The 57,088-nt window shown below is 70.4% G+C and carries 56 protein-coding genes and 1 pseudogene (2 of these 57 only partly in view); 47 read left to right on the top strand and 10 right to left on the bottom strand.

The window, feature by feature from the left end; translation table 11 throughout:
- From Sdi02f_RS33775 to Sdi02f_RS37020, 7 genes are all read left to right on the top strand, one after another.
- Positions 1–76, top strand: partial view of a hypothetical protein gene (locus Sdi02f_RS33775; protein ID WP_108934682.1) — the final stretch only. The gene continues 326 nt to the left of window position 1, outside the view; only the last 76 of its 402 coding nucleotides appear in the window; its start codon lies beyond the left edge, outside the window; its stop codon occupies positions 74–76.
- Between the two features lie 364 nt (positions 77–440).
- Positions 441–1,055 (top strand): hypothetical protein, encoded by a 615-nt coding sequence (locus Sdi02f_RS33770; protein ID WP_108934681.1) that lies wholly within the window; start codon positions 441–443, stop codon positions 1,053–1,055.
- 357 nt (positions 1,056–1,412) lie between these two features.
- Positions 1,413–2,087, top strand: a complete 675-nt coding sequence (locus tag Sdi02f_RS33765) for a hypothetical protein (protein WP_108934680.1) — start codon at positions 1,413–1,415, stop codon at positions 2,085–2,087.
- A 295-nt stretch (positions 2,088–2,382) separates the two neighbouring features.
- On the top strand, positions 2,383–4,179 hold the full coding sequence (locus tag Sdi02f_RS33760) for a hypothetical protein (protein WP_108934679.1): 1,797 nt from the start codon (positions 2,383–2,385) through the stop codon (positions 4,177–4,179).
- 46 nt (positions 4,180–4,225) lie between these two features.
- Positions 4,226–5,239: a hypothetical protein gene (locus Sdi02f_RS33755; protein WP_108934678.1), complete on the top strand. Its 1,014-nt coding sequence runs from the start codon at positions 4,226–4,228 to the stop codon at positions 5,237–5,239.
- Between the two features lie 53 nt (positions 5,240–5,292).
- Complete coding sequence (locus Sdi02f_RS33750; protein WP_108934677.1) at positions 5,293–5,511, top strand: hypothetical protein; 219 nt, start codon at positions 5,293–5,295, stop codon at positions 5,509–5,511.
- Entirely contained in the window at positions 5,426–6,103 is a 678-nt protein-coding gene (locus Sdi02f_RS37020; protein ID WP_438363754.1) for a zinc finger domain-containing protein, read from the top strand. The genes Sdi02f_RS33750 and Sdi02f_RS37020 overlap by 86 nt, the downstream gene beginning before the upstream one ends.
- Positions 6,104–6,194: 91 nt before the next feature.
- On the opposite strand, the gene Sdi02f_RS33740 is transcribed toward Sdi02f_RS37020, so the two are convergent.
- On the bottom strand, positions 6,195–7,400 hold the full coding sequence (locus Sdi02f_RS33740; RefSeq protein WP_108934675.1) for a coiled-coil domain-containing protein: 1,206 nt from the start codon (positions 7,398–7,400) through the stop codon (positions 6,195–6,197).
- Positions 7,401–7,753: 353 nt separating this feature from the next.
- Here Sdi02f_RS33740 and Sdi02f_RS36000 point away from each other — a divergent pair, with 353 nt between their 5' ends.
- The 4 genes from Sdi02f_RS36000 to Sdi02f_RS33725 are packed head-to-tail and all read left to right on the top strand — an operon-like array spanning position 7,754 to position 9,376.
- Positions 7,754–8,338, top strand: coding sequence for a hypothetical protein (locus Sdi02f_RS36000; protein ID WP_167458293.1), 585 nt, complete (start codon positions 7,754–7,756; stop codon positions 8,336–8,338).
- The gene (locus Sdi02f_RS33735) at positions 8,338–8,544 is read left to right on the top strand and encodes a hypothetical protein (protein ID WP_087793334.1); all 207 of its coding nucleotides are present in this window, start codon (positions 8,338–8,340) and stop codon (positions 8,542–8,544) included. Before Sdi02f_RS36000 ends, Sdi02f_RS33735 begins: the two co-directional genes overlap by 1 nt.
- Positions 8,545–8,546: 2 nt before the next feature.
- Positions 8,547–8,852, top strand: a complete 306-nt coding sequence (locus Sdi02f_RS33730) for a hypothetical protein (RefSeq protein ID WP_108934674.1) — start codon at positions 8,547–8,549, stop codon at positions 8,850–8,852.
- Positions 8,849–9,376 carry a hypothetical protein gene (locus Sdi02f_RS33725; protein ID WP_108934673.1) on the top strand — a complete coding sequence of 176 codons (528 nt, stop codon included), beginning with the start codon at positions 8,849–8,851 and terminating at the stop codon, positions 9,374–9,376. Before Sdi02f_RS33730 ends, Sdi02f_RS33725 begins: the two co-directional genes overlap by 4 nt.
- Before the next feature lie 53 nt (positions 9,377–9,429).
- Here Sdi02f_RS33725 and Sdi02f_RS33720 read toward each other — a convergent pair whose 3' ends face one another.
- Genes Sdi02f_RS33720 through Sdi02f_RS33700 form a run of 5 tightly spaced genes read right to left on the bottom strand, consistent with a single transcriptional unit; the run spans position 9,430 to position 12,313 of the window.
- On the bottom strand, positions 9,430–10,608 hold the full coding sequence (locus tag Sdi02f_RS33720) for a site-specific integrase (RefSeq protein ID WP_108934672.1): 1,179 nt from the start codon (positions 10,606–10,608) through the stop codon (positions 9,430–9,432).
- Complete coding sequence (locus tag Sdi02f_RS33715; RefSeq protein WP_108934671.1) at positions 10,605–10,973, bottom strand: hypothetical protein; 369 nt, start codon at positions 10,971–10,973, stop codon at positions 10,605–10,607. The genes Sdi02f_RS33720 and Sdi02f_RS33715 overlap by 4 nt, the downstream gene beginning before the upstream one ends.
- Positions 10,973–11,599, bottom strand: coding sequence for a DUF6221 family protein (locus Sdi02f_RS33710; RefSeq protein ID WP_108934670.1), 627 nt, complete (start codon positions 11,597–11,599; stop codon positions 10,973–10,975). The genes Sdi02f_RS33715 and Sdi02f_RS33710 overlap by 1 nt, the downstream gene beginning before the upstream one ends.
- Positions 11,592–11,894 carry a hypothetical protein gene (locus Sdi02f_RS33705; RefSeq protein ID WP_108934669.1) on the bottom strand — a complete coding sequence of 101 codons (303 nt, stop codon included), beginning with the start codon at positions 11,892–11,894 and terminating at the stop codon, positions 11,592–11,594. The genes Sdi02f_RS33710 and Sdi02f_RS33705 overlap by 8 nt, the downstream gene beginning before the upstream one ends.
- Complete coding sequence (locus Sdi02f_RS33700) at positions 11,891–12,313, bottom strand: hypothetical protein (RefSeq protein ID WP_159107697.1); 423 nt, start codon at positions 12,311–12,313, stop codon at positions 11,891–11,893. The genes Sdi02f_RS33705 and Sdi02f_RS33700 overlap by 4 nt, the downstream gene beginning before the upstream one ends.
- A gap of 159 nt (positions 12,314–12,472) precedes the next feature.
- On the opposite strand from Sdi02f_RS33700, the gene Sdi02f_RS33695 reads away from it, so the two are divergent.
- The 11 genes from Sdi02f_RS33695 to Sdi02f_RS33645 all read left to right on the top strand — a co-directional run bounded on the left by Sdi02f_RS33695 (position 12,473) and on the right by Sdi02f_RS33645 (position 17,700).
- On the top strand, positions 12,473–12,757 hold the full coding sequence (locus Sdi02f_RS33695; RefSeq protein ID WP_108934667.1) for a hypothetical protein: 285 nt from the start codon (positions 12,473–12,475) through the stop codon (positions 12,755–12,757).
- Between the two features lie 170 nt (positions 12,758–12,927).
- Positions 12,928–13,302 carry a hypothetical protein gene (locus tag Sdi02f_RS33690; RefSeq protein WP_108934666.1) on the top strand — a complete coding sequence of 125 codons (375 nt, stop codon included), beginning with the start codon at positions 12,928–12,930 and terminating at the stop codon, positions 13,300–13,302.
- Between the two features lie 55 nt (positions 13,303–13,357).
- Positions 13,358–14,269: a hypothetical protein gene (locus Sdi02f_RS33685; protein WP_159107696.1), complete on the top strand. Its 912-nt coding sequence runs from the start codon at positions 13,358–13,360 to the stop codon at positions 14,267–14,269.
- A 13-nt stretch (positions 14,270–14,282) separates the two neighbouring features.
- On the top strand, positions 14,283–14,918 hold the full coding sequence (locus Sdi02f_RS33680; RefSeq protein ID WP_159107695.1) for a hypothetical protein: 636 nt from the start codon (positions 14,283–14,285) through the stop codon (positions 14,916–14,918).
- 40 nt (positions 14,919–14,958) lie between these two features.
- Complete coding sequence (locus Sdi02f_RS33675) at positions 14,959–15,600, top strand: hypothetical protein (RefSeq protein WP_108934663.1); 642 nt, start codon at positions 14,959–14,961, stop codon at positions 15,598–15,600.
- Complete coding sequence (locus tag Sdi02f_RS33670) at positions 15,597–15,839, top strand: zinc finger domain-containing protein (RefSeq protein WP_108934662.1); 243 nt, start codon at positions 15,597–15,599, stop codon at positions 15,837–15,839. Before Sdi02f_RS33675 ends, Sdi02f_RS33670 begins: the two co-directional genes overlap by 4 nt.
- Positions 15,836–16,099, top strand: coding sequence for a hypothetical protein (locus Sdi02f_RS33665; RefSeq protein ID WP_108934661.1), 264 nt, complete (start codon positions 15,836–15,838; stop codon positions 16,097–16,099). The genes Sdi02f_RS33670 and Sdi02f_RS33665 overlap by 4 nt, the downstream gene beginning before the upstream one ends.
- A complete protein-coding gene (locus Sdi02f_RS33660) occupies positions 16,096–16,761 on the top strand; it encodes a hypothetical protein (protein WP_108934660.1) in 666 nt (221 codons plus the stop codon). Before Sdi02f_RS33665 ends, Sdi02f_RS33660 begins: the two co-directional genes overlap by 4 nt.
- On the top strand, positions 16,758–17,021 hold the full coding sequence (locus tag Sdi02f_RS33655) for a hypothetical protein (protein WP_108934659.1): 264 nt from the start codon (positions 16,758–16,760) through the stop codon (positions 17,019–17,021). The genes Sdi02f_RS33660 and Sdi02f_RS33655 overlap by 4 nt, the downstream gene beginning before the upstream one ends.
- On the top strand, positions 17,018–17,476 hold the full coding sequence (locus Sdi02f_RS33650; protein ID WP_245962275.1) for a phosphatase domain-containing protein: 459 nt from the start codon (positions 17,018–17,020) through the stop codon (positions 17,474–17,476). The genes Sdi02f_RS33655 and Sdi02f_RS33650 overlap by 4 nt, the downstream gene beginning before the upstream one ends.
- A complete protein-coding gene (locus tag Sdi02f_RS33645; protein WP_108934658.1) occupies positions 17,473–17,700 on the top strand; it encodes a hypothetical protein in 228 nt (75 codons plus the stop codon). The genes Sdi02f_RS33650 and Sdi02f_RS33645 overlap by 4 nt, the downstream gene beginning before the upstream one ends.
- On the opposite strand, the gene Sdi02f_RS33640 is transcribed toward Sdi02f_RS33645, so the two are convergent.
- Positions 17,679–18,089: a hypothetical protein gene (locus Sdi02f_RS33640; protein ID WP_108934657.1), complete on the bottom strand. Its 411-nt coding sequence runs from the start codon at positions 18,087–18,089 to the stop codon at positions 17,679–17,681. The two genes, Sdi02f_RS33645 and Sdi02f_RS33640, sit on opposite strands and share 22 nt — an antisense overlap.
- Positions 18,090–18,298: 209 nt before the next feature.
- Here Sdi02f_RS33640 and Sdi02f_RS33635 point away from each other — a divergent pair, with 209 nt between their 5' ends.
- The 4 genes from Sdi02f_RS33635 to Sdi02f_RS33620 all read left to right on the top strand — a co-directional run bounded on the left by Sdi02f_RS33635 (position 18,299) and on the right by Sdi02f_RS33620 (position 21,592).
- Positions 18,299–18,556: a hypothetical protein gene (locus Sdi02f_RS33635; RefSeq protein ID WP_108934656.1), complete on the top strand. Its 258-nt coding sequence runs from the start codon at positions 18,299–18,301 to the stop codon at positions 18,554–18,556.
- 253 nt (positions 18,557–18,809) lie between these two features.
- Positions 18,810–20,705 carry an FtsK/SpoIIIE domain-containing protein gene (locus Sdi02f_RS33630; protein WP_108934655.1) on the top strand — a complete coding sequence of 632 codons (1,896 nt, stop codon included), beginning with the start codon at positions 18,810–18,812 and terminating at the stop codon, positions 20,703–20,705.
- A 26-nt stretch (positions 20,706–20,731) separates the two neighbouring features.
- The gene (locus Sdi02f_RS33625) at positions 20,732–21,019 is read left to right on the top strand and encodes a hypothetical protein (RefSeq protein ID WP_108934654.1); all 288 of its coding nucleotides are present in this window, start codon (positions 20,732–20,734) and stop codon (positions 21,017–21,019) included.
- Between the two features lie 87 nt (positions 21,020–21,106).
- Positions 21,107–21,592 (top strand): hypothetical protein, encoded by a 486-nt coding sequence (locus Sdi02f_RS33620; RefSeq protein ID WP_108934653.1) that lies wholly within the window; start codon positions 21,107–21,109, stop codon positions 21,590–21,592.
- A gap of 52 nt (positions 21,593–21,644) precedes the next feature.
- On the opposite strand, the gene Sdi02f_RS33615 is transcribed toward Sdi02f_RS33620, so the two are convergent.
- Both Sdi02f_RS33615 and Sdi02f_RS33610 read right to left on the bottom strand, forming a co-directional pair.
- Positions 21,645–22,193, bottom strand: coding sequence for a GNAT family N-acetyltransferase (locus Sdi02f_RS33615; protein WP_108934708.1), 549 nt, complete (start codon positions 22,191–22,193; stop codon positions 21,645–21,647).
- Between the two features lie 10 nt (positions 22,194–22,203).
- Positions 22,204–23,541 (bottom strand): hypothetical protein, encoded by a 1,338-nt coding sequence (locus Sdi02f_RS33610; protein WP_245962274.1) that lies wholly within the window; start codon positions 23,539–23,541, stop codon positions 22,204–22,206.
- Positions 23,542–23,879: 338 nt separating this feature from the next.
- Between Sdi02f_RS33610 and Sdi02f_RS33605 the strand changes: the two genes are divergently transcribed.
- The 14 genes and pseudogenes from Sdi02f_RS33605 (at position 23,880) to Sdi02f_RS33545 (ending at position 50,127) form a co-directional block, all read left to right on the top strand.
- Entirely contained in the window at positions 23,880–24,302 is a 423-nt protein-coding gene (locus Sdi02f_RS33605) for an ATP-binding protein (RefSeq protein ID WP_245962273.1), read from the top strand.
- Entirely contained in the window at positions 24,299–24,724 is a 426-nt protein-coding gene (locus Sdi02f_RS33600; RefSeq protein WP_245962272.1) for a DUF6415 family natural product biosynthesis protein, read from the top strand. The genes Sdi02f_RS33605 and Sdi02f_RS33600 overlap by 4 nt, the downstream gene beginning before the upstream one ends.
- 98 nt (positions 24,725–24,822) lie before the next feature.
- Positions 24,823–25,434: a hypothetical protein gene (locus tag Sdi02f_RS33595; protein WP_245962271.1), complete on the top strand. Its 612-nt coding sequence runs from the start codon at positions 24,823–24,825 to the stop codon at positions 25,432–25,434.
- Between the two features lie 143 nt (positions 25,435–25,577).
- Positions 25,578–25,790: pseudogene (locus Sdi02f_RS36625) on the top strand (helix-turn-helix domain-containing protein); the annotation flags it as partial.
- A 3-nt stretch (positions 25,791–25,793) separates the two neighbouring features.
- The gene (locus tag Sdi02f_RS37015) at positions 25,794–26,039 is read left to right on the top strand and encodes a helix-turn-helix domain-containing protein (protein ID WP_438363755.1); all 246 of its coding nucleotides are present in this window, start codon (positions 25,794–25,796) and stop codon (positions 26,037–26,039) included.
- Positions 26,040–26,106: 67 nt separating this feature from the next.
- On the top strand, positions 26,107–26,331 hold the full coding sequence (locus tag Sdi02f_RS33585; protein WP_108934651.1) for a hypothetical protein: 225 nt from the start codon (positions 26,107–26,109) through the stop codon (positions 26,329–26,331).
- Positions 26,328–27,308, top strand: coding sequence for an MvdC/MvdD family ATP grasp protein (locus tag Sdi02f_RS33580; protein ID WP_245962270.1), 981 nt, complete (start codon positions 26,328–26,330; stop codon positions 27,306–27,308). The genes Sdi02f_RS33585 and Sdi02f_RS33580 overlap by 4 nt, the downstream gene beginning before the upstream one ends.
- Positions 27,305–28,390, top strand: coding sequence for a methyltransferase domain-containing protein (locus Sdi02f_RS33575; RefSeq protein ID WP_108934649.1), 1,086 nt, complete (start codon positions 27,305–27,307; stop codon positions 28,388–28,390). The genes Sdi02f_RS33580 and Sdi02f_RS33575 overlap by 4 nt, the downstream gene beginning before the upstream one ends.
- Before the next feature lie 185 nt (positions 28,391–28,575).
- The gene (locus Sdi02f_RS36620) at positions 28,576–29,142 is read left to right on the top strand and encodes a hypothetical protein (protein ID WP_245962269.1); all 567 of its coding nucleotides are present in this window, start codon (positions 28,576–28,578) and stop codon (positions 29,140–29,142) included.
- A gap of 41 nt (positions 29,143–29,183) precedes the next feature.
- Positions 29,184–29,537: a hypothetical protein gene (locus Sdi02f_RS33565; protein ID WP_159107694.1), complete on the top strand. Its 354-nt coding sequence runs from the start codon at positions 29,184–29,186 to the stop codon at positions 29,535–29,537.
- A complete protein-coding gene (locus tag Sdi02f_RS33560) occupies positions 29,537–31,993 on the top strand; it encodes a phage portal protein (protein ID WP_108934647.1) in 2,457 nt (818 codons plus the stop codon). Before Sdi02f_RS33565 ends, Sdi02f_RS33560 begins: the two co-directional genes overlap by 1 nt.
- Positions 31,990–32,235, top strand: coding sequence for a hypothetical protein (locus Sdi02f_RS33555; protein ID WP_245962268.1), 246 nt, complete (start codon positions 31,990–31,992; stop codon positions 32,233–32,235). The genes Sdi02f_RS33560 and Sdi02f_RS33555 overlap by 4 nt, the downstream gene beginning before the upstream one ends.
- 494 nt (positions 32,236–32,729) lie before the next feature.
- Entirely contained in the window at positions 32,730–49,847 is a 17,118-nt protein-coding gene (locus Sdi02f_RS33550; RefSeq protein WP_159107693.1) for a helicase-like domain-containing protein, read from the top strand.
- A gap of 10 nt (positions 49,848–49,857) precedes the next feature.
- Positions 49,858–50,127, top strand: coding sequence for a hypothetical protein (locus Sdi02f_RS33545; protein ID WP_159107692.1), 270 nt, complete (start codon positions 49,858–49,860; stop codon positions 50,125–50,127).
- 29 nt (positions 50,128–50,156) lie between these two features.
- Here the strand turns inward: Sdi02f_RS33545 and Sdi02f_RS33540 are convergent, their stop codons facing one another.
- Positions 50,157–50,777, bottom strand: a complete 621-nt coding sequence (locus tag Sdi02f_RS33540) for a hypothetical protein (protein ID WP_159107691.1) — start codon at positions 50,775–50,777, stop codon at positions 50,157–50,159.
- Positions 50,778–50,965: 188 nt separating this feature from the next.
- On the opposite strand from Sdi02f_RS33540, the gene Sdi02f_RS33535 reads away from it, so the two are divergent.
- The 7 genes from Sdi02f_RS33535 to Sdi02f_RS33505 all read left to right on the top strand — a co-directional run.
- Positions 50,966–51,595, top strand: a complete 630-nt coding sequence (locus Sdi02f_RS33535; protein ID WP_108934643.1) for a hypothetical protein — start codon at positions 50,966–50,968, stop codon at positions 51,593–51,595.
- Positions 51,596–51,608: 13 nt separating this feature from the next.
- Entirely contained in the window at positions 51,609–51,809 is a 201-nt protein-coding gene (locus tag Sdi02f_RS33530) for a hypothetical protein (RefSeq protein WP_108934642.1), read from the top strand.
- A 140-nt stretch (positions 51,810–51,949) separates the two neighbouring features.
- Entirely contained in the window at positions 51,950–53,818 is a 1,869-nt protein-coding gene (locus tag Sdi02f_RS33525; protein ID WP_108934641.1) for an NUDIX domain-containing protein, read from the top strand.
- Positions 53,819–54,045: 227 nt separating this feature from the next.
- On the top strand, positions 54,046–55,338 hold the full coding sequence (locus Sdi02f_RS33520) for a phage major capsid protein (RefSeq protein ID WP_108934640.1): 1,293 nt from the start codon (positions 54,046–54,048) through the stop codon (positions 55,336–55,338).
- 80 nt (positions 55,339–55,418) lie between these two features.
- On the top strand, positions 55,419–55,694 hold the full coding sequence (locus Sdi02f_RS33515) for a hypothetical protein (protein ID WP_108934639.1): 276 nt from the start codon (positions 55,419–55,421) through the stop codon (positions 55,692–55,694).
- Complete coding sequence (locus Sdi02f_RS33510) at positions 55,691–56,938, top strand: metallophosphoesterase family protein (RefSeq protein ID WP_245962267.1); 1,248 nt, start codon at positions 55,691–55,693, stop codon at positions 56,936–56,938. The genes Sdi02f_RS33515 and Sdi02f_RS33510 overlap by 4 nt, the downstream gene beginning before the upstream one ends.
- 138 nt (positions 56,939–57,076) lie before the next feature.
- Positions 57,077–57,088 carry the 5' portion of an IPT/TIG domain-containing protein gene (locus Sdi02f_RS33505; protein WP_108934637.1) on the top strand. 453 nt of this gene lie beyond the right edge of the window, so 12 of the gene's 465 nt are visible here — the first part of the coding sequence; its start codon is at positions 57,077–57,079; its stop codon lies beyond the right edge, outside the window.

Below are 57,088 nucleotides of genomic sequence, written 5' to 3'. Positions count from 1 at the left end.
GCCCCGCTCGGAGTGGCCCGAGCACAAGCGGCTGCTGGACAGGTGCAAGGCCCTGCACAAGGGGCGGCGCTCATGAGCCCCCGCGTCACGGTGAAGACCCGCGTACGGCGGCCGCGCGGGCTGCGGCTGGGGCCGTGGCTGCTGTGGGCCGTCCGTCTCCCGCACGGTCCGGCCCTCGGCGTCGGACGGATCGCCGTGACGGACACTCCGCGCGACCCAGCCCCCGGGCAGACCCGGGCCCGGGACGGGCAGGGACGAGTCTTGATCGTGGGAGGCGTCGCGTTCGCGGTGCTCCGGTGCAGGTCAGTGCCGGTGCGCCACCGTCACACTGACACGGGACTCTCGTAGCTGTACTATTCTTCCGTTGTGCGCCGGCGTGGGGTTACCCCAGTCGGCGCCAGGCGCAGTAAGCGCCACAGCGTGAGATGGAGACCCGAGACATGCCCCGCAGCGCCAAGAAGCTGAGCCTGGACGTCCCGGACTACGAGAAGATCCGTGAGGCCGCCGAGACCGCGGTCCGCAACGAGCTGGGAGCCATCGCCCGCCCCGACGACCGAGTCGAGCGGGCCGCGGAGACCATCCGACAGGCCGACGCCGAGATTGCCCTGCACATCGAAGACCGGAACGCCGCCCTGGCCAGCCTGTACTTCCACGACCTCTACGAGGGCGCCCACCTCGGGCGGATGGCGGGCATCACCAAGAACGCCGTGCGCGAGATCCAGAGCCAGGCCGTCTACGGCGACCCGAAGAAGCGCCTCCCGGCCCGGATGAGCGACAAGGAGCTGCAGAAGATCGCCCGGAAGGCCAAGGTCCCGCACATCACCGACTCACCCGGGGAGACGCTGCGGGAGAACGGCAAGATCATCGAGGCGGCCAGGGCTCGCCGGGGCGTGGCCGTGGTCTTCATGCGGGATGCCGCACTGGCGCTCTCGGAGGAGCCGTACGGCTGGGACGGGCCGAAGATCGCCGAGCACGCCGGCGTCGGCAAGAAGCTCATCTGGCAGCAGCAGGCGGCCGCCCGCGCCGCCCGTGAACGCGCCCAAAAGCAGCGCTGACCGTCGCCACATCAGGACCGGCCCCGAACCCTTCGGAGGCCGGTCCTTCCCTTTGCCCGCAGGTCAGACCGGGGCCTGAATATCAGGCGCCGGTCACCGGGGCCTGAAAATCCGGCTTCCGGTGAAACGGCCGCCGGGGGCCCGGTCGCCGGTAGATCAGGCCCCTTTAGTAAGAAGATCAAGCATCACAATGAAGTAAGAGTTCCGATGCCTTCGCTTCGCTCAGGCATCGGCGCGCATCGCCTCCAGCGAGCCCCGATCCGGACTCCCAGCGCAGCGGCAGCGACAAGGCGGCGCAGGGGAGGGGTGTCACAAATTCCGGCCGTTGGCGTTCCCCCAGATATGACGATGCGATCCATGCCCATGCGCACGACCCTCCCGCGGAACCTGACGAGGCACTTCTACGAGACCCGCCGGGCGTTCCTCCAGAGCGCCGGCCAGGAGTCCACCCCGTGGTTCCAGCTCTCGCCGCTGGAGCGCAGCGTCGTCGAGTCGGAGATGGAGATCTTCCGGCAGGCGATACGGCGGGCCGAGGAGGAGCAGGACATGCTCGCCAGCCTCGACGCGACCACCGCGGCGGCCGCCGTCGACGAACCGGCCGCCGAGGCGCCCACGGACACCCCCGCGGCTGCCACTCAGGCCCTGGAGGAGTGCGACTGCCCCGGCTGCTCCGCGGTCGCCGCGCTCCTCAAGCTCATCGGCACGGTCGAACGTGTCGATCGCACCGTGGGGGTGGACTTCGGCGACACCGACGGCCAGGGCGTCACCCCGCTCACCTTCACCGCCGTCCCCCTCGACACCCGACGGTGGGGTGTGCCGCTGACCGAGGAGGAACTGACGCGCCTGCAGAACGCCATGCGGAACGGCGGGACGCCGCGCCTGGTGACCGCAGGCATCGACCTGGACATACTCGACGGAACGGCCCCGGGCAGTCCCCTCACCTTCGACAGCGCCCCGCTCAGCGTCGATGCCCTGTTCCGCAAGCCCTCCTCGTTCACGGACATCCGTCGGGACTACTGGCCGAAGGCGTAACAGAATCCGGCGCGCGACGTACTACAGAGTGCGGCTGGCCCTCTAACCCCGATCCCCCCCGGGCGAAGCACTCCGGCCGCACCCCCCCCCGCAGGGGGCGGCCCCGCTCCACCTCCCCGGAGCGGGGCCGCTGCCCGGCACAGACTTCCGGCACGGGTTCCTACCTGGTGAAAGGGCGGAGGTGAGAGCAGTTCGGTTCTGGTCCGTGCCGGACCACGCGGCTTGGCCGGCGGCCTGGGCATGGGCCCCGGCCAAGCCGCGACACTAGACCCCCGCGGGATGCACCTTCCCCGCCATGCCCCGCAAGCAGCTCTCGCCCCCCACACGCCCCCGCGTGGTCCCTCCGGCCCGGGAGCTGCGGAACGGGCGCCAGCCCGGCGTCATCTCCCGCGACGCCTCCAACGTCGCCGACCTCCTGCTCCGTGCCCCTGTCGCCGCCCGACGCCACGCCTTCAAGCACGACATCAGCACCCGCGAGCGGCCGCACGTCATGCGGGAGGTCGAGCGGGCCACCGGCTCCATGTACGGCCTGTGGCACGACACCCCGTCCGGCTTCATCGAGGACGTCCTCGGAGAATCGATCTGGAGCCGTCAGCGGGAGATCGTCGACGCCGTCCCCTTCAAGAAGCGCATCGCCGTCCCGGCCGGCTTCGGTGTGGGGAAGACCTGGATCGCGGGCAGGCTCGTCGCCTGGGCCGGAGCGGTCAACGCCCCCGGCACGATGGTCATCGTCACCACCGCGACCCGGTTCCGGCAGGTCCGGAACCAGCTCTGGCCGCACATCAGGAAGACCGTGGCGCGCGCGGGCCTGCCCGGCTACTGCGACACCACCCAGTGGAAAATCCCTGATCAGTGGGGCAACGACGTCATCGTGGCGTACGGCTTCACCGCGCCCGAAAATGACGAAGCGGCCATGCAGGGCATCCACGGAACGCCCAAGCTCCTCATCGTCGTCGACGAGGCCGGCGGTATCGCCCGCACGATCGGAAACGGGACAAATAACCTCCTCACCGGCGATGCGCGGATGCTGGCCATCGGCAACCCGGCGATGGACGACCCGAGGAGCTGGTTCGAAACCCTGTGCGAGGAGGGCGAAGACCCCGAGGAACCCTCCACGGTCACCATCCCGATCGCGACTTTCGACTCCCCGGCGATCACCCGCGAACGCGTCCCGTACTGCAATGACTGCCCCTCCGGCGTCCCCGCGCACTCCCTCGCGATCCACCTTCCAGACCAGGACTGGGTGGACCGCACGCTCCGCGAGTACGGCGAAGACCACCCGTACGTCATCGCCAAGGTGCACGCCAAGTTCCCCAAGGGCGGCGGCGGCCTCGCGATACCCGTGACCTGGGTCGAAGACGCCCAGAACAGCGAAGACCCCACCGGGCCCGGCTGGCACCGCCTGTGCGACCTCGGCCTGGAAGGCGAGACCGCCACCCACACCGTGAAGGAAGGCGCCTGGATCAGGCTCGGCGTGGACGTCGCGGCCGACGGCGGCGACGAATTCACCATCTACCGCGCCGTCGGCGACGCGATCGAGATGCGCCACGCCAGCTCCGGCACCACCAACGACAACCAGGTGAAGGTCGCGGAGAAGATCCTCGAGGAGATCAAGGCCGCGCAGCGCCTCGCTGAGGCCCTCAACTCCCCGCATCCCGTCCGCGTGAAGATCGACAAGAACGGCATCGGCCACGGCGCCACCAGCATGCTGGAGATCTGGGCGGAGAACGGCACCCACCAGGCGCAGATCGTGGGCGTCATGGTCTCCGAGTCGCCCTCACAGGACGACCCGGGCGCGGTCATGCGCCCGTACCGCAAGCGTGACGAGATGTGGCTCGCCACCCGGGCGCTCCTCCAGCCGGACCCGTCGACCGGTACCGGCCGGCTCCGCCTCCGCGTCGACCGGCAGGCCGGTATCCAGCTCTCCACACCCAAGCTGGGCTCGAACACCGCCGGGTACAGCGTCGTCGAGTCGAAGAAGGCGATGAAGGCCCGCGGCATGAAGTCCCCGGACCGCGCCGACGCCGCCCTGCTCACCGTGTACGAACCGGAGCCGATCAACCCGCCGCGGCGCCGTGGCCTACTCAACTAGGCCAAGGTGCATCCGCTGTCACCGGCACAGGGCAATATCTAGTGCCATGAGTTCGACCGCCCGCCACCTCAGCGACAGCGGCGACCGCTCGACGCCGGCGGCCGCGCTCACCGTCGTGCCCTCGACCGCGGACGCGGTCCTCGAGCTGGAACGCGTCCTCGACGTGTTCCGCACGGTCAACCGCAAGGCCAAGGACGTCGTCTCCGACGCGCGCCTGCAGCAGCTCGAATGGGTCGCTGGGGAACTGGCCATTGCCCTGCCCCTGGGCCTGTCCGAGACGGCCGGCGACTCCCTCGAGGACCTCCTCGCCCCCGACGCCGTACACGCGTACCTGCTCCTGGGCCGCGGCGGGTTCCTGCGGTCCATGCCCACGGTGTCCACCGACCCCACCAGCGTGGACGCCTCCGAACGCATCCGGATCTACTGCCTGGAGGCGTTCGCCCGGCAGGCGCGGATTCCGTTCGAGGCCCCCGACATGCCGCCGATGACGCTGCGCCCCACGGTGTCCCCGCAGTTCGCTGACCTCATCACCACGCACCTGGAGGCCGAGGCCGACCAGTGGCCCGAGGTGAACCGGCCCGACGTCATCGTGCGCGGCCTGGCCATGTGGGGCGTCATGCGTGACGTCCTGCCGCGCCTCGGCGAGCTGGAGTCCATGCTCCTCGAGGACCTGACGCTCACCGCGTCGACAAGCACCCTGACCCTGATCCGCCAGCCGCAGGGAGGTCTGCGCGGGCGGATTCCCGAGCCCGAGACCGTCGCACTGAGCCCGGACACCGCGCGCCGCCTGGAGGACTGGCTGCGGCGCCGCACCGAGCTGATCACCCGCCTGCAAGGCGGCGTTCCCCGGCACCTGTGGCTGTCGACCCCGCCCAACCCCGACGCCGGCGTACCGATCCACCGCCGCGGCATCAGCAAGTGGTACAAGAAGGTCGCCGACGCCGTGCAGAAGAGGCAGGACGCCGCCAACGTGCCGGAGCAGGACCTGGTGCCGACCAGGTGGGAGACGATGCGCCGCACCCTCCTCGCGCAGCGACAGGCCACCGAGGGCACGACCTAGATCACCCCCAGGAAGGCGCCTGAACGGCCCCAGGGCGCTGGTACGGTCCCCGCATGCACTTCGCTCGCGTCTCGGCCCTCGCCGTGCCCCTGTCGGCCGCCGAGCAGAATCAGGTCTACCGTGCTGCGGAAGTCGCCGGGAAGGACGTCGACGACTTCATGCGCGACGCGATCCTCGCCGCGGCCAATGACCCATTCCTCGCCGCCCTCGAACAGGCCGCCGAGACGATCGCCGCCCAGAACGCTCCGGTCCGACACGACTACGCCGACTGAGTCCCCGCTGCTTCTACACTCTCGCCGCATGAAGCACCGAAAGGCCGGCGGCGCCAAAGGCCAGACGTACAAAGCCGCGCCCCGCCTCAGCTCCTACACCACTCCTCCCGCCTCCGAGGTCACTGTCACCAGGCCCGACGGGACCACGGAGACCGTGCCGGCACAGAAGCCAAAGAAGGCCAGCAGCAGAGCGCCGCGGCGATCGAGTAAGCGCCGCGGCCCCCTCGTCTGCGCGTTCTGCGGATACGCCATCACGGGAGACGCGGACACCAGCAAAGAACGCCGGACCAGCGGGAAGCCGATCCATTCGGCGGGGACGTGCCCACAGCAGGCGCCCCCGAAGCAGCCCACGAAGCCCACGCCCGCCTCAACTCTGCCCCGTAGCCGCGGCGGCAGCGGCAACCCGTACAAGAACCTGAACACGCGCGCTGTGGGTGAGGACCAGTGGTCGCGAGTGACCTGTCCACGCTGCAGGGCGACGCCGGGTGCTCTGTGCACCGTGCGGGGCGAGTTGTCGAAGCTGCCGCACCAGGAACGCATCCAGGTCGTGCGCCGGGCCCTTGCAGCCCAGCAGCGGCAGGAGAAGAACTAGCAGGGGCCCGGTACCGACGGGGGATGCGGTACCGGGCCCCTCTGGACCACCGTAGCGGCGCCGCGGCCAGGGAGGGCGTTGTTCCAGCGGACTACTCCGCGCGGTCCTGCTCCTCCCGGGCGCGCAGCGCGTTCGCGGCCGTACGCGCTCGCTCCTCGGCGTCGCGTAGCTTCTCCTTCAGCTCGTCCAGCTCGTTGCGCAGCTCGTCGACCCGGTTCTCCCGGGTCTCCAGCCGGGCGCTCGTGCGGTCGAGTTCGCCCTGCAGGCCGGAGCGGACGACCTCGGCCGCCTCCTTGGCCGCCTCCACCCTGGCGTCGGCGTCGCTCCGGGCTTGCCGCGCGTTCTCCTGCGCCTCGCGGGCCCGTTCCTCCGCGGCCGCGGCCTTCGCGTTGGCCTCCTCGATCTGGCGCGCCGCCTCGGCGCGGGCCTCCTCCACGGACGCCGCCGCGGCGGCCTGCGCCTCCTCCAGCGTCCGGGTCATCTCCGCGACCTGGCGCTCGGCCTCGACCCGCGCCTCCCCGGCCGCGTCCTCCGCAGCCCGTACGTCCGCGGCCGTACGCCGACGGATCTCGGCGATCTCGTCGGCCGCGCCCTGGCGAGCGGCGTTGACGTGGGTTTCGGCGGTCCGCCGGGCCTCGTCGATCTGGCGCTCGGCTTCCTGCCGCTGCTGCTCCTGGAGGTCGCGCGCCTCCTGGACGTCGGCCTGGGCCTCGGCCTTGATCCGCTCGACGTCGGCGGCGAACTGGGTACGGGCGGCCTCCAGCTCCTCCTCCATCTGCTCCGCGGCCTGGTTGGCGGCCGCCTTCTCCTCCTCGGCCGCCTCCTTCGCCTTCACCGCGGCGATCCTCGTGTTGCGCTCGGCGTCCGCGCGGGCCTCTGCCGCCGCGACCCGGGTGTTGGCCTCGCTTTCCACGGCCATGACCTGAGCCTCTGCGGCCTCTGGGTCGGTGACCGTCTGCAGGAGACCGACGTACCGCTCAAGGGATTCGGGGAGCTGCTTGAGCAGGCGGACGATGTCCTCGCGGACGTTCACCGCGTCGGCCGCGGAGTCCGTGACGGGCTTGTCGGTCTCGGGCTCCTCCTCGGCGCCCGCCCTGCCTGCGGCGGTTCGCGCCGCCTTTCGCCTCGCCCTCCAGGCCGCACCGGCGTTGTGGTCCGGACGGACGCAGTACTCCGGCGCCGGGCCGGGCGCGGATGGGTCCTTCTTCGGCTCCCGCGGATCACCGCACCCGGGGAACTTGCAGGGTTCTTGCTCTGCGCTCTCCCCGGCCGGGGCATCGGCGGTGGGCTCGCTCATGGACTTCGCTCCTGGTCCGCTGCGGACGTACGAGGGCCCGTTCTACCACGCTTCTGGACCCTCAGGAATCGATCGCATCACATCCCATCTCATCTCCTTACAGTGATGAGATGGGATGTGATGCGATGAGATGGGATGCGGAGAGGGGGCGGGGCCGCTACGCTGAGTCCCGCTCGAAGTGTGGTCACGCCGCACAGACCGCCGATCCGCTACCCACGCAGCGACGGCACCACGGTCGAAGGCTCGCCGGACACGGCTACCGGCACCCCGGGGAAACCTGGGCGAGGGCCCGTGACGGATCGCCTTGCCCTGACACCTGCGGCGGGCGGCGTGGGGCCTGCCTCGGAGACGACATGTCACGGCACGTCAGCAACGACCTCAAGCGCCGCGCCCGGGAACTGGCCTCCCGCGAGGGCATCCCGTACAGCGCTGCCCTCGCCCGGCTCCGCTCGACCCGCACCGCGCCCGACGGGCCGACGGACACCCCCGCGGACAAGCCCTCCCGGTTCCTGCTCCCCGAGTACCTGTACGTCGACTTCCCGCCGATCGACCTGGGCAGCGCCCGCCCCTGCGACGAGTGTGGCGGCTCCGGCCTGGACGCTGAGGGCCGCACCTTTGCCCAGCCGTCCGACGGCGGCCGGCCCCCGCTCCTGGTCGAAGTCGTGTGCTCCAAGTGCGAGGGCTGCGGCCGCGCCGAGCACCTGGACGACGGCTGCGGGCACCCGCACACCGACCCCGACATGGATGACGGCCTGTACGACGAGGACGAGGAAGCGCCCTGCTACTCGTGCGCCGGACGGGAGTTCAACTACCTGCAGGCCGTGGTCTCCGACGAGGAGGGCGAGCCCGTAGAGGCCATCTACCTGCGGGTCCCGTGCGGCTGCACCGCTGACCGGATGCGCGTCGTCCTCGGCGACCTGATCGAGGTGGCCGGCTGATGCCCCGCCGCGAGCGCCGCCCCCGCCAGCACCTGCCCGGCATCGCCGATATCCGCATCGCGGCCGACGACGCCACCGTCGCCCTGGTCGTCGAAGCCCTCCGCCGGGAGTTCAACGTCACCGACCCGGAGCCGTACGACAGCGGATACACGTACCTCCGGCTCGACGCCGGCAACACCGCCCCCGACCCGGACGGAGACGAGTGACCATGACACGCCTGGTGTACGGCCCGCACTGCCCGCACGACGAATGCGGCTGGCTCGGCTGCGACCACGAAGAGGGGCGCGGCAACGGCATCGTGCACCCCTGCCGGTACGAGCACGAGGGCTGCCCGTACTGCGGCCCCGCCGAGAACGCGAATCCCATCGAGCCCGGCCCCGACCGGCACACCTGGAAGTGCCCCCAGTGCAGCGGTCTCACGCTGACCGCGGGCACCCCGGACGCGCTCGAGCAGCTCGTCGGCCGGTACGGCGTCCCCCACCTCAACCACGACCACGAGAGCGGCGCAGCATGACCACCAACCCGTACTGGAGCATCGTCACCCGCCGGTCGGCCGACTACACGGCCGCGCTCCTCTCGCCGGGCGCGCCCCCCACGGCCGGCCTGTCCGTGCTCCTGGCCCACGCCGAGGAGTTCGGCCTCGCCCGCACCGTGCACGTCGCCCAGATGTGCCTGCTCGTCATCGTCGACCCCGACGCCCGGCCGCACACCCGCACCGCGACGGGCACCGTCGACCTCGACAAGCTCGTCCCCCCGACCGCGGACGCGCTCACCGTCCTCGACAACGCGGCCGTCCTCTCCCGGGCCTTCCACCTCTCCCCCGCCGAGGCGATGGCCGACGTCGAGCAGCAGATCGCCGCCACCGGCCGGGCCCGCGCCGCCGTCCAGGCCGTCCTCGATGCCGCCCCGAACGGCCTCCCCGGACGGCAGCGCGCCCTTGACGCCCTGTGGGAGCTGCACGACGACCCGCGTGCGGTGTGCTCCGTCCTCGCCCTCACCGCGGCCGCCATGCGCGCCGTGCTCCCCGTTCCCGCCTGAGCACGCCAGAGGGGGCCCGTACGCACGCCGTACGGGCCCTTTCGGCTACCTGGTCACTCTGCGACCGCGGCCGCGGGATTGTGCACGGGCACCCGCTTGAAGACGTCGCGGCCGGCGTCCCGCGTCGGGCGCACGTACCGCTCGCGCGGCATGCGTGAGCCCTTCTTCCAGCGGCCCGCCTCTTCCAGCTCCTCGTCCGTTGCTCCGGCCATGCCCAGGTCGGTGGCGCCGCCGGCACGAAGGCCGTGCGAGGAGACGGGACGCCCGTCGCTCTTGAGCCCGGCCGCGGCGAACCAGTACTTCACCCGGTCGTTCACGGTCTGCGGGCGCAGGTAGAGGCCACGCTTGGTCGCCCCGCCCCCCTTCGTGGCCCGGGTCTCCGGCGTCGCGACCTTCCCGCTTCGCAGGATCTCGCGCCACACCGGACCGGTGGTGATGCCCTGCTCCGCCAGCCAGTCGACGTAGCGGCGCAGTCGGAAGACGAGGCGCAGGTCTTCCCGGTCGTGCAGGGTGATCGTCTGTTCCTCGCCCTTGTGGGTCTTGTCCTCGGCGAGCCAGACGAACACGCGGTCGTCGATGATCGTCAGGTCCTCGAGGTCCAGGTCGACGTCCTCGATACTGCGCCCGAGGAACCGGTACCCGAAGGCGAACATCGCCGAGTCGCGCCAGCCGATCGGCCGGTCATCCGCCTCCGCCCTCTCCATCATCGGGACCAGGTACGGCAGCGTGATCGGGAACGCTTCCTTCCTGCGCAGCGCCCGCTTGTTCTTCTTCCGGTACTGCCCCAGAAGCAGCAGGAACAGGCTGTTGTCCGGCTTCTTCCCCGGCGGCATGGACGTCCGGATCAGGGACATGTAGTGCCGGATCGTCGTGACCTTGAGGCCCTTCGCCATCAGATGCCGGCCGTACTCCGTGTACGTCGCGGTCGTGCAGGGCTTCGCCACGCGCCCCTGCTCCGCACACCACGCCTCGAACAACCGCATCGCCGTCCGCCGCTGGGGCGATCCCTCCCGCTCCGCCTCCTTGAGGGCCTGGGCGGTCTCCTCGCTGACGTACAGGTCCCGTTCCGTGTACGTCGTGCGGGGATCGTCGCTGGTCGGGATCTCCTCGCCCGGCATGAGCACCGTGTGCGCGTCGACGAGCGGACGGGCAGCCGGCGCGGCGCGCACCAGCTCCCCGTCCTCGACGAGTTCGGCGTCGACGATCTCGTCGTCCTGGTCGTGCAGTGTCATGCCGGTGTGCTGTCGTTCTTCGGAAGCTGCCTAAAGGGCTGCAAGAGCATGTTCAACGTGATGACCTGCTGGTCTGTGGTCGCGCCAGTGGAAGACCGCTGCTCGACCATCTCCCGAATCAGGTGCATCACCACGGCGATGCCGGGCCCTTCCTGGTCGTAGACCAGAACACGGGCGTGCTTGTCGCGGGGGAGGCTGGTCGGTAGATGGCCGATCTTGTGAGCAGCCATCTCCTGTTCGATCGTCGCGACGATCTGAACGCCTGCCTTCTGCTTGCCCGCCACCATCAGCAGCTCTCCGACGGTTGTGTCGCGGTAGTAGCCGTCCTTCTCAAGCCACATCCGGTATCCGTCCCATACGGTCATCAGGAGGTGCCTTTCATAGGGGCGGGCAGGCGCCACGCCTCGGGGAAGTCGGACCGGGTGGCGTAGCGCTGCAGGAGGATGCGCACCGCGTGGGCGTACAGCTCTGTGGGGCGCAGGAAGCCGAGCAGCTGCTCCTTGGCGTCCAGGTCGGCGAGGACTTCCCGCGGCTCCTGGCGCTCGATGTGCTCCCCCACGAACCCGTCGCCGTCCTCGGGGAGTCGGGTGGGAAGGACAGCGATCTTGCGTTCCTGACTGTCCTCGACCCAGATGCGCCAGCCCGCCGTGCCCATCTTCCAGGCGCCGCCGTCGGAGGCGCCGATGGCAACACAGCGCTCCTCCGACCACATGTCGCGGAGGTACTGCACCATGGCGTCCAGCTCCTCCGCACCGGTCGGCGCGGGCCCCGGGTGCCTCCGGGCGGGTGAACTCGCGGCCGCCATGAACGAGGCGACCCACTCGTCCATGTCGTCCGGCATAGGGTGCGGATTGCGCTGCAGAGGCTTGATCATGCGCAGCCACGTCCACTGCACGCCCGTGCCGACCGGGAAACGGGCGTTCCGCTGCTCCGCTGGTACGCGCCCCGCCGCCCGGGGCACGAGTCCGCCGTCGGCGTAGTCCTCAGCCACGTACCTCACCGCCCTCGGCGGGGATCGGGTCGACGTGGTCGAGCACGATGCCGCCCGTCTCGCCCTCAACCAGGACGACCGGCGCGCCGTGGCCGAGCGTCCAGGCGACGGAGCGCGTGACCGTGTCCAGCCTCCGGCACGGGTCGCTCCCCCAGGACGCCGGTAGCGAGCCAGCGGCGGCGCGCTCCTGGTACGCGACCGCCAGCGGGTCCTCCGGCCGAACGCTGGGGTAGGCCATCACACGCGTGCCGATCGGGTAACGGGCGTTCCACTCCGCCGCGTTCTGGCTGCTCATCGGCCCTCCACCGCGCGCAGAGACCGCAGAAGCGCCGTGTGACTCTTCAGCAGGGAGTTGAGCTGATGGACCGACGGGCTCGTGTTGTCGGACACGTCCTCCTGCGTCGCCAACTGGTGGACCAGGCTGATGAGATAGCCGATGTCGGGGTTCGTCTTGCTGTAGAGGAGCACCGGACAGTTGCCGTCCGTCGGGAGCCGGCCGGGAAGGTGACCGATCTGGTGCTCGGCCAGCTTCTCCGTGATGCGCTCGATGATGCGGGCCCCCGCCCGCTCCGATCCGTCGAAGCGGACCAGCGTCTCGACGTGCCACAGGTCGTAGCCGCCGATTACGTCGAGGTAGCCAGGCAGCTTGGCCCACGCTTCCTCCACGGTGGATGCCCCCGGCATGGTCGGTACCGGCATGGTTGCGTCCGTCACGAGTCCGCCCCCTTCTCGTTGGTCCGGCAGAACCGGATCTGATGTCCGGCAACTTTACCGACAACAATCGGTTTTGTTGTCGGTTACTCACCGGTAACGGCGTAGTGTCCTCTTCGAGGGCGGAGAGCACCGCCCGAGTCCCTGAAGAAGGAGCCTCCCGTGCGGAAGCTGATCGGTGCGTTGAAGGCCGTCGCATACGCCGTCGCCCTCCTGGCGCTCGCGCACCCCGACCTCGTCCCGCCCGCCCTCGGCACCCTCGGCCTCATCGCCGCCGCGGTGGTCGCCGTCACCGGATGGGTCCTGGCGAACCTCTCGCTCACCCTCACGATCGGCGCCGGCGTTCTCCTGGCGCGCGCCTTCCCCAACACGGCTCGTAACGCGACGCGTTGGCTGTTCCGCGCCCTGGTCGCTTCGGTCGCTGTGGTCTTCCCACGTACCGCCTGACCTGCGCTGTCACCGTCCTCGCGCAACTCCCGTGCCACACCGAGGAGATAGGCGGCGTCCTCACGCTCCCCGGCACGGGCGAGCCGTCCCCCAACTGTCCCGCCCCGAACTGTTCGATTCTTCGCTGAGAGCCGTTTTGCGCTCCGCCCCTCTTGGAGGCCGTACACCCGATGACCGAGAAAACAGCCCTCGAAGAACTGCGTCAGCTCCTCGCCGAGCACCCTGACCCGCTGTCGCACATGGGCGGCATCGTCAGTCTGCCGCTGCTGCGCCGTGTCCTCGCCGAAGCCGACGCCGAGGACCCGCCGGCCGAGCCCGCTCCGGCCCCGGCCGAGTGGCGGACCCCCGAGAGTGTCATCTCGGGATTGTTCGAGGAGACCGGCATGCGCGACTCCCTGGTCCCCGTCTACACCACGGCGGTGCTCGCCCTGTGCGACCGCGCGGCCGCCGCGAGGCTCCGCCAGGCCGGACACCACGGCGCCGCTGCCCTCCTGGAGCCCGACCCCGCCGTCATCGACGAGGCGTTCGGCCCCGAAGACCAGTAGCCGACACCATCACCGCCCACGGAGAGCACCGTGGGCAGTCCCGAAGGAAGGCCCCATGGCACGTCGCCAGATGATCACCGTCGTACTGCCCCCGGACGAGCCGGAGCCGGAGTACGAGCTGTACCAGGAACTCCGGCGCGACGCCGAGAACCGCGCCCGCGGATTTCTCGGCCCCGACGACCTCGCCCGCATGACGGAAGTAGCGGCCCGCCGCGGCGGCGACTGGTGCACGGCCGTCCTCGGCCGCGGCTTCCCCGGCGTCCAGCGGATCAACAGCATCGACGGATGGACGCTGGTCGCCGCCGACGAGCTGAACCTCGACCCGCCCCTACCCCGCCGGATCGTCGAGGAGCGGGAAGCCGACGAGCAGCGCCGCAAGGCCCGCGAGACGTTGGCCGCGATGAAGCTGGAGACGGCCAAGCGCCAATGGAACCTCCTGGTCGGCGCCGCGCCCGTCACCCTCACCGTCCACGAGAACACCCGCCACACCGGGCCGAACGGCCCCACCCTGCACGCCGTGCCCGCGGTCGACGTGGTGTCCGGCAAGACCCGACGGCACAAGGCCGGCGCGGGCCTGTGCGAGACCGTCGGCCGGGCCAACCCACTCCACCTGGGCGACGCGGTCGACCGCCCGGCCACCTGCGTCCGCTGCCTCGAATACGCGGCCAAGATCCGGAAGGTGGACGCCCCGGCACCGCCCACGGACGCCGAGGCGGCCCTGCTGCGGCTCATCGCCTCCGGCGTCGTCTTCACCTTCCACGTCCGCCGAGCCGTCACCATCCGGGACACCAGCCAGCGCAGCCGCGCGGCCTGGGGGCACCTCGGCCGCAAGGTCGACGTCCGGGTCAAGGCCCTGGCGAAGAAGGGCTGGGTGCACGAGGACCAGGAGCGCAGCGCGACACAACGGGCGGGCTCCGGCCACCGTTGGCGGCTCACCGAAGCCGGCACCGCCGCACTGGAGGGCTGACGCAGTGGTCCGCATGACCGCCAAGCAGTACCAGGAGATCCTGGCGCGCCGCCGCGGGGCCCAACAGCCCGCGGCGGCCGCGGCCATGAAGATGCCCGCCCGGAAGAAGCCGGCCACGCACCCGGGCCCACCGGCCGTCCCGCAGCCGTACGACGTCGAGCCGCTCCTCGCCGGGCTCCCCAACCCGGGGCGCCACTGGACCCTGCTCATGCCGTACGCCGAAGAGATGCTGACGAGCAACAAGCGGTACTCGCACTGGAGCAAGGAGCACCGCATCCGCAAGAAGCTCCGCGCGGACGCCACCAGCCTCATCAAGCCCATGGACGTTCCCCGTCTCCAGTACGCGGCGATCTACTTCGTGCTGCACCCGCGGAAGGTCAGCCGCTCCCGGGACCCCCTGAACTGGGCCCCCACCGTGAAGGCGTACGTCGACGGCTTGGTGACCCCCAGCCCGGATCTGCCCCGCCTGCGGCACCTGCTCCCGGACGACGACTCCGAGCACCTGCTCGGCCCGTTCCCCCTCATGGGCGCGCCGGTGGAGACCGGATTCGCCCGTATGTCCCTCATCATCGTCGAACTTCACGGCCCGTTGACCAGCGCAAACGGCGAAACCGTAACGGGAACCGGCGTTTCGACGTACAGGAACTGAGGGCTGGCCCGCCCTCGCCACCACAAGGAGATGCCCCTCCATGAGCACCAGACACCCCGTGTCCCTCCAGACCTACGACCGCAACGGCGTGCCCGAGCACACGCCCGTCTGGGACCGGGCCCGCTCCCTCGATACGGTCATTGCCGCGTTCGCGCGGGGCGGCACTCTGCTCGACCGCGACAGCGTCGACCTCCACCTCTCCGAGATCGCCGACAAGGCCGCCTGCTCCCTGCTCCGCGACCGGTGGAAGGACGACTTCCCCGTCGCCGCGTACGGCGAACTGCTCTGCACCGTCGCCGCCCTGCGCAGCCTCCTTGACTACTCCCCCACGCCCACGGCCGTTGAGGTCTTCGACTGGGCCCGTGAGCAGAAGCGGAAGACCGCCGCGGCGCTCGACGGGCCCGTGGAGGACTTCGTCGTCCAGTTCATCAACGGCCCGTACCGCGGCGTCATCCTGACGTTCCCCGGCGCGGTCGCGGGGCTGGGCAACGGTCCCGCCAGCCTCATCACCATGCCGATCGAGTGGGGCGACGACAAGGAGCACGGCCGCGGGGAAGCCCGCTACGGGCGTCGGGCCGAGCCCACGAGCGAGGGCCTGTGGCTGTACCGGCTCGCCGAGGACGTCCCCGAAGGTGCCCGACCCCACATCACCGTCCCGGACCAGAAGGGCGGCCGCGCGTGATACCCCTCCTTACCGCCGTCATCCCCTCCCCGGCCGCCGACGCCGCGCACGATGCCGCGCATGCGACCGCGGCCCGCTTCCGGCAGGGCGCCTACTCCGTGCCGTGCCCCGAGTGCCACGTCCCGGCCGGCGTGCTCTGCCTCGCCCGGCGCAACGTGCACGCCGCCCGTCGGAACGCGTACCGGAAGAACCCCCAGACCGCCGGCCTCGTGCCCCTCCTCGTGGCGCGTGCCCGATGAGCGACACCACCGCGGCCGAAGCCGCTCGGAAGGCCGCTGAGTGGGCACACCGCGCGGAGATGGCCTACGACACCGCCGAGCAGTTCCACGGCGAGAGCAAGGAAGCCGGTGCCCACCGCGGCCAACAGAGCACCGCCGCGGTACTCGCCGAAGCCTCGCAAGACTGGGAAGGCGCCCGGAAGAAGGCAGCCGAGATGGCGAACATGTGGGCCAACGTCGCCGGTGCCCTCCAGCTCGCCGAGCTGGGTGAGCACTCGTGACCGCCCTTGCCGTCGAGGCCCCGGCCGCCCCGCCCGAGTGGGACGGCCGCCTGGTCGTGCGCGCCGCAGGCCGGCCTGTCCTGCACATCGGCGCCGAGGGCATCACGGCCCCGGCCGGGCCGATGTTCACCGTGGCGCTGGAGTGCGCACCGGACCCCGAACACGCCCCCGGCGTACGGCCGTGGGACGGCCCGGTCACCGCGTCGAGCATCTGCCCGGCCTGCCTGCGCTCCCTCCGCGGAGAGCCGGAGCCCGAGGCACCGCGCCTCGTCCCCGCCGGCATCACCGAGGCCCTGCCCGAGCCCGCACCGGCCCCGGACGACCGCGGCCGCCACCTGCGGGCCGTCCCGGACCCGGTGACGTACGCCGAGGCCCCCCTGCCCGCCGAGCACGGCGGCCGCCCGATCACCTGGTCCCGCTGGACCACCGCCCCCGTCATCACTCACCACGACCCGTCATGCGAGTGGTGCGGAGACCGAGGGCCCGGCGAGATGGCCGGCGGCCGCCAGGGCAACTCCATGTCCCGGACCGACCCGCTGCGCCGCTACATCGCCTACCGCTGCACCGCGTGCCAGGAAATGACCGCGTACGAGCAGGTCGGCAGCGACCTCAAGACCATCGCCCACCACAAGTCGCGTGCCCCGAAGGACTGCAACCGATGAGCCCCACCCTCGCCCCCGTCGGCGACACCACCGACCTCGAGCAGCGCCTCGCCCTGATCGCGTGTGGCCAACGCCCCGGAAAGACCCGGGCGTGCGACAACCACCGAGGGAAGGGCAAGGCGTTCCTCGCCATCGCCGCCACGGGCACCGTCGACGGCCTCGCCGCCGTGATCTGCGGGACCGGCCGAGGCCCCGCCTGCCACGACTGCAAGGCCAAGGCCGCGGAGATCATCCGCACCTTCAACGAGGAGGCGTGGTGACCACGGCCGTAGACCTGCGGGACGCCGAGATCTTCGACGTCGACGGGACGCTCGTCGACGTCTCCGGCGTCCGGCACCTGATCAAGGGCCCCGGCGGGTTCACCGCGTTCCACCGGGCCAGTGCCTCGTGCCCGCCGCACCAGCACGTCGTCGACGCCGCCCGCGCCGCCCACGCCAGGGGCCGGGCCGTGCTCATCATGACCGGCCGCGACCGGCGTTGGGAGCGGCTGACGTCCATGTGGCTCGCCGTGCACGACGTGCCGTCCGACGGACTCTGGATGCGCGGCCGCGGCGACTACCGGCCGGACTACGTCATCAAGCGGGAACTGCTGCGCTCCGTGCGCCGGCAGTACAACGTCCGGCGCGCGTGGGACGACAACCCGAACGTCATCCGCCTGTGGCACGAAGAGGGCATCCCTGTCGAAGTCGTTCCCGGATGGGTCGACGAGCAGTGAACCAGCCCGGGAACCGCGAGATCACCACCCGTGAACTGCCCAACCTGACGAGGGCGGAGCTGCCCAACACGCTCTCCCTCGACGGGTGGACCACGGTCACGCTGCACTGCCAAGTCGACGCGATCGGCCCGTCCGATCGACACCCCGACCTGGTGAAGCTGGAGCTGTCGTTCCCCCCGGAGAACGGCGGTGAACCAACTGGCTATTTCGCGGTGAAGGAGTAGGTGCCCGTGCCCTTGAGGTACTTGCCATCGTCAAGCTTGCCAAGCTCGAACTCGTAGGTCCCTGCGGGGTTGCTGCCCACGTCGAAGACGGCCCGCTGCCCCGCCCGGCACTTGATCGTGCTGCTGCCGATGTCGTAGTTGAAGCCATCGGTGCGTCGCAGCAGCACTGTCATGCTCTGGCTAGTCCGGTTGCAGGTCTTGACGGTGAAGTGGATGGGTCCGCCGCCGGTCTTGAACTCAGGAGTGAGCCACAGGTGCTGGTAGTTGAAGCTGACTGTGCGGCTGGCCGCATGGGCTTGGGCGGCTTGGGTGACGGCAAGGGCGGCAGCGCAGCCTGTGGCGATGGCGATGCGCTTTACGCGCTGCGCCGTAGCGCGAGAACTGGTCATTTACACCTCTTTCGGAGTAGTGCACTTCATCTCATCCTTTCCGGGGATCTTCAGCAGCGGTATCGCGCGGGCAGGTGACGGAACTTCCGCTGCGTTGACAGGCAGGAACCGGGAGCGCTCTCACCGACACTGGCTAATCTCGGCGAGAACTTTCAATCTCCGCGAAAGGTCGGCACAATGAGGGCTGCTGATCTCTATGAGGGGGACCTATGCCGAGTGACAACGACGCACCGCGCGTCCTGAGACTGACCTTCGAGTTCCACGTACCGCGCGGATTGGGCGTCAACATCCGCAACCAGCGCCGCTTCAGCGCCGTCGAGGCCCTGGTCGCCGCGGTGCAGAGCGTCGCTGGCCAGGTCTTCCCCTGGGCGAACAAGATGACCGTCCGGCACGAGTGGTCATACGCCTGGTGGGACAAGACCGAGGAACGAGAGCTGCTGGCCACCGACCTGAACACTCCGAAGTAGCCGCAGCCGCACCCCGCACTAACTGAACACCCTGGCCCAACGGCCAGACCCTCGGCGGAGAGCACCGCCGAAGTCCCGAACGAAGGAACACGCGATGCCCTCGCGCCTGCAAGCCCACAGCCGTCTGCCCGTCCTCACCTGGTCGAGGTGAGGTGACGTGTTTCGCCCCACGGAGCCCGATCACCTCACCTCACCCGCCGAGAACGGTCCCGCCGAAAATCGTGCTCGGCAGGCTCTCGGCACCGTGTGCCGCTTGTGCGGCCGCCTCCGGTACGAGCTGATCCCCGCCGCGGCCTCCGCCGGCATGACGTGCCTGGGATGGCTGCACCACGCCTTCGGTGTCGGCGTGGAGGGCTGGGCCGGGTACGGTCTCGGCCTGGCGGCCACGGGCGCGCTGACCTATGGGGGGCTCAAGTTCAAAAACGCCCCCGCCGCCTCCCTCGGCGTCGCCTCGACCGGCGCCCTGGTGAACACCGCGGTCGGCGCGATGACCGGCCCGTCCGTCCCGTCCCTCATCGCGGGCGGCGTCGTCACGATCGCCTCGTACGGCGTCTACGTCCCGTGGCTCATCAAGACCCGGCACGAGCGGATCACCCTGCAGATCAAGGCCGCCAAGAACGGGGCCCTGCCCGACGGGATGGGCGTCAACATCTCCCAGCCCGGCGTGACCGGCGACAGCGCCGAGGAGACCGCCCTGCGGCGCGCCCTCGTCGCCCTCGGCGTCCCCGCTCAGGACGTCTCCCGCATCGTGTTCACCGACACCGGATGGCACGCCGCGGTGACGCTCCCGCCCGGCAAGAACACCTCCGCCGCCGCCGTCATCACCAAGCAGACTCAGCTCGAGGCGAACCTCGACCTCCCCGGCAAGCTGCGCCTGGCCGTCGGCGCACAGGCCAACCAGCTCATCGTCCGCATGCAGACGCACGACCCCCTCGCCGAGACGATCGCCTGGCCGGGGCCGGCCATCACCTCCGTGGAACAGGCGCTGCCCATCGGCGTCTACCCCGACGACACGGAGGTCTTCATCGACCTCGTGGCCGGGCACGTCCTGATCGCGGGCGGCACGGACATGGGCAAGTCCGGCGTCATCAACTGCGTGATCGGCAACCTCGTCGCCTGTGATGACGCCGAGATCCTGGGCATCGACATGAAGCCCGGCGCGCTCGAGCTGGGCCCGTGGCGCCGCAACATGCTCGCCCTGGCCGACGACGCCGACGGCGCCCGCCAGGTCCTCACCATGGTGAAGGCGGAGATGATCCGCCGCGGCAAGTACCTCTCCGGCCTCCGCGGCCCGAACGGTGAGCCGGTCCGGAAGTGGACGAGCGAGCACGGCCCGTACTGGATTCTCGTCGTCGACGAGCTTGCCGAACTCCTGCGCCAGGCCCCGGACGTCGCCTCCGAGCTGGTCACCATCAACCAGGTGGCCCGCGCCATGGGTATCCGCGTGATCGCGGCAACGCAGTCACCCAGCGAGCAGGCCTTCGGCGGGAAGGGCACCGACGCCCGGCAGCAGTACAGCACCCGCATCGGCCTGCCCGTGTTCGAGACCGAGCCCATCAACATGATCTTCGGGCGGGGCGCGTACGGCCGCGGCTGGCGCCTCGACTGGCTCGACCTGCCCGGCAAGGTCATGGTCTCGTCCCGCCGCTACGAGAAGCCCCGCGAGGGCCGCGGCTACTACGTGACGGACGGGGACATCGTCGTCGTCTCCGAGGACCACGCCCGCTACGAGGACGAGGTGCCCGCCGAGCCCGCACGGCCGCACCCCGAGCCGGACCCCGACCCGGAGCCTCCCACCCCGCCGCCTGGCGGTGGCGGTGGCCCGCGCGGCGGCCGGCCGCACCTCCGGCCCGTGCCGACGTTCCCGGACGGTTCCCGCGTCCCCGACAACCGGTTGCCGCTGTGGCAGGCCCTGGAGAAGGCCGGGCCCGAGGGCCTGACGAAGCCCGAGGCGGTCAAGCGCGGCATCTGCAACCACCACACGAGCATCGGGCCGTGGCTGGCCCAGTGGGTTGCCGCGGGGTGGGTCGAGGAGGACGGCAAGCGCGACCGGGCCGTCGTCTACGTCCTCACCGCCGCCCAGCACACTCCCACCCCCGAAGCACCCGCCACCACCGAGGAGAACCCCGCATGTCCCGCAAGCCTGTAATACCGACGAACGTCTACCCGGGCACCATGGCGCCCCACATGCCCGCCGAGCTGTACCAGGCGCAGCACGGCTGCACCTGCGGCCACGCGCATGGCCACGGCCAGGCGCCCGTGCAGCAGATCGTCATCAAGCAGTCCGACCCATGGGTCCGGTACATGGCGATCGGCTTCGCCGGGGCCAGCATCGGCCTCCTGGTCCTCGCGAGCGTCGTCGCGACGCTCATCGCCGCGGGCCTGTGCGCGCTGTGCGTCGCGGTCGCCACCTGGGGCCTGCGTGTCCTGGTCAGCGGCCGCAAGGAGGGCAAGAAGTCGTAGCGCGCGCCCGCTTCGGGGAGGGCCCTCTGGCCGCCGGCCGGGTCCCTTGGCGTGTCCGCGGCGGGCGCCGTGGGATGATCCTGCGTCATGGGGAGACACACCTGGGGGAAGACGGTCGGCGCGCTGGTCCTGGCCGTGACCGTGGCGGCCGCGAGCGGCTGCAGCGGCTCGGACGACGAGGGCAGCGGGAAGCCGTCCGCCACCGCGGCCGCGAAGGCGAAGACGGTGACCGTGGAGGCAGCGACCACCACGTTCCAGGACGCGGTGACCGCGTTCGACACCGACGGCGGATGCCTCGAGCAGGAGCCCGGCACGTGCTGGGACCAGATGATGGCACTCATGACGCCGGCGCGGGACCTGCGGGCGGCGATGAACGCGGAGAAGTCCGTGGGTGCCGACTTCTGGACCGAGGCGTACGCCCTGATCGACACCATGGAGACGGGCATCGCGGTGGGTGAGGACAAGGGCGCCCCGGCCGGAGCCGCCACGCTGCCAGAGGCGACCAATCGGGACGACGTCCTCGGCTCCGCCCACAAGCTGTCTGACTGGCTGGACCAGCACCCCATCGCCTAGTGGACGTGGAGACGGCATCCGCGCGGCCGGAGCCCGCTGGATGCCTCCCTGCCTACTCGGTCGTCCACTCCTCTTCGAGCATCGAGTGCACGACCGAGTCTCGCCACTGTCCGGCCTTCTGGATGTGGCCCCGGATGGTGCCCTCCTCCGTCATGCCGGCCGCCGTCATGGTCTTGGCCGAGCCCTCGTTCAACGGGGAGCGACCACCCCAGATCCGGTGTAGCCCGATCTCCTCGAACCCGAGGCCCAGCAGCAGCCGTACGGTCTCGACTCCGTAGCCGACGCCCCAGGCATCCGGGCGGAGAGCGAAGCCGAAGGTGGCCGCGCGCTGTTGGTGAGGGTCCAGAGCGATGCGACCGAAGCCGATGACCTGGTCCGTTTCCTTCTCCACGACCGCAAGCGCGTACTCGCTGCGCGGCTCCGCCGTGGCCGAGGCCACCGACCGGGCGACGATCATCCCGACCTGGTCGCGGGTGCGTGGCTCGAACGACAGGTGCTCTGTTGCCTCGGGGCTGCCGTAGATGGCGAACACTGCACCGACGTCGTCGATGGTGAGTTCGCGGAGGCGCAGACGCTGACTCGAACGGGCGACCGGATACATGGCAGGCACCCTACCGCTGCGTTCCCGCGGGCAGTGCCGGCCGCCGGGGCGCGTAAATTGCGATCTCCTCCCGCAGGTCACGGGCTGTGGCCGCGGTGCGGGCGTTGCTGGTCATCAGGGCGTGCCGGACTCGCTGTGCGGACACGACGATCCCGTTGTTCCGGAAGTTGGGCGGCAGCTCCAGAACGGGGCGGATGGCCTGTGCAGCGCCTTCCACTTCGCCGCTGTGGAGGAGGACGAGAGCCTGGTTGCACTGGGCGCCGGCCAGGTCGCCGAACGCCCAGTTGGGGTTCTTGCGGTCGCTGAAGCCCTGGACGGCCTGTTCTGCCTGCGCCGAGAGATCCGCGTTGCCATGGCCGAGGAGGGCCTCGGCTTCCACGGCGTAGTACGCCTGCTTCTCCGGAGAGTAGGTGAGCAGGCCGCCGAGTTGGTCCAGGTCGTCCAGCTCGACGGACTCCCGCCGCTCGAACGCGGCCAGGTTCGCGGTTCGCACCGTCTCCTCGTCGCCCATGACGGCCGCAGCGCGCGCCTCCAGACCGAGCAGCCACAGGCCGACCGTCCCGTTCAGACGGGAGGAGAGCGCCGCGCCTTTCTGGGCATAGAACAGGGCGTCCCCGGGCCTGTCCGCCCAGTACTCGATGAGGGACTGCAGGCCGTTGACGAGGGCCATCAGCCCGGGGTGTTCCGCGTCCTTGGCGAAGGCGGCAGCGAGCAGGCTCATCGTCCGCGCCTGCTCCCGGTCCTCCATGTCGTTGAAGCCCTTCGCGACGAGGAACGACAGAATGCCGGCCATGAAGTTGAGGTCGCTGAGCTGCGAAGGCCGGTGCTTTCCGGTCTCCAGGTTGAAGATGACCTGGTCCTGGGCGTCCAGCAGGTTGTCCCAGATCGCCGACAGCGGCACCCGCGGGTACTCGACGACCAACTGGGCCACCTGGTCGTGCAGCAGCGGGAGCGTGTTGTCTCCCAGTCGGTCGCGGTCTGCCTGGAGGACGTAGTTCCTCGCACGTCGAACGGCCATTGCGCCGCTCCTTTTCATCTCGCTCAGGTCCATGCCGGGTTCGGCGTGGGATGCAATGGGCGACGTGCCTACCAGGGGAACGAAGTCGGGTGTGGCCCCCTGGGGGACCTCGGTCCACAGGTCGTCGATGGAGTAGCCGAGCATTTCGACGATGGCCGGCCGGAAGACCTTCTGCGGTCGACGACCGTCGTAGAACCAGCCTTCGAAGGTCTTCGGAGCAGGCTCCACGTTCGCCAGGCCGAGCCGATCGGCCGCCTTCTTGTACGGCGGAAGAAACTCGTCGGCGCTCCGGATGCCGAGCTGCTCGAGCTTGAACCGGAAGAACAACATGGTGCCTCCCATCCCATCCGCCTAGCACGTCACTGTCTCGACGGTAGATCGCCGTCCTTTTCAAGTTGCCCCATCCCGACGGTACTTACCGATCCGAGGAGATTCCGAGGAAGGGCCGAGGGAGACCGTCAACTTCCCGTCCAATTCCGAGGGCGGTCAGGGGGTAGAGCCGTCCGGGCGCCGTTGTCACGCTCGTAGCGGCCCTCGCTGAGAGTGTCCAAACGCACACAGCGCCGTGATGTATGCGGGCCCGTGGACTGACCCCCCAAGAGGACGTGATGACGACGACAGCCGTACGGACGCCTCGCGCAGCCACATACCGCCGAGGTGGGGAAGTGATGAGTGAGCACTTCAAGGTTTCCCGCGCCGTCGGCGAACTGCTGCCCCGACGCGAGGACGCATGCCGGGTCGGGATCATGCGCAGGATCGCAGCCGCACGGCTCCGCCACTGCGGCCTCGAGTCCATGACGGACGACGTGATGCTGATCGTTTCAGAGCTGCTGACCAATGCCCTCAAGCACAGCGGCACCACGGAGATCAGCCTGCGCATCGCGGTGGAGGAAGAGACCCTGAGCATCCGGGTCCGAGACGGTATGCCCGGCGCGAGCACCGCGCAGCGCCCCCAGGACATGGCCGAGTCGGGTCGCGGTCTGCTGCTCGTCGAGGCAATCACCGCGCAGTGCGGCGGCGCCTGGGGAACGGCCGACGCCGGCGCGACGACGTGGTGCCGGCTGGCCCTGCCCGAGGCGGTCCCGTCGTGAGCGGCACAGCCACCATGTACTGGCGCCACCCGGTCCCGCAGTGGACGCCGCCGCTCGAAGCCCACGGCTTGGTCGACTTACTCGTCAGGATCCGGGGCTGGCAGCCATACGACGGCGAAACGCTCCTCGACGACGTCGGCGACGCCCTGGACAACGTCTTACCCGCCGCCGACACGGCAGCGGAGCTCGCGGCCCGCCTGCGTGCGCATCTGGTGAGGCTGGTCGACATCGCCGTCTCCTCCGACGCGGTCGACGCGGACGCCACGGTGCGCGCCCAGGTCGACCACGCTCGGCGGCTGCTCAACGAGCGCATACCCGAGGACAGGCAATCCGCCGTAGGGCACTTGCGGCGGCTGGCCTGGACCGTTCACGAACTCGCCGAACTACTCGTAGATCTTCGCTGTCTGAAGGGGACGACATGAGCCCCCGCCCCCTGTCCATTCCTGCCCAATCCAAGAAGGATCACCGTTCAGTGCGCATTCGGCCGACGCCGTCCGTCATCCCGTTCGTTACTCAGCGAGTGGGCGAGGACGCCGCCCCCGACAACCTCATGATCTTGAAGAACCACGGCCGTCTCCGGCTGCACTACCTGGACGAGGAGCCGCAGGACCGGGACCCGCGTGGCGTCCTGTGGGCGCGGTGCTCGTTCAACGCCTACGACGAGAACGGGATGCCGACCGGCAAACCGCTGTGGAAGCTCATGCACCCGTACCGGCAGATGGTCACGATGCAGTCGATGCGCTGCCAGGTCTGCACGCAACCGGCCCGGACGCGGCTGGGGTTCGTGTTCCTCGCCCAGGCGAAGGACGTCGACCCGGAGAAGACGGAGCGGCTCACGAACCAGCCGCCGGTGTGTGCGCGGCACATCCGTACGGCCGCCGCGTTGTGCCCGCACCTGGAGCAGCCCGTGGCACTGCTGACGCAGAGCGCCCCGCTGTACGGCGCTCTGGGCACGATGTACAGCATGTCCGGGGAGGGTGTGAAGGTCGTGGCGCAGCCCGACAGCCCTTTGCCGTACGGGCACCCCCAGATGTCGACCTTCCTGGCGTCGCAGCAGGTCCGCCGGCTGAAGTCCATCCGTGTCCTGGCCATCGATGAGCTGCTGCGGCTGCTGCGCGACGACGCAGCGTAGACCCCTTCTCGGTGGCCCGGGTCCCCGGTTGGGCCGCCGAGAAGGATCAGCCCCGCCCGAGCCGACGCCACACGCTGTGCTGTGGCCTGGGCGTTGCCCTCGGGGGGCCTGTTCTGTCCCTGACCTACTAAGGGTGCACTTCGATGCAGAACGAAACGAGTCCGGCATCAGACATCGACTGGCCGCCCCCGGGCAAGTCTTTGAGGGGAGAAGCACGGAAGCGGATAGCGGCGGCGGTGAAGTCTAAGTACGACGCGGGAGCGTCGATTCGCGCCCTTGCCGCTGAGTCCGGACGGTCCTACGGGCACATACATGGGCTCCTGCGTGAGGCTGGCGCGGACCTCCGGGGCCGTGGACGCATCCGGACGCAGACCAACGCCGGAGGCGGCCGCCGACGCTCGGACAGGCGGGCCCCATCGCGGGTTCCGCGCTCCCAGCGGGCGGAGCTGGCGGCCAAGTTGAAGGCTGAGTACGAGGCGACCAAGCAGACGATCAGCACCCTGGCCACGAGGCACGGACTCGGCTACCCCCTTGTCAGCGCGCTTCTTCACGAAGCCGGCGCGGATATCCGCCTGGGCCCGAATTCGCTGCGTCCGCCCTCCTAGTCCCCTGTCCGGTACCCACTGGACAGGTCAGCAAGAGCACACCAACCGTTGAACGAGAGGAAGAACGATGAGCAGCACAGCGACCATTCCGTTCGGCGCGCGAGCCGCCGCGCCGCCCTGCCTGGTCACCACCTCCATCGCCGGTGTCCGCTGGGACAAGGACCGCCAGATCAACCTCGCCGGTGACGGCGAGCCCTGGCACACGAAGGAGCAGGCCGCTTCGACGACCGACACCAACCAGGACGGCAAGGGCGACGACGTCTCCGACCCGTACTTCGCGCCGGCGTCATGAGCAACGCCGCCCGCCCTGTGCTCGTCGTCGCTGAACAGCTCGACGCGGCGGCCGACATGGTCGTCGATCAGCTCAACCAGCGCGACGTGCCCGTGATGCGTTTCGACGTCGCAGAGTTCCCCCAGCACCTGACCCTGACCGGCGCGCACCTGCCGCAGGAACCGGGCTGGACGGGACTCATCGACGACGGGCGCCGGACGGCGCGGCTTGAGGAGGTGCGGGCCGTCTACTGGAGGCGGCCCGCACGTCCCGTGATCGCCGACTCCGTCCCCGAGCCCTACGCCACCTGGGCACAGAACCAAGCCGACGCCGCGATTCTCAACCTCCTGGCCGCGCTGCCCGGTGTGCCGTGGCTCAACGATCCGCACGCCGACCGTCTGGCCGCCCACAAACCGCAGCAGCTCGTTGCCGCGACCCGGTGCGGGCTGACCGTGCCACGCAGCATCATCACGAACGATCCGGATGCGGCCCGCAGCTTCGCGAAGGCCGTGGCCGGACCGCTGATCTGCAAGCCCATCCTCGGAGGCCGTCTTGACGTCGGCGGCGACAGGCGCCTGATGGTCGCTACGCACCGCGTGGATCCAGCGGACTTCGACGACAGCATCCGCACCACCGCGCACTACCTCCAGGAAGACATTCCGAAGGCGTACGAGGTGCGCCTGGTCGCCGTCGGCGGGAAGGTCTTCGGCGGCAAGCTGATCACCACGAGCGAGGCCGCCGGCACCGACTGGCGGACCGACTACGAGCACATCGAGTACGACACCGTACGCGTTCCCGACAATGTCGCCACGGCCGTGCGCCGGTTCCTCGCCTACTACGGCATCGCGTTCGGCTCCTTCGACTTCGCCGTGACTCCTGCGGGACAGTGGGTGTTCTTCGAGAACAACCCCTGCGGGACCTGGAGCTGGGTCGAGAACCGTACCGGCCTGCCGATCGCTGCGGCACACGCGCAGTACCTGATGGGAGACACCCCATGACCTGGCCCGACAACGGCGCCTCCGCCGCCGCTCGCCAGCAGATGGCCGCCGATCTGGCGGGTGGGCACTGGAACGAATGGATCGATGCCTTCTCCACCACCCCCCGACACGTGTTCGTTCCCCGCTTCTACCAGCAGAACGCAGCGGGAGCCTGGCACCCCGTCACCTGGGGGGACCCCGGCTACCTGGAGGCGGTCTACAGCGACGAAGCGCTGACGACACAGCTCGACGACCACGGCCTCCCCACCAGCTCATCGAGCCAGCCCTCCGTCATGCTGCGCATGCTCGAAGCTCTGGGCGCCGAGGACGGGCACCGAGTGCTCGAGCTGGGCGCCGGCACCGGATACAACGCCGCCCTGCTCGCGCACCGCGTCGGCGCCTCCAACGTGACCAGCATCGACATCGACTACGAGCTGGTCAAAGCCGCCGTCAAGCACCTCGACGCGGTGGGCCTGCGACCAACCGTCGTCGTCGGAGACGGTGCACAGGGCTGGCCAAGCCGCGCGCCGTACGACCGCATCATCGCCACAGTGGGTCTCCACACCATCCCCCAGCAGCTCCTGCAGCAGGCAGCCCCCGGCGCGATCATCGTTGTCCCGCTCGGATACGGCATCGCCCGCATCACCCTCACCGGTCCGGGGCACGGGGTCGGCCGCTTCCTCGACACCCCCGCGTTCTTCATGGCCCGGCGCAGCAGCGGAGCACCACCGCAATTCGACGAGGCTGCCCAGCAGCCCCCGACCGACAGCAGTGTGCCGCCGACGGACCTGCTTGGGCGGCTCAAGTTCCCCGCGTCGATCGCCCTACCCGGCTACAACTCGTGCTCGTGGAAGGACGACGAGGGGAACCTGGAAGCGGTGGGAGTGTGGACACCGGACGGTTCGACCGCCACGGCGCACGCATCCGGTGCCGTACGGCAGTGCGGCCCTCAGCGTCTGTGGGACACGGTCGAACACCTGGCGAAGGTCTTCGAAGGTGATCCGTCCCGCGAAGAGTTCCGGGTGACCATCACACCCAGCAAGCAGACCGTGTCGTACGGAGGCGTGGGCGGGCCAAGCTGGGATCTCCCCGCCTTGCCGTAACGCACCGTCCAGAGCCGGGCCTCGCTCGCCTGCCTTCCCCCGTGGCAGAGGGCGGGGCCCTCTGGCGTGCAACGACTGGTTGAGGATCGCACGGAGTGCTGCGTGTAACAGATCACGGCCGTTGACGTTTGGGCTGTGAAGGGGGTTGACGCTTTACGTCAACCCCGCAGCGACCCGGAGGAACGGTGACTACCGCGACTGCTCCCCTTTCGTCCGAGACCGGCAGGTCACACCTGCAGGAGTCTCTGTTCTCCTGGCTTGACCCGGAGGACGCGCCGCCCCTGGCGGAGACCGACACCCTGGGGGAGTCCGCCGCCGGCGGACTCCTCGAGTCGGCCGTGGCGGAGACCAAGACCCTGGAGGAGCCAGACCTCGAGGGTCCGACCGTCCCGCCCGTCGAGGAGGAAAAGCCGGACCTCTCCCACGTGTGGGTCGTGGCCGCGGAGATCGAGGTCGTTCCGAAGGTTGCGAAGGTGGCCGACTACCGGGGCAGCTTCAAGGCGACCGAGGGACAGCGCATCGACGCGCTCGAGGTCTACTGCAAGGGGTGCCGACGCCCCTACGACGAGGTCACCGGCCGGGACTGCGCCGCGAAGATCGACAACCGGCACTTGATCGGTGGAGACCAGAGCACCCGCGCCAAGCGCAAGGTCCCTGTGCCCCCGAGGAACGCCCGCGTGGTCCCCGGCGGCCGCATCCAGCGCCGCGGTATCGAAGCCTACGTAGGAGGCGTTTCCCGGCCCCCGCGCTGAGCACGCGACACTAACGCCGCCCACTGTCCACTGTGCGCGGCGTGATTACTCAGCGAACCTCCTGGGCGCTCGCGCGTGAAGCCGCCGGCCTGTTTCTCACCGCGTTCGGCCTGCTCGGTGTCCTCGTGGCGTTGGGCGCACTCCACTGGGCGGCCGGACTGTCCGCCGCGGCGGCCGGTCTCCTGGCCGCGGGCATCCTCACGCGTCCGAAGCCCGACGCACCGCACTGGGCCCACGCCGCCCGTGCCGCCGTCTGCATCGCCGGATACGGCGGCCTCACCGGCTGCGCATTCGCCCTCTGCATCCCCCTGGGCTGGATCAGCGTCTCCCTCGCGGTCGTCCTCGTCGGCCTGCGGCTCACCACTCGTGAGCCTGAAGCCGAGGAGGCCGCCTGATGCCCCGCCAGTTCCTCCCCACCCTCCGCGGCCTCCTCGTCCCACGCGCGGCCGCTCCCCCGCCGCCCCCGCCCGTGGAGACAAAGGACCTCCTCATGGGCACCGGTTACGTCTCCATGACGTACGCCGGCGTGACCAACGTCTGGGGCACGCCCGGCCGCGCGGACGGCTGGGACATGGAACGCGTCATCATCGAGGGCTACGAACGGTCCATCTGGACCTTCAAGTCCGTCGAGGCGATCAGCAAGCACGCCAGCACGCTCCCGATCCAGATCGGGCGCGGCGGGGACGAGCGCCGCTTCGAGGAGACCCTCGACGACCACCCGCTGCTGAAGCTGCTCAACAAGAAGGCGAACCCGCTGGAGAGCGGCGATGTCTTCAAGAAGCGGCTGAGCGCCATGCTCCTTCTGTCCAAGAAGGGCGTGTTCGTCGAGAAGACGTACTCGCGCGGTGGCACCCTCGTACGGCTCGACCTGCTGCCCCCGGACCGCGTACAGATCATCCCGGACAACCGGAACGCGGACTACGTCAAGCATTTCGAGTTCACGGACTACAGCGGCCACGTGCGGGAGCTGCTGCCCGAGCACGTCATCTGGATCAGGGACCCGCACCCAGTCGACCCTTTCTGTGGCGTCACGCCCCTCGAAGCCGCGGGCCTCTCCATCGACCTGGACGTCAAGGCACGCACGTACAACATCTCATTTATCGATAATGACGGCAGACCGGGTGGAATCGTAGGTATCGACCTGGACGGCGTGGACGCGCGCGAGGTCGACCGTATCCAGAAGCGCCTGGCCCCCGGAGCGCACAACGCCGGCCAGCTCACCCTCGTAGGCACCGGCCCCGGCGGCGTGACCTACGTCGACACGTCCGCCCGGCCCCGCGAGATGGCCTACGAGACGCTGTCCAGCACCGCCAAGGGCGAGATCCTGGCCGCGTTCGGCGTCCCGGAGAGCATCGTCGGCAACGCCTCGGAACGCACGTACGCGAACGCCGACCGCGAAGAGTGGAACTTCTGGGACCACACGGAACTGCCCCACCTCAACCTGATCGCGTCCGGGTTCGACCCGGACCTCAATGACGAGTGGATCGTCCGCTTCGACACCTCCAGCGTCCAGGCCCTGGAGTTCCCCCGCCGCCAGGCCCGCGAGGAAGCCCGCAAGGAGTTCGAAGCCGGCCTCATCAGCGTCGACGAATACCGCGAGATCGCAGGCCGCCCCGCGTTCGGCGTCCCGCAGTCCCGGGCCCTGTGGATCTCCCCGCAGAAGGCCCCCGTGCCTGCCAACCCGCAGGACGCCGCCGCGCTGGGCCTCGGCCCCGACCCGGCCGCCGGAGGCATCCCCGGTGCAGCTCCTACCGGCGCCTCGCTGCCCGCGGGCACCGCCCCGGAGACGGCGGCCGCCGACGTGGCAGCCGCCCGCGCACTCGGCCCCGTCGCGAGCGCCGTGGCGGACGTCGAGGCCGCCCGAGCCGGCGGACCCCTCGCCCTGCCCGCGGGGACGGCCGCTGACGCCGTCGCCGCAGCCCGTGCCACCGACACCGGCCAGGGCCCCGGCGAGGCCGCCGACGACGTCGCGCGCGCCCGCGCTGCCCTGGAGGAAACTCTCCCCGGTGACGCAGCCGACGACGTCGCGGCCGCCCGCGCGTCCATCGAGACGAAGGCCCTGCCCGACGACGGCGGATACGAGGTCACCGACGACGACTTCGACGCCCTGTCCATGGCAGTGGCCTCGGCCATCACCGCACTCCTGGCACGCCAGGAAGGCGTCATCCTCGCCCGGCTCCGAGCCCCGAAAATCCGCAAGTACTCGCGCTACTGGGAGCCCGACAACGACAACGACGTCCGGTACGTCGACGCCGACCTCGACCAGGACCGCGTCGTCAGCGCCTCCCGCTGGGCCGACGAGACCAGCCGGACCCTGACGCCGATCCTCCAGCAGGCCGCCGTCGCCACCGCCCGCAAGGTCGGCCAGGCCCTCACCGGCACGGACGCGGTTCCCCCGGCCGCGGCCGCGGCCGCCATCGTCACCGCGGCGTACGCCGGCGAGGCCGTGACCGTCTTCCTCGCCGAACTGGCCGAAGTCCTCCGCGACGCCCAGCGCGACGCCGAACACCTCGCGGACCTCGAGGGAGCGGTCACCCGCTTCTACGCCTCCGCGGAACCCGCCCTGATCGCCCGCGTCGCCGAAGCGTGCGCCGTCGCGACCATCAACGGCGCCGCCGACGCCGCCGCCGAGCACGCCGGCCCCGACGTCATCCGGACGTGGGTCACCCGCGGAGACGACCGCGTACGGCCCGCCCACAAGGCCCTGCACGGCAAGACGCTGCCCGTCGGCACCCCTTACACCGTCGACGGGGCCAGCCTCCGCTACCCCGGCGACCCGTTCGCGCCCATCGCTCTCACGATCAACTGCCGCTGCCGCCTGCACTACGCCACCGACAAGGAACCGTCATGAGACGCATCACCGCATTCGTCCGCAGGAACACCAGCGCCCTCCTGTGGGGCGCGTGGGCGGTGTTCTTCGCCGTGTACGAGACCATCGCCCTGGTCAACAAGAAGGACGACGACACGTTGAGCGAGAACACCCGGAAGCTGTTCCGTATCCGCCGCTCGAAGGCGGGCCGGGCCCTGTTCACCGTCGTCCTCGGCGGAGGCGCCGCATGGTTCCTGCTCCACATACTCACCGAGACGATGTAAACGGTCAGCGACGCTTCCCCAGAGTAGGCAAGCCACCCGGTAGCGCTCGGACGCTGTCGTCCTGACCGTGAATGAGCGCGGCCTGGTTATCTGGCCGGTCACGCCATCCTTTATCAGGTGCCTTCACCAGGCTCAGATGTCCTGTCCGCCGGCGGGAACGCTTCCTTCGCGGACGCGGTGCTTCGGGAGGGCTCTCGTAGACGCGCGAATGGCTCTGCGCTCTGGCCCACTCAGCGGGGGACCAACCAATAGGGGTGCCGATCGCTTCCTCGGCCTTCCACCCGCGGTGCAGGCGGCGCTCCAGGTGGCTTCTCGGAACAGCACACCTCGGATCAGCACACCACTGCCCGAAGGTCTTCTCTTCCCCGAACGCACGGATGATCATGGCGCCCCCTGTAACCGCGTCTCCGAGAACGGTACCCACCTCGCACCTCGCGCGGACAGGTGATTGGACGACGCGACGCTAAGCAGTCGCCGCATGCATGGTCCGCGGCATGCTGAATCGCCCCACTGCACAGGCTGAGTCGCAGGACCTGAGTCGCGGTCTCGAGGTCAAGGCCACGCGACGGCCGTGGAACCCTGCCCTGCACCCACGCGACAGCAAGGGCAGGTTCATCGAGACCGGCGGCGTGGTCAGGACCTGGGGCGGCAAGCTCGCCCGGGTCATCCGTGCGCTCCCGCACGACCGCATCCTGGTCCAGGACCAGAGTGGCCCGAACGAGTTCCGCGGGCGCCGGCACACCACAAGTGCCAAGTGGGTCAGCATGGTCGCCCGCCCCGACGGCAGCGCGCCCACCGACGACGAGGACAAGGTCGCCGAGGAGGACGAGAAGCGACGCGTAGACCTGCGGCGCGGCAACGGTGTGGTCCGCGACGACGACGGCGACCCGGACACCCCGGACGACCCTCACGACCAAGACGACAAGGGCCGCCCGATCGGCGACGATGACGGCGACGGCCCGGACGACGATGACGACCAGGACGAGCCCGAGGACGGCCAGCACCCGGTCAACGTCGACGCCCTCCCCAACCAGCAGCACGCGGCCGGAGCCCGGCACAAGGACACTGCCGCAGTCCGTCGCCACTTCACGCAGCTCGCCGAGCAGCCCGGCACGAGCGACGGCATGGCCACCTTCCTGCGGTCGGTGGCGTACGACGACGACCTGCAGACGACCCCGTCCGGCCGGCTCGCGATCCTCCGGGACGAGAGGAACGGCCGCTTCTACCTGACCGCCACCGGCACCGGGCAGCGAGTCGACGCCGCCGGCGACTTCGACACTGCCCAGGACGCCGCGCGGTTCGCCGAGCACCTCGACAAGACCGCGGTCAATGGGCAGATCACCAAGTTCAACCAGCCGTTCGACTTCTCCGACCCGCAGGCCGACGCCGCCGCCCGCGGCTGGCGCTCCACCAAGGGCGAGAACATCCAGGGGGCCATCCAGCGGGCCCGGAAAGAGTTCGACGGCACCACCCGCGCCCCGGCCGCAGCGAAGCCGTCCACCCCCCGCCCGACCGGCGCCAGCACCCCCGAGGCAGGCGGTCAGCGGTTCAGCACGATGCAGGCCGTCCGCGCGCACTGGCAGGTTGGCCTCGAACGCGCACGCAGCCAGGCCCGCGGCAGCGTCCGCATGCAGCGAGCGGCGGAAAACCTCGATGCCCTGATCAACAACGACCGGCTCAAGATCGTCGGTCGCGGACAGTTCGTCGTCGGCCAGGACCACAACGGCGAGTGGTACCTGATCGCCACCGGCCCGGCTGCCAAGGTCCGACACCGCTGGACGTCCCAGCGAGACGCACAGGCGTTCGCCGAGTCGTTCGCGCAGAACCCGCCCACGAGCGACAAGGGCAAGCCGCTGGACCTGTCGGACCCCAAGACGAGCCTTCTGGCCTGGCGTTCCGACGACAACCGGTCCATCCACGAAGTCCTCGAAGCCGCCGCCGTCAAGTTCCAGAGCGAGAACACCGCGACGGACACCGACGATCAGCCCGACCCCCCGCCCGGCACCCACGCGCAGCCCTCGGCCCCGGCCCCGGAAGCCGCCGCGGAGACGCCGCAGACGGCCGCTCTACCGGAGGACGCCGAGCCCGTCGACGGTGTCGACGGCTACCACTACGTCAACGCGGGTGGTGCCCTCACCCTGTACGGACCGGACGGTCAGATCGCCGCTACCAGCGAGCGGGGATACCCGCCGAAGGCAAAGATCCACGGCGTTACAGTGCCCGTCCCGCAGTACCCGAAGCAGGGTGCCGCGGTCATGGCCCATCTTCACCGTGCCGCCCAGAACCCGGACCAGCGCGACCGCATCACCGCTGCCTGGGTGATGAAGCCTGGCAAGAACGGCAAGCCCGCCAAGAGGGTCATGGTCTTCCGCGGCACCATCAAGGGCGACGACCGTGACTACGAGGCAGTCGGCTCGACCCGTGCCATCAAGTGGGCCCCGTCCATGGCGGCGTACTCGACCCAGTCGAACATGACCGAGGCGACCCGGGACGAGCGGATCAGCGAAGTCCTGTCCAAGCTCGCCCGCCAGGGCCGCAACATCCACATCACCGACGAGACCGCGGCGGACAGCCCTGACGCCCCTGGCGGTGCGGTCGATGAGACTGAGGCCCTGCGCAAGACGATCGCCGCGGCGGACGACGCTCGCCTGCAACAGATGAAGAACGAGCGGGAGCTGACCTCCTACCGCTCCCGTTCCGACGCCAACCGCAGGCGAGCGCGGTCGGAAGCCGACATGATCGACGAGGAGCTGAAGCGCCGCCGGAAGGAACGGGACGAAGCCGCCGCCCGGGACGCCACCTCCCTCAGCGACGACGACATCGAGGCCCGCATCGCGGAGTCGAAGCGGGAACTCGGCACGTACGGCAACCGCAGGGGCGAGGACCACAACGACGTTGAGCGGGCCGTCTACAGCGAGCGCCGCCGCCGTTCGCAGGCCCTCGTCGACGACGACACCGACCTGACGACGATGGCCAAGGACGACCTGGCGAAGGCCCGGGAGACCTTCGCCGAACGCGTCCGCATGCACCAGGCAGCAGGCGACGACCACGAGGCCGAGCGCAACATGCGCCAGGCGCTCCAGGCCCGGCACGACGAGATCATGGGCGAGCAGCAACGCCGCCGGGCCGAGCAGATCGCCGACCGGCCGCAGGTCGCGGACCTCACCGACGAAGAACTGTCCGAGGAGTACAACGACCTGGCCCGGCGGGACTTCCGGAAGGCACCGCCGGAAGCCCAGCAGATCCTCGAGGGCCGCTTGGAGGACATCAAGCGGGAGCGGCGCGAGCGGCAGAAGCGGGCCATCACTGACCGGGAGGCCCCCGAGAACCTGAGCGCCGAGGACCTGACCGCCGAGTACATCGAGCTTCGCCGTGCGCCCTCGTCGTACAACGAGACGGACGACGTGAAGGAAGCCCGCCAAGAGCGCATGGCCGCGCTGGTGGCAGAGCAGAACCGCCGCGACACCACGCCGGAGGTGGCACAGCTCCTTGCCCGTGTCGACAACCCGGACGACAACGGTCAGATCCGCATTGACGGCCGTAACGGATACGGGTACGTCGACTTCCGGGCCCAGAGCCACGGGGCCCGGCCGTCGCCACTGGGCTGGACCTGGGGCAAGCACTCCTGGGGCCACGGCGACACGACCTACACGTCCCGGGCGGCCGCCCTGGCGGCCATGGTCCAGGCGTACGACAACGACCCCGACACCCGCGGTGAGCGCACCTGGGGCACCGCACGCCGAGTGTTCGTCCCGAAGATGTTCGTGGAGCTGTACCAGAGCGGCCGCATGAAGGACCGACTCGACGGCGCGAGCCAGGAGCGGCAGTACCTTTACGGCTTGTTCCGGGACCGGTACGGCTGGGACGACGGCGTGAACCCGCTGGACAACCGCAACGTTAAGGGCCGGAACCTGGCGGTCCCCGAGGGTCTCCTCGCTGAGTTCAACCGGGTGACAGAGGAGCTGTCCCGGGACTGGCAGATCCGGGCTACGGACCGCGACGCGGACAGCTCCGACCGATCGAAAGCCAGGTCGCGGCTCAATGCGATCAACCAGGCGTTGCACACGATTGAGGCGCGGCGCCAGCAGGTCCGCAACAATGGCGGGAACGACGACCAGAAGGTCATGTCCCGCGAGGAGGCCGAGGCACAAAGGGCCGCGCTCCGTGAAGCGCTGGGAGGCGACGATGAACATGTTCAGCCCGATGGTTCGGGAGCACTGGACGACGTACCGGCCCAAGGAGTGGGCGGCGATGGCCGATCCGGAGGCGTTCGTGAAGACGAAGGCCAGGGAGATCGAGACGCGGATTCTGGTGGCCGAGGAGGCGCTGGAGAAGACGGTTCCGGAGCCGACGGAGTACGAGGATCAGGTCGGCCGGCACAAGCAGATCAGAGCGGACGCAACGGCGATGGTCCTGGCGGAGCTTCTGCCCGAGCCGGAGCCGGGGGCGGAGAAGGCGCCGGAGCAGACGCCGATGGAGCAGCACCTGCAGGAGATCAGGGACCTGATGTACGACGCGTAGCGCGGTTCCGGCCGGACCCGGCCAACACGCCGAAGACCAACCGGGCGCGTGCGGCCGCGAACGTCGAGGCCATCCGCGTACTCAAGACGCTGGAGGCCGAGAACCGGCCGGCCACCGACGAGGAGAAGCGCACCCTCGCCCGCTGGTCCGGCTGGGGCTCCGTGCCGATCATCTTCGCCAACGAGCCGAACGAGAAGGAGCCCCGCTACCAGCAGGGCGGCACCCGCGAAGGCAAGTTCGAGAAGGACCACGAGCGGTGGTCCGAGTACAGCGACATTCGCAGCGAACTGCAGCGCGTGCTCACCCCCGTGGAGTTCCGGCAGGCGTCCCGCGGCGTGCTGTCCATGCACTACACGCCGCAACCCATCGCCGAAGCGATGTGGGAAGGCCTGCGGTCCTTCGGCTTCGACCGCGGCGACGTCCTCGAGGCCGGTTCCGGCGCGGGCACGTTCTTCGGCGTCGCCCCCGACGGGGCACGCCTCACCGGTGTCGAGCTGGACCCGACCACGGCCCGGATCGCGCAGGCGATCTACCCGCACGCCAACGTCCTCAACGAGTCCTTCGCGGCGACCGACGCCCGGCCGGGCACCTTTGACGCCGCGATCGGCAACGTGCCCTTCGCCCAGATCCCGTTCGATGACAAGCGATACCCCGCGGAGAACCTGCACAACGGCTTCATCACCAAGGAGATCGCCCTCGTCCGGCCCGGCGGCATCACCGCCGTCATCACCTCCCGGCAGACGCTGGACTCCAAGGGCGACAAGGCCCGCCGGAAGATGGCCAAGTACGGCGACCTGATCGGCGCTGTCCGCCTGCCCTCCGGCGTCTTCAACGACGCCGGCACCGGCGTCACCACCGACGTCCTCGTGTTCCGCCGTCGGGAGGACGGCACCGAGCCGGCCGACACGTCATGGCTGGACGCCCCCGAGCGGGATATCAACGGCACGCCGCACCACATCAACGCCTACTTCGACGAGCACCCCGAGCACATCCTCGGCACGCTCACCACCGCATCCACCCAGTACGGGCCGCAGCCGACCGTCAAGGGAGACCCGGCGAAGGCAGCCGAGCAGCTTCGCGCCGCACTCGACGACATCGCCACCAAGGCGAAGGCCGACGGCCGCGGCTACGAGCCGCACCCCGACGGCGACGACCGGCCCCCGGTGCAGCTCCAGACCGCCCGGGAGAAGCACGCCAACGACTGGACCGGCCGCCTCTACGAGGGCGACGACGGCCAGTTCTACCAGCACGTCAACGGCGCCGACCCCGTGCCTCTGGAGCCGGGCGACGGCAAAACCGACCAGCTTCGCAACCTGGTGCAGCTCCGCGACGTCGCGGCCGAGCTGCGGGAGCTGGACCGGAAGAACGACGAGGAGGAGCGCGCCGAGGCTCTGCGCGCCCAGCTCCGTGACTTGCACGCCGCGTACGTCGAGAAGTACGGGCCCCTGTCCAAGCCGGGCCAGCACCGCACCAAGGGCGGGGTACCGACGGCGTGGGGCTACTTCCGGGCCGACCCGGACGCCGCGGCGGTCCTCGCGCTGGAGCGGTGGGACACCAAGACGGGCGAGCCGGTCCTCTCGCGTATCTTCACCGAGCGGGCCGCCGCCCGCCGGCAGCCGCTCTCCGCGACCAGCGACCCGAAGGCGGCCCTGGCCGCGGTCGTCGCCGCCAAGGGCGAGGTGGACCTCGCCGAGGTCGCGCGGCTCCTGGAGGTCGACGAGCCGGAAGCGCTGAAGCGTCTCGGCAACGAGGTCTTCACCGACCCGGAGTCCGGCCGCCTCGAGCTGGCCGGCGCCTACCTCTCCGGGGCCGTCCGCGACAAGCTCGACGCCGCCCGCAAGGCCGCTGAGAAGGACCCGGCGTACGCGGTCAACGTGGCCGCGCTGGAGGCAGTGCAGCCCCCGGACCGCACCATCGGCCAGTTCACCCCGGAGATGGGCGCCCACTGGACCCCGCCGGAGCTGCTGCAGGGCTTCCTCCGCGAGTACCTGGGCGACCGCACGCTCCGCGTCGCGCACGACGACCGGTACGGCTGGATTCTCAACACCGGCCGCGTGCCCGAGGCCAACAACCTCATGTACGGCGTCCCGGCGAACCCGGAGAAGGGGACCCGGGGGAAGAACGCCGTAGAGATCGCCCGCGCGATCCTCGGCTTCGGCTCGCTGACCGTCTACGAGGACGACAAGCGCAAGGAAGTCGACGAGGCGACCTCCCGTCTGATCCGGCAGAAGGCCGACCAGATGCGTGCCGAGTTCGCCAAGTACGCCACGGCGAACGCCGAGCGGCTGAGCGTCCTCACCGACTCGTACAACCGCATCATGAACGGGCACGTCGTCCGTTCGTACGAGGGCATGTCGCCCACGCTCGAGGGCTTCACCCCCGACCGGACCCCGCACGCCTGGCAGCTCTCCGGCGCGGCCCGCATGCAGTTCGAGCGGGGCGTGATCCTCGCCCACGAGGTGGGCCTCGGCAAGACCGGCACGCTCGTCATGGGCACCCAGGCCCTCAAGGCGTCCGGGCAGATCGACAAGCCCATGGCCGTGGTCCCCAACCACCTGGCACGCCAGTGGTACAACGAGGCCCGGTTCCTTTACCCGAACGCCGATGTCCACCTGATCACCTCGGCGGACCTGGCCGGCGACCGCCGCGGCAGCACCCTGGAGTGGCTGCGCGCCAACAAGCCGGACCTGGTCATCTTCACCGAAGAGGCGTTCGGCTCGATCAAGATGAGCCCGGAGGCTCAGGACGAGTACGAGTTCCGGGAGCTGGAGGCGCTGCGCGAGCAGCTTGACCGCCAGTACGAGGACGCCGACAACCCGAACCACCCCTTCATCGTCGCGAAGATCGAGCAGCGCATCGCGACGGTCCAGAAGAACATCAACAAGAACGCCGCCCCGATGCGGCGGCCGGGCGAGACGTACTGGGACGACCTCGGCTTCGACTACTTCGTCGTCGACGAGGCCCACCGGTACAAGGGCGTCGGCTTCCGTTCCAAGGAGGCCGGCGGCGACCCGGCGTCCCTCCGCGGCGTCGACCTGCACCAGAAGACCACCGACCTGCACCGCCGCCGCAAGGGTCGGGCCACGATCACGCTCGCCACCGGCACGCCGCTGTCCAACAGCATCAGCGAGCAGTTCACCATGCTCCAGTTCGCGGCGCCCTGGGTGCTGGACGCGTACAAGGCAGGTGCCCCGGACCTGTGGGCCAACACCTTCGGCCGCAAGACACTGCGCATCGAGAACGCCCCCGACGGCTCCGGCCTCCGCGTCGTGGAGCGGTTCTCCGAGTTCCACAACAAGCGCGCCATGAAGACCATGTGGGGCCTGGTCGCGGACACCAAGCGCGGTGACGACGTCGGTATCCCCCGGCCGAAGGTCAAGGGCGGCGCCCCCAACCTGATCATGGTCGACGCGACGCCCGACCAGAAGAAGCGTCTCAAGGGGCTCGTCGCCCGCGGCCGCGCCATCCACAACGGCGAGGTCGACCGCCACGAGGACAACATGCTCGCGGTGTCCAACGAGGGCACCAGCGTGGCCCTGGACCCGCGGCTCATCGACGCCAACGCCCCGGCCGGCAACAAGCTCAAGGCCGTCGCAGACCGGCACATCGAGCGCTACCACGCCAACAAGGACCGGGTCTATCCGGTCGCCCTCGACAGCCTCACCAACCACGCTGTCCCGGGCGCCCTCCAGATGATCTTCCTGAACGAAGGCGTCCCGGGCGGCAAGAACAAGGGCAACTTCGACGCCTACGCCGAACTGAAGCGGCTCATGGTCGCGGGCGGCATCCCCGAGGACAAGATCGCCTTCGTCCAGGACGCCAAGAAGTCCGGCAAGCCCGAGGACATGACGGAGCTGTTCCGGAAGGCCCGCGAAGGTGAGATCGCGGTCCTGATCGGCTCCAGCGCCGTCGCGGGCACGGGCATGAACGCCCAGGACCGCATGATCTCCCTCTCGCACGTCGACCTCGACTGGGGCGCCGCGCAGATGGAGCAGCGCAACGGCCGCATCCTGCGCTACGGCAACCTGAACCCCGAAGTCGAGATCGACATTTACGCGACCAAGGGCTCCATGGACGGTTGGAAGGCCGGATTCGTCGCCACCAAGGCCGAGGGCCTGGTCGACATCCAGCGGCCCGAGCCGGAGGACGGCGACTCCAGCGACGTCGTCCAGGAGATCGACGGCGCAGAGTTCGACTACGAGACCATGGAAGCCGAGATCGGCGGCAACCCCTACATGAGCCAGCTCATGAAGGCCCGCCGCCGTCTCAAGGACCTGGAGATCGACCAGCACAACGAGGCCGCCGAGCGCGTCCGCCGCGCCGAAGCCCTCGAAGAGCTGCGCGAGGAGTCCCAGGCAACCCGCGACGGCATCCAGCGCCGCGAGCAGGCCCTGCCCCGCATCCAGGAGGCCGGCGACCAGTTCCGCATGACTCTCGGCGGGGCGCCGTACAGCAAGCACTCCGACGCTGGCATGGCTCTGCACCGGGAGATCACCAGCCGCCTCCTCGACCACGACCGTGAGGGCCTGAGCGACTGGCACATCCTCGGCCAGTTCCGCGGCCTCGACTTCGGTGTCCGCACCGAGAAGACGGCGGACGGCAAGCTCGTCGCGCACGTCGGCTTCCCCGACCTGCGGCACTCCGACTTCGAGCGCACGGTGGAGGACCTGAAGAAGAAGGGCTCCGGGGCGGGCATGATCACCCGTCTCGGCAACGCCCTCGATAAGGCCCCCGCGCTCCAGGACTCGGACCGGGCCAAGGTACCGGAGCTGGACGAGCAGATAGCCCTGCTCCAGTCCGCCCACGCGGCCGCGGACCTCACCCCGCAGATCGACCACGCACGGAAGCGGTCGAACCTGCTCGAGGAGATCGTCGCCCGGATCACCGCTCTCGACGCGAAGCCCGAGATCGACCCTGACGAACTCGACAAGAAGAAGCACAAGAAGGAAACCCGCGAGGCCATCTCGAAGGAGCGGCGGGAGGAACGCGAGCCGCTGCAGGCCGCCGTCGACCAGGCCGTCGCCGACCTCGCGAAGTGGGACGAGGAGAACCCGGCGCCGGAGCAGGACGACACCGTCCGCCTCTCCGAGGACGAGGTGCGCGAAGCCCTCGCCCGCCTCCGGCCGGAACCCGTCAAGGCCCCCGAGACCACGGCCCCGGAGACCAACAACGACGACGAGCCGACCGAGGGCACCGACCCCGACGGCGGGGCACCGGACACCGACGAGACGGAGGCCCCGGAAACCGGCGGCACCGGCGACGGAGGAGACGACGAGCCGCCGGCCGACGTCCCGAGCACTGGCGACCTCGGCGACGACGAGGACGACGACCAGGAGGACGCCAACGCCCCGGAGGACGACGGCACGGTGACGCTGTCCCCGGACCAGGTCTCCGCCCAGCTCGACGCCGTACGCCCCGAGGGCTCCAAGGCCCCCTCCTCAATGACCAACGAGGAGATCCGCGACGAGATCGTGGAACTGATGGGCCGCGAGATGGCCAACGGCGGGGAACTGTCCGGCGTCGACCGCACGCGCCTGCAGGTCCTCGAAGCCGAAGAGGCCCGCCGCGCCGGCCGAGCCCCAAAGCGCGAGGAGAACCAGAAGCCGAAGCAGACCAGCGAGGAGCCTGGCGGCCTCTTCGACGTCGACGAGTCGACCACCCGGCAGGCGGACAGCGCCCCGGACGTGAACAACCCGGAGGACCGGCCCGCCGACGCCTTCGGCACGCCGGACATGTTCGCCGACGCGGAAGGCCGCGACACCAGCGGCCTGCGCCCCGCGCGCATGCGCAACGCCGCCGACCTCGAGGCAGGAGATCGGTACACCGACGCCGACGGCCGCACGCACACCGTCGCCGAACCCCCGGTCAAGACTCCCCGGGGCCGGACCCGCATCGTCACCGACGACGGCGAGGAGCGCTTCTACAACGCCGACGCTGAGGTACGCCTGCGGTACCCGGACGAGGAGATCCCGGAGAACGGCACCGACGAGTCCGACGCCCCCAACGCCCCTGACGTCGACGAGTCCGACGCCTCCGACGCCGAGGAGCCGGACGACGCTCCGGAGCTTCCTGACGAGTTCGCAGGGGTCCGGCAGCGCTACAACGGCGAGATGATCCCGGCTTCCGAGGTGGGCCTCGACGACTGGGTGCACGTGGTCTCGGCAGACCCCGTCTACAACGAGCCGGCGCACATGGTGGGCCGCGTCATCGAGATCACGCCCGTGCTCAGCAACGGACAGCGCCGTATCGAGGTAGAGACGCACCTGACGCTCAACGGCAAGGACACCGTCCGCGCCGAGTTCGTCATGATCGACGCATCCGAGCTGGTGGAACGGCTCCCGGAGGGCAACCCGGGGAGAGAGGACTCCTCCGACCTGGAACGCCGGATCAAGGGCGAACGCGGTCGGCATCACGCGTCCAAGGTCCGTGTGCCGGAGGGCTGGCAGGCCGTTGACGGCTCCCAGATTCAGCCCCGTCCTGGCGACCGTTTCCGGATCGTCGCGCGCAAGGGCGGCGGGTCGGGCCCCAACGGGGGCCGCGAGCACATGAACATCACGGTGGCGGGGCCGGCCGAGCGAGAGGGCTACTGGCGCATTGCGAACCAGCCGCTGACCTTCCGGCCGCGCGACATCGTGGCCATCCCTGATGACACCGATGCGCGCCACGAGGACGACGACAACGCACCCGAGACCACCCCGGGTGCCGATGTCGACGAGACCGCGGTCGACGAGCCGGAGAACGCCCCGGACACGGCGACGGACGAGAACTCCGCCGACGACCAGGACGACGACCAGCAAGACGACGACGAGCAGCGCCGCCGCAGAGGGGACGGTGACGGCGGTGACGCCGCCCCAGACGTTTCCCCTGCCGGAGACGGCACCGGCGCCCCCGAGGCCCCGGCCGACGACGAGAACGACAGCGACGACTCCGACGACAAGCCGGACAACGACGACGAGCAGGAGAACGCCGACGACGAGCAGGACCCGGAGGACGAGGAAGACGACCGGAACCGACGCAGGCGCCGCCGCCGTCGCCGCGGTGGCGGTAACGGGGGACCTGGTGGACCTGGTGGGCCGGGCGGCCCTGGCCTGCCGCGCCTGAACCTGCCCAACACCAGCTCACCGAGCCCCAGCGGAGCCGACGGCGGGGACAGGGACGGCCGCGATGGACGCGAACGTGACCGCACCCCTGTCCGGCACCGGGACGTCGACTCCCTTCGCCGAGCCTGGACGAACGGCGACGGCCTCACCCCCGCCGAGGACACCCCTCAGCGACGCGCCGCCCTGGCGCAGGCCGCCGAGCGAGAGGGCCTTGCCCTGTCCCCGGGCGGCGGTCTGGTGACGTGGCCGGAGCCCCAGGACGACGGCACCACCCTGTGGCACTTCGCGCAGGCCCGGAACGGCAACAACCTTCCCGGCCTGTCCCTGGCCACCGACAACCCCGACCCCGAACAGGCTGTCGCACTCGCCGGCCGCTTCGAGGAGATCACCGGCCCCGACGGAGAGCCCTTCGACTGGCACCAGCCGTGGGGACCGAGCACCGTCAGGCAGTGGCGCGACGCGGAAGGCCGCAACCTGCAGCGCGCCCTTCACGCAGCCCGCGACGACTTCCAGGCACAGCGCGCGGCCGCCAACACCGAGCCGGAACGGGAGCCCCTGCCGGACGACCTCACCGACCTGGACGACGACGAGCTGATCAACGCCTGGAGTAACGACCTCAGCCCCGAAGACCAGATGCGCCTCATGGCGGAGATGGACCGGCGGGACGGGTACACCGACCAGCGCGTGCGCAGCGTGCTTCCAGACACCCCGCCCGCCAACGCCGACGAGGCAGAGCAGCGCGCCAAGGCCGTCGACGAGGCCCTCGGCTTCAACAACACCGACGTGCCCAAGCGTCGCCGCACCCGCGAGGAGATCATTCAGGAGGAGTTCGCCCTCTTCGACGAGGCCCGCTACCAGCAGGCCATCGACGCGACGAACGGCTACTTCTACAAGCGGAAGTACAAGTACGCCAGCAACGTCCCCAACGAGCGCGAACTGTTCTCCGGCGGACACTGGTCAAAGTTCGGACGCTGGCGGGAGTACGCCAGCGAGGAGCTGCAGAACTGGTACGACGCCAACGGCGGTCGGATCACCTACAACCAGTTCAAGCAGCAGTACCGCGACAAGGAACGGGTCGACCGGGAGCAGTGGGAGCGGGAGCAGCGCGAGCAGGCGGAAGCCCAGCAGACCGAGGAGACCACCGCCCCGGCACCCGCCGGGGATGCGGACTCGGCAGGAGCACCCGAGACGGCCGCCCCGGCACCCGCCGGGGATGCGGACTCGGCAGGAGCACCCGAGACGGGAGGGCCGGATACCCCGCGCTTCTCCAACGTCAACGAGGTGCGCGAGCGGTGGCGTCGGGGAGAGCTGGACACGCCGAGCCACCCGACGGCGATTCCAGAGCAGCAATTCCACGACGGCTACGCGGACAACCCCACCTTGGAGATGTCCGAGGGCGGACGTCTCGTCATCCTCCACGACCCGGCGAAGGACCCGGGGGCAAGCTGGGACGTCCTCGCCCCGGGGTCGATGGAGACCGTAGCCAGGGCATACAGCCGCGACGACGCCCTCGCGTACGCCCGGGTCCTCGAAAGCGTCCGTGACGCAGACGGCCGTGCTTTCCCGTGGGATGCACCCGACGCCGCTGGACGCGCCCTCACCTTCCGCGGGAAGGACGGTGACACCCTCGGAGAGGCCGTAGCACGGCAGATCACCGAACGCGGCAACGCTGAGGGCCTGAGCCCCCGCTGGCAGGAGCCCGCCCGGCTGTATCTCGACCGGGAAGGCGACCTGGACAGCTACTACGACTCGTGGCGCGCCCAGCAGGAAGCCGACGGTTACACCATCCCCCTCGACGTCAACGACGCCCAGCCCGGCGACGACATCACCACCCTGGGGGTAGGCCACTCCGACCGGCCGGTGACGCAGCGGGGCACGCTCTCGGAGCCTCTGCGTGCCCAGCACATGAACCGCACGGGGACGTGGCCCTTCACAAACGGCACGGACTTCAGCGCGCAACTTGAGCGTCGGGCCGTGGTGACCGATCCGGCGCGGAAGAAGGACCCGACGGGGGAGACACCGTTCAACTCGTTCTACTTCCGGAACACCCCGGACCGGCCGACTGCCTTCCGCCGGCCGCGCCCTGGCGAGGAGGAGCAGAAGCGGGAGAACGGTCGGGCAGAAACGCCGCAGCCAGAGACACCGAACACCGCAGCGCCTGCCGCCCGGCCGGAGCCCGCCCCGGACCAGACCCCTGCCCGGGTGGAGCCCCCCGCGCCCTCCGCACCGGCCGACGAGCCGGAGGGAGAGCCGGAGCCGATCGGCGGCCAGCCCGCGCACTGGGCCCGGGTCAGCGACCTGATGCCCGGCGACATGGTCCGCATGGAAGGACGGACCAGGGGCGGCCGCAAGACCACGCGGTCCGGGTACGTCTTCACCGGCCCCGTGGACGTCGAGGTCACCCGCAACAACCGCACCGAGCGGATGTGGCAGACGTACGTCACGGAGAACCCGGACGGCACCGGCAAGCGCGGTCACGTCTTCACGCCGAAGAACGCCACCGCGGCGCGTGCCCAGGCACCCGACGACGTGGTGCCCGGCTCGCCGGCCAGCGGCGCGCAGAGCGCCGCCCAGACCGGCAACCTGCCCGACGTGGTCCCCTCCGACCGGAACGGCCGCGGCCTCTTCCCGGGCAGCACCATCACGGGCGTTGACGGGCTGCGTACCCGGGAAGGCACCGTCACGAGCGCCACGAGCACCACGGTGTCCGTGCGCTGGGACAACAACGACACCGCCGACGGCCTGTCGCCGAACACCCTCACGGTGACCGGCGGCGACCGCCCCGACGGCTGGACGGCATCCGGCCAGCGCGTCACCCCGCGGCACATCGTCACCGACACCGACGGCGCGCTGCTTGGACCGGTCGATGAGGTCGACGGCGACCGCGTCACCATCACCACTGCCGAAGGCCGGATCACGCGCAGCGCCGGAGACCTCCGCGTCACCGGTGAGGTGCGCGACGACGTCCCCGACACCGACCCGGTGACCGGCATCGACGACCCGACGGCCGCGGACCTCAAGGACGACGACGTCGTGGTCCTGGACCTCGACGGCACGCTCACCACCGTGGCGGTCACCGGCACCAGCCGCGACGGCGACCGCGTCACCATCGACTTCGCCGACACCACCACGGGCGAGATGGGACAGATCAACGTGGACGCCTCCACGGTCCTGCCCCGGGCCCAGGGCGCTGACGGCGCTCCGCCCGAGATCGGCCCGGACGACGCCCCGGAGGCCCCCGAGGACCTGACCGTCCACCAGCCGCCTCAGCGGGTGGAGCCGGTCACCGGCCCGACCGTTGACCCGGAGCTGACCACGGGCGACCGGGACGTCATCGGCGACCACGCCGCCGGGCCGGACGACGACCCCGACGCCCACCAGGCCGCCGTCCGCATCGCCGCAGACCTTCCCGTCACCCCGGACCAGACGTCGGCTCTCGCCGCGCAGCTCCGTGCCTCGGCCGACCCGAGTACCTGGGAAGGCCGTGCCGCACTGCGCGCCGCTGACCACCTCGACCAGTCCGCCGGCGGCGCCCCGCCCGCAGGCCTCAACCGGCCCCGCCCGGCCAACGCCGCGCAGCTCGGTGAAGGCGACACGGTCGCGATGCCGGACGAGCGCCGCGGCGACGCCATCCACGTCTTCCGCGTCATCGACGTGGAAGACGGGCCCGGAGGCGTGCGCAGCTTCCTCCTGGAGGACGAAGACCACCAGTGGCGCCGCCGGGTCGTGCACGGGGCGATGCCCGTGTGGCTGCTCCCCGAGGCACGCCCCGACGCGCCGACCCCGCCCGACCCCGACGACGAGACCCCGACCACTCCCACGGCTCCGGCCGCTCCGACGGCCCGGGTCCGTCCCGGCAGCCTCCGAGTGGGCGACGTCATCGACGCCCCGGTGTCGCGCTCCGGCTACCAGTTCAACGGGCACCGCCGCCTCACCATCATCAGCGCGCCGCAGCGCAACGGCTGGTGGATGCAGCTCACGGGCGTGGACGACGACGGCAACGTGCATGACTTCGGCCTGCACAGCGGGCGCGACGTCAACGTGTACGAGCGGAACCGGCCGACTCCGGCCCTGCCGCCGTCCGGCGGACCGCGGGACCCCAACCCGGCCCCGCAGTCCGACGCCGACCGCATCGTCGCCGACCACCCGCGAACCGTCGCAGCGCGCATCATCGACGCGGCGATTGCGGGCACGGAGCCGCCCGGCGACATCCACACCCTGCGCGAGCAGATCGCCCAGCGCCTCACAGCCGAGGCCCTGCGCGACGCCCGCCAGGCCGCGCGCCAGGAGGCCGCCGACGCCCTCGACGCCGCGGGCATCACCGGCCGGGACCGGGCCGCCGCCCTGCAGGCCCTCAAGCGGGCACGGCAGGACTCCCACACCGCGACGGTGCGCGCCGCCCTGCGCACGATCAACGACCTCGAACCGCTGCCCGACGAGAGCGACGAGGACCTCGCCGCGCGAGCCCGGGACCTCCTCAGCCTCATCCCCGACCAGATCGGAGGCCGCCCCGACCAGCCCGACGCTGACGGCGACGCGGACATCGCCCGCACCGTCGCCGGGCACACCGACGACGCCGTGAACGCGCTCCTGCAGCAGCTCCAGGCCGCAGGCGTGGACCCGGGCGACGCCGACCGCATCGCCCGCACCCTCGCGGGCCAGATGGACGGCTCCCGGCAGGACACCGCTCGCCGCATCGCCCGGCGCGTCAACGCCGTGTCGCCGGAGGCCGGCCGTCAGCCCGGCCTGTTCGCCCGGATCGTGGCCGCCCTAGTCCGCCTCGCCAAGCGGCTCGCCGCACTGGTGCGGGCCGGAGCCCGGAAGATCGCCGAGAAGTGGAGGGGCGCCCGGGAGCGGATGCGCCGCCTGCGGGCCTTCCTCGGCCGTCTGGTCCGGCGCGTGCGGGACTGGCCGGAGTCCCGGCGCCTGACCCGCCTGCACCGTGCGCTCGACCTGCCCGCGGCCGACGGCGAGTCCCTGTCCGCCCGCGTCTCCCACTGGGCCGGTCTGCTGCCCGAGCCGGGACGCTTCGGCCAGTCGCAGCGCCGCGTCTCCTGGTGGAACCCCACCACGTGGGGCCAACTCGCCGCCGGGCGGCTCCCGGGCCGCCGCGACCGCATCCAGTGGTCGCCGGACACGGCCGCCGACGGTGGCCCCGGCCTGACGGCGCTCCGCCACATGGCAGCGCTCCGCGCGGCCGGCAGCGACGTCGACCAGGACGTGACTCGCCGTCTGTCCGACGCCCTCGGCGACGCCTTCGACGGCGACCCCCACGGCACGCTTCAGCGCGCAGACGACTACGTGGTGCTCACCGAACAGCGCCTGGTCAACCTCCAGGCCGCACGCTCCGGCGGCACCATCCCGGATGACGAGGAACTGGAGCTGGAGATCACCGCGGCGCGGGCGGAAGCCTCTGCCGCACGCCGGGAGTGGGCAGACCTGCGGTCGCAGTACGCCGCGGCGGTCCCGGACGCGGTCGCCGCGGCCCTCGCAGAGATCCGCGACATGGGCCCCGAGGGCAACGCCGGCATCATCTTCGGCCCGGACTCCACCCCGGACGCCGAACGGTCCGTACGAGGCGTGCAGCGCCTCATGCCTCGGTCCTGGCTCAACACCCCGGCGGCCCGCCGGGTGACCGCCATGGACGGCGATGAGGGCCGCTACGAGCCCGACGGGCAGCGCCTCACCGTTGCCGACCTCGCCGACGACGGCCTGGGTACCGCCGGGCACGCACTGGCGCAGCACCTCGCCCAGCACCTGGGCGACCTGGACGCCGCGCAGCGGGTGTTCTGGTTCACCCAGACCCACACCGGCCGGCCGGGCGCACGCCGCATGCGCCCCAGCGCCCTTAGCCGTCTCCTGCGCCGCCAGCAGACGCAACCGGACACCGGTGACACCCTCGCCCGATCCGTTCAGTCGATGTTCAACGGCGACTGGTACCTGGACGACGACCTTCGGGCGTTCCTCCTGGGCCTGCTCGCCACACGATGAGGAGGGCATGATGCCGTTCACCGTCACCGGCGCGTTCGATGACGGGGCGACCTACAGCGTGCAGATCACCGGGCGGGTCGACCGCCCGGTGATCGGGTCGCACCGCGCCACCGCCCTGGTGGGCCTGCACCAAGGCGGCCCCGTGTCCCTGTCCCCGACCGGTCCCGTGCGTACCGTTGCCGGGGACGATGAGGCGACCGTGCTCGCCGTGCTGCGCGAGTACACCAGCATCCTCGAGGAGGGGCCCGGCGCACCTCGGCAAGCCCGTGTTCCGGGGTGATCCAGGCACTTGCACAATTGTGCAAGCCGCTATTTCGCGCCGCCGCACTGGGTGAGGGCGCTGATCTTCGCCTCCTTGTGGTCCATGAGTCCCTTGTCGTCAGGGACGGCCCCGAAGTGTTGAGGAGGTGGGACATCAGCCGTGCTTGTCAGCTCCCCGCCCTTCCTGTTCCACCGGTCCCAGGACTGTCCGTCACTGGTCGTGAAGTGCAAGCCCGCGATGCGTCGGGCAATGCCGGTGTACTTGCTAGACGCGTCCGCGCGGGCGTAGACGACCTCCCTGGGCAGGCGCACGGCTGTGCAGGGAGGCACAACGCCCAAGTCGACGTAAGTGACAACGGCTGGGCGGCCAGACGCCTTCTTCCCGTACGACACGAAGATGTATCCGCTCACGGGGTCGAGATTGCGATTTGCGATAACGATCTTGTCGCGCTCAACCCACGCAGTGAACCGCGATGCCTGCGCCTGCTGGCTGTTCTCGTCCTCTTCCCGTGACTGCTTCAGTTGATCATCGGCGACCTGCGCCGACTTGTAGGTTCCCCATGCTGTAATGGCAAGGCTGATAGCCGCTACAAGGGCAGCAAGGACAGCGGTGTGCTTAGCCAGATCGGCCCGCTGATACCAGCGCACCAGCCGACCCGTCTTGCCCACGCTTCGCGAGTACCGAGTCACCGGAGGCATTGGCGGACGAGGTGGAACCTGTCGAACCCGTAACCGCTTCTTTCGCTCTGCCACTTGGCCTCCCCGTTCACTCACCCTGGCTAACGAGGAGAAGGTCTACCACGACACTCGTCGTGGTAGCACGAGACGTAAAGTCCTACGCCCGTCATCCTCCGCCCGTGACCAGATACGGATTCGCCATCAAGGCCCTCCCCAAGGGCGGTAAGCCGTTCGGGGACAAGGAAGACGACGACGAGCAGCCGGAAGGCACCGAGGAGGAGACGCTCGAGGAGGGAGACCCCTCGGCGGCCTTCGAGGAGCTGCCCGAGACGCCCGAGGTCCCCGCGGCGCTACCCGACCCGGCCGCCCCAGCGGAGGACCCTGCGGCCGCGGACCCGGCGGCCGCCGAGCCGCCCCCGGACGACCCCGCCGCGGCACAGCCGCCGCCGGACGGCCAGCCACCGGCCGACATGCCGGAGCCGCCCGCCGACGACGCACGCCCGTGGGCGGGCGACATGTACGACGAGGGCGACGAGACCGACCCGGCTGACTCGTTTTCCGCGTACACCGGCAGCAACGGCGAACAGGCATGGTTGGATCGGGCTCCGGACGGCACACTGACCGGATGGGTCCGCGACGGGACGGGACAGGTGTGGCGCTACACCGACCCGGACGCGTGGGCGGTCGACGTGGACGGCGCGGGCATGACCCGCACGCACAGCCAGGCCGACGAAGTCGCCGCACCGCCCGAGGCCGCCGCACCGCCGGCACCGGGCAACCGTGGCGTACAGGATTCGATGTTCCAGTGAGGGAGCTGACGACGTGGAGTTGAACCGCCAGACCGCTCTGGCGTTGCAGCAGGAGGGCAAGGCCGCCTACGAGGCCGGAGACCCGCACGACTCCAGCCCGTACAACCGGTACGGCAACGCCGACCAGCAGTTCGGCTACCAGTACTGGACCCGCGGTTGGAGCATGGCGCGTTCGGCGGCCGAGGAGCAGGCAGGCGCCAGCGCAGGACGTTAGCCAGACGCGAACGGCACGGTGCCCGGCGGCCCACTGTCCACCGCCGGAGGTTTCCCGCCGTGCCGAGCGCTCCACCCACCAGATCGTCACACCCGAACACCCTGCGAGGCACCAGCCGGGCAATCTACGCCGTCACCGGCGTGGTCGACGAGGTCAACGACCTCATCGTCCCCGGCGCCTTCACCCGCACCCTGGCCACCCGCCGCGTCAAGGCCGTGTGGCACCACGAATGGAAGGACGCCGTCGGCGTCGTCCTGGACGTCGAGGAATGGATGCCCGGCGACCCCAGGTTCGCCGACGTCCCCGACTGGCCGCCCGAAGCCGGCGCCCTGGTCGCCACCGTCGAGTACAACCGGCGCACCAGCAAGGGACGCGACACCTACGAGCAGGTCAAGCAGTGGTACGAGCACGGCGAAGCCGCGTTCTCCATCGGCTACCGCGTGCCCGCCGACGGAGCCACCCGCCGCGCTGACGGCGTCCGCGTCATCCACCGACTCGACCTCTTCGAGGTCAGCCCCGTCCTGCACGGCGCCCACCCCATGACGAGGGCCCTCGAGGTCAAGGCCGCCGCCAACCCCGGCATGGAGTACAAGGCCACCCCGCACGTCGTCGAACTCGACACCGGCAAGGAAGGCGACCGCATCAAGGTCGCCGGACTCGCGGTCAAGGCCGACGACACCGGCCGCGTCCTGCTCATCCAGCGGGCCCTCGACGACGAGGACCCGGCCGCCGGCACCTGGGAGTTCCCCGGCGGGCACCGGGAGAAGGACGAGGACGCGCTCGCCGCGGCGCTCCGGGAGTGGCAGGAAGAGACCGGTGCGGATCTCCCCGGCGTGACGAGCGTCGTCGGCTCCTGGACCGCCCCGAACGGCATCTACCGCGGGTTCGTCGCCGTCGTCCCCGGCGAGTCCTACATACCGCTCAACCGCCCCCACAGCGAGCGTCGCGTGGCCAACCCGGACGACCCGAAGGGCGAGGCCACAGAGGTCACCGCCTGGTGGCCGATCACCGCTCTCCCCGACATGTCCCTGCTCCGGCCGGAGTGCCGAGACACCCCCTGGTCCCTCCTGGCCGGCGCCAGCCTCCCCCAAGCCCCCACCGGCAAGAAGCCCAGCGCCGCGGCGCAGCAGTTCGCCGCCGACGTGATGAACACCTACGCGGCACTCGGCGCACCCGAAGCGAAGTCCGCCCGCGCCGCGGTGGCGGCCGCCCGCGCCGTCCTGCCCCGCATCGAGCACAAGTCCGCCCGCTCCGTGGTCGCCGAGGCCAAGAGCAAGCACATCGCCCACCTGGAGGACCTTGCGATGTCCCCGAACCACCTGCCCGAGTCTCAGGAGCAGTTCCGCGCCCGCCTCTCCGACAGCGTCCGTGACCTCCTCGGACAGGACGGAGAGACGTGGTCGTGCATCGAGGGCACCTACCCGGACCGCGTCATCGTCTCCGTGCACACCGAGGAGCCCGGCGGCCGCAGCGGGCACTACGCCATCCCGTACACGGTGGTGCCCACCGGCGACATCAGCCTCGGCACGCCCCAGCCCGTCGAACTCGCCACCGTCGTACTCCCGGAAGGAACCAGCGCGCAGCGTGCGGCCACCGACGCCGAGGACGTCGACGCGCGCGTGGTGCAGCCCACCGTGGAAGCGCTCACCGACGCGACCGCCCGCGTCAGCTCGACCGGAGCGGGCCCCGAACAGCTCGAGGGCGTACGGGACACGGTGCGCAAGCTGATCACCGCGCTCTCCGCCAAGGGGCTCGACATGGACCACGAGCCGGGCACCACCCCGAAGGAGCCCACACCGTCCGCGGGCGCCCCCGGGGCCGGACCCACCGGCATGGACCTGTGGGACGACAGCACCTTCTACGACGACGAGGACGACGAGGACGAGGTGCCCACCGAGGAGGCACCGCCCCCGGCCGAGGACGCCGTCGATGAGGACACCGACGACACGGAAACGGTTCGGATGGACGAGGACGAGGTGAAGGCCGCCCTCGCGATGATGCAGAGCTGAGTCGCGCGACTCAGCCCCCGCCCACCCGATCGGCCACCCGAGCCGACCGGAAACAAAACAGCAGGTCAACCCCTATTCGCTGCCCGCTCCTGACTACCTGAGCGGGCAGCGCGCGACGTTAACCCCTCCCTCCCCTTTCCATACGGCCTCGCGTTGAGGCTGTCCCGGTGCTGGCCGGGCGGAGCGACGCACGTCAACCGCACCCCAGCATCAGGGAGAGAGCAGTAATGCCCGACAACGCTCGCATCAAGGAACTGCAGAAGCAGCTCCAGGTGAAGGCCGCGGAGGCCGAGGAGATCAGCAAGGGCTTCAAGGTGGAGGACGGCGGCTTCGTCGTCTCCACCGACCAGGCCGCCAAGTTCCGGAAGGTCTCCAGCGAAGCGCAGGAGATCAAGGCGCTCATCGACGCCGAGCAGGGCCTGGTCGACGTCAAGCAGTACCTGGACGCCCCGGAGCAGCCGTCGGCCGCGGCCTCCCACTACGGCAAGACCCCGACCATGGAGGAGAAGTCCCTCGGCGACCTGTTCGTCGAGTCCGACTCCTTCAAGCGCGCGGGCGCCGCCGGCTTCGACGACCGCCCGTACATCCGGGCCTCGATGGAGGGGAAGTCCATCTTCTCCCTGTCCGCGGGCACGGTCACGCACCAGACCCTCGGCAGCGTTCAGAACCTCGGCATCGCCGAGCGGGCCTACCGCAAGTGGCACATCCGGGACCTGTTCCCGAAGTCGTCCACCAAGCAGGCCGTCCTCTACGGCGCCCGGGAGACCGGCTGGACCAACAACGCCCGGCAGGTGAAGGAGCGCTACGCCGCCGACGGGACCAGCCCGGCGACCGGCGCCGAGTCCGACACCTGGGGCCGCGCACCGCGGTCGAAGCTCGCGCTGACGCCGGTGATGTACCCGGTCGCAGAGGTAGCGCACCTGATCGACGCCCACAAGAACATCCTCAGCGACGAGCCTCGACTGAAGACGTTCATCAACGGCCGCATGGTCGAGGGCGTCAAGTACCAGGAGGACTGGGACCTGCTCCACAGCGTCGGCGACGGCCAGTCCCTCACCGGCATCTACAACACCCCCGGCGTCCAGCAGTACACGGGCCTCAACACCGACAAGTACTCGGTGCAGATCCGGCGCGCCATCACCAAGGCGCTGCTCGCCGAGTACGAGCCGACCGGCATCGTCCTGTCCCCGACGATGTGGGAGCACGTCGAGGTCGAAGAGGACGACAACGGCGCGTTCCGCGTCGCCATCGCCGTCGCTATCGGCGCGGAGAAGAAAGTCTGGAGGCTCAACGTCGTCGAAACCACGGCGATGTCGGATGGGGACTTCCTCATCGGCGCGTTCGGTCTCGGCGCGCAGCTCCACGACCGGGAGAACGTCTCCGTCACCGTCTCCAGCGAGAACGCGGACAACTTCGAGAAGGGGCTGATCACCTTCCGCGCGGACGAGCGCCTGGCGCTCGAGGTCCCGCGGCCGGAGTCGTTCGTCATCGGCACCTGGACCACGCCGACCACGGTCTGATCCAGACGCGGGTGAGGGGGTGCGCCCGACCGTGGGCGCGCCCCCTCCACGTACCACCATCACGACGACGGAGGACGCCGGTGATCGAGAAACAACCCCTTGGCCTCGCGGACGAGCTGAACGCGCTCGCCAACGCCCCCGCCCCCCACCGGGGCCCCCAGTGCAGCGTCGGCACCTTCCTGGCCACCGCGGACGAAGACGTTGCTACCTCCCTCCGCGCGGCGCTGGACAGCAAGCGCATCACGGCGAAGGCCATCGCCGACACCCTCAGCCGGTACGGCCCGGACGTCACGGCGTACACCGTGGCCCGGCACCGGCGCCGCGGGCAGTCCAACGGATGCCGGTGCGAGCGATGAGCCTCACCAACGACCTGCAGGCGCTCCTCGACCCGGCCAGCCAGGAGCAGAGCCAGGCCCCGCAAGCCCAGCGCCCCCAGCCGGCCGCTCCCCGCGGCTGGGAGTCCGGCGTGCGGTACGAGCCGAACGGCACGATGGTCGTCACCACCCCGCCCGCCGAGACGCAGCCCGGAGGCGAAGAGGACTGGCGGGCGCGCGTGGAAGAGATGGGGCTCGCCATCCCCGACGGGTTCCGTGTCCGCCTCGTGGAGGCCAAGCACGACCCCGCCGCCTGGCACCGCGACCAGCAGGGCGACGACGCCGTGACCCGGGCCGTGTGGCGCTGCCGCTACGTCATCGAACCGGCCGCACCCGCATGGCTGTCCGCCGGCGACATCGACGCCCTCGTACGCGACGCGATGCGCCGCCGCCGCAAAGCCCGCCCGACCGTCGACACCGCGGACCGCTCGCTGGTCGTCGTGTACGCGGACGCCCAGGCCGGCAAGGTCGGCAGGGACGGTGGAACGCCTGAGCTGGTCGCGCGGGTCGCCGAGCGGTTCGACAGGCTCGACGACCACATACGCGACCTCAAGGCCATCGGCCGCGCTCCCACGGCCGCGTACTGGATGGACGCCGGTGACTGCGTCGAGAACTACGAGAACACCGCGCAGCAGGCGTACACCAACGACCTGACCATGACGGAGATGATCCGCGTGCACAGGCGGATCACCTTCGAGGGCCTGGACCGGCTCGCCGGGCGGTTCGGCCGCGTTGTCGCCGCGACGTGCGGCTCCAACCACGGCCGGGTGCGGCGCGGCCGCGAAGCCGTCGGCCCGCCCAGTGACGACTGGGGCATTGAGGTCCTGTCGCAGATCGCCGACGCCTACGCCCGCAACACGGACGCCTACGGGCACGTCAGCTTCGCCATGCCCGAGCGGTGGCGGGAGTCCGTCTCCCTGGATGTCTCTGGCACCATCGTGGGCCTGTCGCACGGGCACCAGTACCCGCGGCCGGACAAGGCCGTCGACTGGTGGCGCGGCCAGACGTTCGGCCGACAGCCGATCGCCGACGCGGATGTCCTGATCACCGGGCACTTCCATCACTTCAGGGCCCAGCAGGTGGGCAACGGCCGTCTGTGGATTCAGGCGCCCACCCTCGACAACGGGTCCGACTGGTACACCGCCCGCAGCGGCGAAGTGTCCGCCGCCGGCCTCCTCGTCTTCAGTGTCGGCCCGAACGGCTGGGACGACCTCCGGCTCCTGTAGGGAACGCCAACTGCCCGAGGGGGCCATGATCGTTCTTGCACAATTGTGCAACTGCCCCGATTCGTAGCGCGCGACCGTAGCCACCCCTGTGCCCCATCCTTCCGCGGCCACCACATACGGAAGCACCGGAAGGAAACCATGGGCCTCTAC

Origin of the sequence: Streptomyces ardesiacus (assembly GCF_003112575.1) — a bacterium.
Classification (GTDB): Bacteria; Actinomycetota; Actinomycetes; order Streptomycetales; family Streptomycetaceae; genus Streptomyces; species Streptomyces ardesiacus.
Note: the sequence above shows the minus strand (reverse complement) of the source record. Positions and strands in the feature narration are given on the sequence as shown.

Bases quoted from the DNA above. Each gene is read 5' to 3' on its own strand.
- Sdi02f_RS33755 (WP_108934678.1), top strand. From the start codon at position 4,226: ATGAGTTCGACCGCCCGCCACCTCAGCGACAGCGGCGACCGCTCGACG.
- Sdi02f_RS33715 (WP_108934671.1), bottom strand. From the start codon at position 10,973: ATGACCGTATGGGACGGATACCGGATGTGGCTTGAGAAGGACGGCTAC.
- Sdi02f_RS33675 (WP_108934663.1), top strand. From the start codon at position 14,959: ATGAGCACCAGACACCCCGTGTCCCTCCAGACCTACGACCGCAACGGC.
- Sdi02f_RS33615 (WP_108934708.1), bottom strand. From the start codon at position 22,193: ATGTATCCGGTCGCCCGTTCGAGTCAGCGTCTGCGCCTCCGCGAACTC.
- Sdi02f_RS33585 (WP_108934651.1), top strand. From the start codon at position 26,107: ATGAGCAGCACAGCGACCATTCCGTTCGGCGCGCGAGCCGCCGCGCCG.
- Sdi02f_RS33750 (WP_108934677.1), top strand. From the start codon at position 5,293: ATGCACTTCGCTCGCGTCTCGGCCCTCGCCGTGCCCCTGTCGGCCGCC.
- Sdi02f_RS33685 (WP_159107696.1), top strand. From the start codon at position 13,358: ATGGCACGTCGCCAGATGATCACCGTCGTACTGCCCCCGGACGAGCCG.
- Sdi02f_RS33625 (WP_108934654.1), top strand. From the start codon at position 20,732: ATGGCGCCCCACATGCCCGCCGAGCTGTACCAGGCGCAGCACGGCTGC.
- Sdi02f_RS33725 (WP_108934673.1), top strand. From the start codon at position 8,849: ATGACCACCAACCCGTACTGGAGCATCGTCACCCGCCGGTCGGCCGAC.
- Sdi02f_RS33765 (WP_108934680.1), top strand. From the start codon at position 1,413: ATGCCCATGCGCACGACCCTCCCGCGGAACCTGACGAGGCACTTCTAC.
- Sdi02f_RS33680 (WP_159107695.1), top strand. From the start codon at position 14,283: ATGACCGCCAAGCAGTACCAGGAGATCCTGGCGCGCCGCCGCGGGGCC.
- Sdi02f_RS33545 (WP_159107692.1), top strand. From the start codon at position 49,858: ATGCCGTTCACCGTCACCGGCGCGTTCGATGACGGGGCGACCTACAGC.
- Sdi02f_RS33705 (WP_108934669.1), bottom strand. From the start codon at position 11,894: ATGAGCAGCCAGAACGCGGCGGAGTGGAACGCCCGTTACCCGATCGGC.
- Sdi02f_RS33740 (WP_108934675.1), bottom strand. From the start codon at position 7,400: ATGAGCGAGCCCACCGCCGATGCCCCGGCCGGGGAGAGCGCAGAGCAA.
- Sdi02f_RS33665 (WP_108934661.1), top strand. From the start codon at position 15,836: ATGAGCGACACCACCGCGGCCGAAGCCGCTCGGAAGGCCGCTGAGTGG.
- Sdi02f_RS37020 (WP_438363754.1), top strand. From the start codon at position 5,426: ATGACCCATTCCTCGCCGCCCTCGAACAGGCCGCCGAGACGATCGCCG.
- Sdi02f_RS33550 (WP_159107693.1), top strand. From the start codon at position 32,730: ATGCTGAATCGCCCCACTGCACAGGCTGAGTCGCAGGACCTGAGTCGC.
- Sdi02f_RS33605 (WP_245962273.1), top strand. From the start codon at position 23,880: ATGAGTGAGCACTTCAAGGTTTCCCGCGCCGTCGGCGAACTGCTGCCC.
- Sdi02f_RS33610 (WP_245962274.1), bottom strand. From the start codon at position 23,541: ATGTTGTTCTTCCGGTTCAAGCTCGAGCAGCTCGGCATCCGGAGCGCC.
- Sdi02f_RS33730 (WP_108934674.1), top strand. From the start codon at position 8,547: ATGACACGCCTGGTGTACGGCCCGCACTGCCCGCACGACGAATGCGGC.
- Sdi02f_RS33555 (WP_245962268.1), top strand. From the start codon at position 31,990: ATGAGACGCATCACCGCATTCGTCCGCAGGAACACCAGCGCCCTCCTG.
- Sdi02f_RS36000 (WP_167458293.1), top strand. From the start codon at position 7,754: ATGTCACGGCACGTCAGCAACGACCTCAAGCGCCGCGCCCGGGAACTG.
- Sdi02f_RS33760 (WP_108934679.1), top strand. From the start codon at position 2,383: ATGCCCCGCAAGCAGCTCTCGCCCCCCACACGCCCCCGCGTGGTCCCT.
- Sdi02f_RS33635 (WP_108934656.1), top strand. From the start codon at position 18,299: ATGCCGAGTGACAACGACGCACCGCGCGTCCTGAGACTGACCTTCGAG.
- Sdi02f_RS33520 (WP_108934640.1), top strand. From the start codon at position 54,046: ATGCCCGACAACGCTCGCATCAAGGAACTGCAGAAGCAGCTCCAGGTG.
- Sdi02f_RS33580 (WP_245962270.1), top strand. From the start codon at position 26,328: ATGAGCAACGCCGCCCGCCCTGTGCTCGTCGTCGCTGAACAGCTCGAC.
- Sdi02f_RS33640 (WP_108934657.1), bottom strand. From the start codon at position 18,089: ATGACCAGTTCTCGCGCTACGGCGCAGCGCGTAAAGCGCATCGCCATC.
- Sdi02f_RS33690 (WP_108934666.1), top strand. From the start codon at position 12,928: ATGACCGAGAAAACAGCCCTCGAAGAACTGCGTCAGCTCCTCGCCGAG.
- Sdi02f_RS33620 (WP_108934653.1), top strand. From the start codon at position 21,107: ATGGGGAGACACACCTGGGGGAAGACGGTCGGCGCGCTGGTCCTGGCC.
- Sdi02f_RS33770 (WP_108934681.1), top strand. From the start codon at position 441: ATGCCCCGCAGCGCCAAGAAGCTGAGCCTGGACGTCCCGGACTACGAG.
- Sdi02f_RS33510 (WP_245962267.1), top strand. From the start codon at position 55,691: ATGAGCCTCACCAACGACCTGCAGGCGCTCCTCGACCCGGCCAGCCAG.
- Sdi02f_RS33575 (WP_108934649.1), top strand. From the start codon at position 27,305: ATGACCTGGCCCGACAACGGCGCCTCCGCCGCCGCTCGCCAGCAGATG.
- Sdi02f_RS33720 (WP_108934672.1), bottom strand. From the start codon at position 10,608: ATGACACTGCACGACCAGGACGACGAGATCGTCGACGCCGAACTCGTC.
- Sdi02f_RS33735 (WP_087793334.1), top strand. From the start codon at position 8,338: ATGCCCCGCCGCGAGCGCCGCCCCCGCCAGCACCTGCCCGGCATCGCC.
- Sdi02f_RS33560 (WP_108934647.1), top strand. From the start codon at position 29,537: ATGCCCCGCCAGTTCCTCCCCACCCTCCGCGGCCTCCTCGTCCCACGC.
- Sdi02f_RS33655 (WP_108934659.1), top strand. From the start codon at position 16,758: ATGAGCCCCACCCTCGCCCCCGTCGGCGACACCACCGACCTCGAGCAG.